Source organism: Nocardia sp. NPDC004068, assembly GCF_042874315.1.
Lineage (GTDB): Bacteria > Actinomycetota > Actinomycetes > Mycobacteriales > Mycobacteriaceae > Nocardia.
The window spans coordinates 55,717-110,155 of record NZ_JBIAMW010000020.1; the positions used below are offsets into that span (position 1 = coordinate 55,717).

Genomic DNA, 54,439 nt, shown 5'->3' on the forward strand with positions numbered 1-54,439 from the left:
CTGTGGGCCGAGGACGGGCTCACGCCGGGCGAGGTCGCCAAACGGCTGAACCTGTCGACGCCGACGGTCACCCGCGCGACCACGCGCATGGAGACCGCGGGACTGCTCCGCCGCGAACCGCACGCCACCGATCGGCGGCTCGTGCGCCTGCGTCTCACCGAGCGGGGGCGCGAGCTCGAGCACGCCATCGAGGCGGAGAGCGAACGGCTGGTCGCCCGCGCGCTGGCGACCCTGGATCCCGGCGAACGCGCGTTCCTGGTGGCGAGCCTGCGGGCGATCGAACGCAACCTCACGCGCGAGGAATAGCGTTCAGCCGCAGGCGTTCACCCACTCGGACATGCCGTCGGCGAAGCGCTGTCGCTTCCAGATCGGCACCTCGTGTTTGATGCGGTCGACGAGTTCGGCGCAGGTGCCGAACGCCTCAGCGCGATGCGGCGCGGCGACGGCCACCGTCACGGCCACGTCGCCGACGCCGAGGGCACCGATCCGGTGCACGGCCGCGACGGGCAGATTCGCCGCGGCGGCGACCTCGGCGCAGATCGTGTGCAGGAAGCGGTCGGCCTGCGGGTGCGCGGAGTACTCCAGCGCCGAAACCGCCTGTCCGCCATCGTGATCGCGCACCTTGCCGGTGAACACCACGACCGCGCCGTACTCGGGTCCGCTCACCGCCGCCTCGACCGCGTCCGGTTCCAGCGGGGTGTCCACGATCGCGGTGAGCCGCACCAGCTCACTCATGTCCGCCTCCTCCGGCGACCTGCGCCAGCAGGTGATCCAACAGGGGTTCCAGCACCGCAATCCCGTCGCGCACGCCGCCGGGGGAGCCGGGCAGATTCACCACGACGGTGCGCCCGGCCAGCCCCGCGACGCCGCGGCTGAGAGCGGCCAAGGGGAATGTCGCGACACCGCGCGCCCGGATCGCGTCCGCCACCCCCGGCAGCTCCCGGTCGAGGACGGCTCGGGTCGCCTCGGGAGTCGCGTCGGTCGGAGAGGCCCCGGTGCCGCCGGTGGTGATGACCAGCCCCGGCCCGTCGGTGAGGGCGTCGGCGAGCCCGGCGGCGATATCGGCGTCGGCGTACACGAGGGGGCCGCGCACCGAAAAACCTTGCGCGGCCAGCCATTCCGCGAGAACGGGGCCGGTCTTGTCGACCCGCGTTCCGGCCGCGACGCCGGTCGAGGCGACGAGGACGGCCGCCGTGCGGGAGCCTTCGGCGCGCGGGGGGTGGGCGTGCGTGGTGCCGGTCCTGTGCGCGGGGTGGGTGCCCTTCATGCCGGACCCTTCGGCGGGCGCGTCGTGGTCCATCGGGCGGGAGCCTGCGCTGTTCGCGTCTCGAGCCGCCCGGTGCGCGACATTCGCCGCCCCGGCCGGGGCGGCGTGGGAATCGGCCTGGGCGACAGGCGTTTTCGGCCGCTCCCAGTGGCCGTGTTTACCGCCGTCCTTGGCGACGAGCCGGATGTCGGTAAGTACGGCGGCGGGGTCGACGGCCTTGACCATGTCGTGCAGGGTGAGGCCCGCGACGGCGACGGCGGTGAGGGCCTCCATCTCGACGCCGGTGGGGCCCTTGGTCTTCGCGGTGGCCTCGATGGTGATGGCGTCGGCGGTGAAGGCGAATTCGACGCGGACCGAGGACAGGGCCAGCTGGTGGCAGAGGGGGATGAGTTCGGAGGTCTTCTTCGCGCCCGCGATCCCGGCGATGCGGGCGGTGGCGAGGACGTCGGCCTTGGGCATGTCGTCCGCGCGGACGAGGGCGATCACCTCGGGGGTGGTGCGCAGCGCGCCCGCCGCGACCGCCACGCGCGTGGTGTCGGCCTTGGCGCTCACGTCCACCATGCGGGCGCGGCCCTCGGAATCCAGATGCGACAGCTCGCTCATAGCTCCCACACTGTCACAAGCGATCCGGCCGCCAACTCGGTGACCTCCTCGGGCACGTCGATCAGGACGTCGGCCTGGGCCATGGTCGCCACCAGGTGCGAACCCGGTCCCGAGGCCAGCGCCACCCCGTCGATCTCCATGCGCCCGCGCAGATACTGGCGGCGGCCCGCCGGAGAGCGCGCCGAATCCAGCAGCGGCACCTCGCATTTCGGAACGGGCGGCAGCCCCGACAGCTCGCGCAGGACGGGCCGGGCGAACACCTCGAACGACACCACGGTGCTCACCGGATTGCCGGGGAAACTCAGCACCGGCACGCCGTCGACGACCGTGACGCCCTGCGGCCCGCCGGGCTGCACCGCCACCGTGCCGAAATCGCCTCCGCGCGTGGACAACACGTCCTTGACCACCTCGAAGTCGCCCTTGGACACCCCGCCGGAGGTGAAGACCACATCCGCGACCTCGGTGGCGCGACCCAGTTTGTTCTGGAACTCGCCCGCGTCGTCGCGGCTGTGCTCGACCGAGACCACCTCCACGCCGTTGACGGCCAGCGCGGACGCCAGCGCGATCCCGTTGGAGTTGTAGATCTGGCCGGGCCGCAGCGACGCGCCCGCCGATACGAGCTCGTCGCCGGTGGTGAGCACCGCCGCGCGCACCCGCCGGAAGACCGGCAGCCGCGCCAGACCCACGGCCGCGAGCGCCGCGACGTGCCGGGGCGCGACGAGCGTCCCGGCCGGCACCAGCAGATCGCCGGCCCGCGCGTCGGTACCCGCCTCGCGCACGAAATCCCCTGTGCGCCGGCCCTTTTCGACGATCACCTCGGAGCCGTCGACGCGGGTGTCCTCCACCGGCACCACGCAGTCGGCGCCCGGCGGGATCGGCGCGCCCGTCATCACCTTCATCGCCGCGCCCGGCGGTAGCGGTGTCTGCCCGGTCTGCCCGGCGGCCACCACCCCGGCCAGCGGCAGCGTCACGGGCGTGACGGCCACCGACTCCGCCCGCACCGCGTAGCCGTCCATCCCGGAATTGCGGAACACCGGCAGATCCAGCGGCGACCGCACGTCCCGCGCCAGCACCCGACCCAGCACCTCGGTCATCGACACCTCCGCGACATCGCGCAGGGCGAGCGGACGCAGCAGTTGCTCGACGTGCTCGCGGTGCTCGTCGACCGAGCGCGCCGAGGTCGTGGGCCGGATCGTCATGAGGTCAGAGTAGTCACCCCGGACCGGACGGCTCCCGGCTAATCCTCGCGGGCGTGTTTGGGGCGGCGGGATTCGGCGGCCGCGGTTCGCGGGGGGAGCACGACGGTGTCGGCGAGGGGGTCGGCGTGCAGGTGGCGGATGAAGTCCTCGACCGAGTGGTAACCGGCGGCGAGGACCGCGGTGAGCAAGCGTCGGGCCGCGTGGTTGGTGGTGTCGGTTGCCATGGCTCCCCTCCTGCGTCGGCTTCCGTGGATGGTCATCCCGCCGCTGTGTGGTATTCGTGACCGGACCGGCGCCGGATGGGGGCTTTTCACAGCGCGACGGCGGCGGGCGAGGATACTGATCGGGTGAGTGAGCCGGGAACGACCGAATCCGACGATGCCGTGTTGGCGGATGCCGAGGGTGCCGCGCCGCGGGCGGGCAGCTTCCGCTTCTGGTTCGCCACGCGGCGGTGGGAGTGGTCGGCGGAGGTGTACCGAATGCACGGGTACGTGCCCGGCGAGATCGAGCCGACCACCGAACTGCTGCTCGAGCACAAACATCCCGACGATCGCGAACACGTCGCCGAGCTGATCACCCGCGCGGTCGAGCACGGCGAACCGTTCTCCAGCAGGCACCGGTTCCTCGACACCGCGGGCCGCGAACATCAGGTGATGGTCGTGGCCGATCGGATCCTCGACGCCCAGGGCGGCGCGGTCGGCACGACCGGCTTCTACATCGATCTCACCTCGACCCTGGCCGAGGCGGAGAACGCGGCGGTCACCGCGGCCGTCTCGGAGCTGGCCGAGGCGCGGGCGGTGATCGAGCAGGCCAAGGGCGTGCTCATGCGGATGTATCGGATCAGCGCGGACCAGGCGTTCCGGGTGCTGGTCTGGCGGTCGCAGGAGACCAATGTGAAACTGCGGGTCCTCGCCGCCCAGCTCATGAACGACCTGCCTATGGTGCCCCCGGCCTCCGCGGAGACCGTGGGCGCCTTCGACCACGTGCTGCTCACCACGCATCTGCGGGTGCCGCGCGAGGACCACTGACGACTACGTCGATCCACGTACAATCGAACAATGCCGCTCGTCCATCCCGCCCGCGATCAGATTCGCATCGAGACCGTGCTGTCGGCACTGGGGCATCCGATCCGGCTCGCGGTGCTGCGCGTGCTCGACGCGGGCGGGGAGTACAACTGCACCGGCGTGCTGAACGTCCTCGGCATCACCGCCCGATCGACCATGACCCATCATTGGCGGGTGCTGCGCGAGAGCGGGGTCATCCGCCAAACCGCTTCCGGCAGAGAGTTTCTGCTCGAGCTGCGCCGCGCGGACCTCGACGCCCGCTACCCGGGCCTGCTGGACGCCGTGCTCGCGGGCGCCGAGGTGGACGAGGCTCGTGGTCGGGATGCCGTGCTCGCGGGCGCCGAGGTCGACGAAGCCCGCGATTAGAAGGCCGTGCTCGCGGTTGCCGAGGGGACGAGGCTCGCGGTCAGGACGCCGCGCTAGCGGGTACCAAAGTGGACGAGGCTCATGGTCGGGATGCCGTGCCCGGGGGCTCCCTGCTGGACGAGGCTCGCGGTCAGGACGCCGGATAGAAGGCGTCGATCTCGGCGGCGATGCGGTCGGGTTGCTGGTCCACCAGCCAGTGGCCCGCGCCGGAGACCTCGTCGCCGGAGGCGTCGGGGGCGGCGTCGCGGACGGCGGGGAGCATCACCCCGCTCAGGCCGTCCTGGGTCAGCATCCGGACCGGTTGGCGCAGCGGTGACTGTTGCAGCGCGGCGTTCTCGGCCTCGTCGGCGCTCCAGGTGCGATACAGCTCGAAGCCCGCGTGCAGGACCTGCGGGCGCGAGTAGACGCGGACGTACTCGGCCAAAGACCTTGGCGCGACGGGCAATTCGTGGGTGGCGCTCGCGCGGGCCTGCTCGGAGACCTCGCTGTGGCGGAAGAAGTAGTCCAGGAAGGTGCCGACGCGGCCGGTGACGAGGTCCTCGGCCAGGGGGTTCTGCACATTGAACGAGAAGTGCCAGGATAGGGGCTGCACGGACGCGAAGGTGAGATTCCGCCCGACCAGCGGGAAGTCCATGAGGAACAGCCCGGCCACCTGATCACGATGCTCGGCGGCGAGCGCGTAGGCGACCCCGACGCCGAAATCGTGTGCCACGACGCGGGTTTCGCGCTCGACGCCGATCCTGGTCAGCAGGCCCGAAACATACCGGGCCATGGTCGTTTTCGTGTAGGACGGGAGTTCTCCCGTGCTGTCGCCCAGGCCCGGCAGGTCGATCGCGATCACCGTGCGGCCCGGCAGCAGCCTCGGCATGACCTCGTGGTACTCGTACCAGCTCTCCGGCCAGCCGTGCAGCAGCACCAGCGGCTGCGGGCCCGTTCCGCCGATGACGTAGTGCATCTGCACCCCGTCCACGGTCGTGAAGCAGTGCCGGAACGCGCTCGTGAACGCCGGATCGTCCCTGGTCGCCGCGTCGTAACCCGGACTGCGCGGTTCCTCTCCGGCCGCGCACGCCGGTGCGGCCGACGGAACCGGTCCCGCATCCGCGTGCGAAACCGCTACGCCCGCAACGACGCCGAGAACGACGGCCAGCGCGGTCGGCCACAGGATCCGCCACCATCGGCGGATCGGCGAGGAGATCGCCATGACACCTCCATATTGTACGTATATACACGTACAAACGTAGCATGGGCCGAACCGCCAGGCCACGGGCCTTCGGCTGTCCGTCCCCTCGGGAGGTGGCAATAATGGGAGCCGTGACCGTGGTTGTGATGGGCATTCCCGCCGTGCGGGGCAAGCGCCCCACGTTGGACGGCAGGCCCGACACGCCGTACCTGGTCGACCGGTTCGGGCGGGTGGCGCGAGATCTGCGCGTCTCCATCACCGAGAAGTGTTCGCTGCGGTGCACGTACTGCATGCCCGAGGAGGGACTGCCCGCGATCCCGGCCGACGAGCTGCTCTCGGTCGAGGAGATCGTGCGGGTCGTGGCGCTGGCCGTGCGCGAGCTCGGGGTGAACGAGGTCCGTTTCACGGGTGGGGAACCGCTCATGCGCCGCGACCTGGAACGCATCGTGGCGGGCTGCCGCGCGGAATTGCCCGCGACGCCGTTGGCCATGACCACCAACGCGGTCGGGCTCGAGCATCGCGCGGCCGGGCTGGCTCGGGCGGGTCTGAACCGGGTCAACGTCTCCCTCGACACCGCCGACCGCGCCGCGTTCGCCGCCCTCACCCGGCGCGATCGGCTGCCCGCGGTGCTGGCCGGAATTCGCGCGGCCCAGCGCTCCGGTCTCGCGCCGGTCAAGGTGAACGCCGTGCTCATGCGCGAAACCCTGTCCGGCGCAAGCGATCTGCTGCGCTGGTGCCTGGACGAGGGCTGTGAGTTGCGCTTCATCGAGGAGATGCCGCTCGACGCCGATCACGAATGGGCGCGGGCCGAGATGGTCACCGCCGCCGACCTGCTCGACGTGCTCGGCGCCCGCTTCACCCTCACCGAGGTCGGCCGGACGGACCCGTCCGCGCCCGCGGAGAACTGGCTGGTCGACGGCGGCCCGGCGACCGTCGGCATCATCGCCTCGGTGACCCGCAAATTCTGCGGCGACTGCGACCGCACCCGCCTCACCGCCGACGGCATGATCCGCTCGTGCCTGTTCAGCGATCAGGAATACGATCTGCGCACGCCGCTGCGCGCGGGCGCGAGCGACGACGAGCTGGCCACGCTGTGGCGCGGCGCGATGTGGAACAAGTGGGCCGGGCACGGCATCGACGCCGCCGGATTCGTGCCCCCCGAACGGACGATGGGAGCGATCGGTGGTTGAGGTCCGCTATTTCGCCGCGATCGCCGACGCGGTCGGCAAGGCCAGCGAACAGCTCGACCTCCCCGGCGAGGCCACCGTCGCGGACCTGCGCCGCGTCCTCGCGCGCGCCTACGGACCGGAGCTGGATCCGATGCTGAAGGTCTGCGCGTTCCTCATCGGCGACGAACTCACCCGCGACGACACCGCGCCCCTGGCCGCGCGGGTGGATGTGCTGCCGCCGTTCGCGGGGGGCTGAATTTCGTTCCGGCACCGCGTGTTTCGCATCAGTTTCGCCACCAGGTGTCGAAGGGCGACACCGGAAGTGCGCGCTTGTGCCGGGTCGTCGTGTAGATCGACTCGATGCGCTCGGCGATCTCCGGCGCGACGTCCTCGCCCTCGAGGTAGGCGTCGATATCGGCGTACTTCAGGCCGAGGGCGACCTCGTCGGGCAGGGCGGGCCGGTCGTCCTCGAGGTCGGCGGTCGGCACCTTGCGCCAGGTGCTCTCGGGTGCGCCGAGTTCGCGCAGCAGGGCCGCGCCCTGGCGTTTGGTGAGGCCGGCGAGCGGGGTGATGTCCGCGCCGCCGTCGCCGTACTTGGTGAAGAAGCCGGTCACCGCCTCGGCCGCGTGATCGGTCCCGACGACGAGCAGATTCAGCTGACCGGCGATCGAGTACTGGACGACCATGCGTTCGCGGGCCTTGATGTTGCCGCGTACGAAATCGCGCAATCGCGGTTCGCCGCCGAGCAAGTCGCGCAGGCCCGCGGCCGATTCCGCGGCCACGGCGTCGGCGCCGGGCTTGATGTTCACCTCGATCTCCCGGTCGGGCCGGATGAAGTCGAGCGCGACGCGGGCGTCGTGCGCGTCGGCCTGCACGCCGTAGGGCAGCCGGACCGCCACGAAGGTGGCCGCGCGGTCTTCGGCGCGCAGCTCCTCGGCGGCGAGCTGACCCAGCCGACCCGCCAGCGTCGAATCCTGGCCGCCGCTGATCCCGAGCACGAAACCCGTTGCGGGCGTTGACCTCAGGTAGTCCTTCAGGAATTCGACCCGGCGGCGGATCTCGTCCTTCGGGTCGATCCGCGGTCGGACGCCCAGTTCGGCGATGATCTGTTCGCGCATGGTCGCCACTCTAGGCGGCGGGGACCAGGGCACGGATCAGCCGCTCCCAGTGGTCGCCGATCTGGTCGAGGGTGTAGCCCAGGACGCGGGTCTGATGCAGCACCAGGGTGGCGTCGAGCGCGTTCAGGAGGGTGTCGGCCAGCAGCGGGATCTCGCCGGGCGTTCCGGCCTGCCGAAGCAGCAGGGAGACATGGGTTTTCACGACGTTGTAGGGCGGGGTGGCGAAGCGGCCCGGATCGTCGGCGGCCCGGCGGACCTCGCCCGCGACCTCGATATCGGCCAGCCGGGCGCGGCCGAAGGCCACCAGTCGCTCCACCGGCGGGGCGCCCGGACCCAGCGGCGGCGGCCCGAAGATGTAGGCGGCCTGGAGTTTTCGGTCCGAGTGGTCGAGCAGGGCCATCATCAACCCCGCGCGGTTGCCGAAGCGGCGGAAGACCGTGCCCTTGCCGACGCCCGCGCGTTTGGCGACGGCGTCCATGGTGACCGCGTCCGCGCCGTGCTCGCGGACCAGCTCCTCGGCGGCGTCGAGGAGCAGCTGCCGGTTGCGGGCGGCGTCGCTGCGCTCGGTATGTTCGGCGACCGGGAGGGGCTCGAGGTGGTCGAACGGGGGTAGCGGCACCGAGACCGGCTCTATCGGTAAGGATTTCGATGTGTCGTGGTTCACAGGGGTCTACCTAGGGGCCGGGAATGAAGCGGACCGGGGTCCGGTTATTGTGACATGACGGCGGAACACCCCGCCCTGTGCAGCACAAGGAGTGATCATGTCCCAGACTCGCCTTCTCGCTCTCGTCGGTAGCCTGCGCGCCGGGTCGATCAACCGGCAGCTCGCCGAGGCGGCCGCCCAGACCGCGCCCGAGGGCGTGCAGGTCGACATCTTCTCCGGTCTTGCCGACATCCCTTTCTACAACGAGGACCTCGACGTGCCCGGTAGCGTGCCCGCCACCGCGGTCGCGTTGCGCGAGGCGGTCGCCGCGGCCGACGGCCTGATCTTCTTCGTCCCCGAATACAACGGCACCATCCCCGCAGCCCTGAAGAACGCCATCGACTGGGCCTCCCGCCCCTACGGCCAGGGTTCCATCAAGGACAAGCCCGCCGCCGTCATCAGCGCCTCCATCAGCTCCAACGCCGCCAAGTGGTCGCACGCCGACACCGTCAAGGCCCTCGGCGTCGCCGGAGCCTCCGTCGTCGAGAGCGCCCACCTCCACTTCGGCACCATCGGCGAGCGCTTCGCCGCCGCCCACCCCCGCGAGGACGCCGAGGCCCTCACCCAACTCTCCGCCGCCGTCGCGGATCTGGTTGCGGCCGTTCAGGTTCGGGTCAACGCCTGAGTTCCGCCCTGGCCCCGGCGCTGGGCGCCGGGGCCAGGGACTGGGAGGGGGCTCGCCATTCCAGGGTGCCCCTTCCGAGCGCATTCCGGTCCTTGCTCCCGGCCCCAAGCGTCAGCCTCTTGCCCCTTGCCCCTGGCCCCTGGCCCCAGCGCTAGCCCCTTGTCCCTGGCCCGGTGCCGGCGCTTCCTGCCTTTGGCCGCGGCGCTAGCCCTTCTTGTCTCTGGCCCCAGCGCCAGCCCCCCTTGTCCCTGGCCCCGGCGCCCCAGCGCCGGGGCCAGGGTCTCTCTGCCTCCAGGGAGCGGAATGGATACAATATGAAAACCGTTTTCATTAACCGGAGGTGACCCAGATGAAGGTGCGTAACTCGCTCAAGTCCCTGAAGGACAAGCCCGGCGCTCAGGTCGTGCGCAGGCGCGGACGGACGTTCGTGATCAACAAGAAGGACCCGCGCTTCAAGGCTCGCCAGGGCTGACGGGACGCGGGGGAGGGCCGCCCGGCCGGTAGCGGACGGGCGGCCCTCGGCGTGAACGGGATGTGAACGCGGGTGATCAGCGGGGTGCGGGAGGCTGATGGGAACGAACGAGACCGGTGGGGCGGTTGGGTTTGCTGGGAAAGAGCTGAGTCGTGAAATCGTGATCTGCGCCACTGCCGTGTCGGGTTGCGAATCGGCTGTCCAGGTACTTACGACGATCGAATTACAACTTTGGGACTCGCAACATGTCGTGTTGTAGGAATCTGTCGGCCACTAGGTGTAGTGTCTTGGACACTGGAGAACGAAGCGGGCTCCGCGCAGGTCAAGCCTCGGCGACCTGGGGATCCGCAGCCGGTTCCAGGGGTTTGCGCAGTACCACAGGATGTGGCTCTTCACAGTCGTGCACTGCATACCGGACTAGGCAAGGAGAAGAGGGACACCAATGACCATCACCGTCTACACCAAGCCCGCTTGTGTTCAGTGCAATGCCACCTACCGCGCTCTCGACAAGGCGGGTGTGGACTACGAGGTCGTCGACATCTCCGAGAACTCCGAGGCCCGCGACTACATCATGGCCCTCGGCTACCTGCAGGCCCCCGTCGTCGTCGCCGGTGACGACCACTGGTCCGGCTTCCGCCCCGACCGCATCAAGGCCCTGGCGACCGTCGCGGCCTGACCTTCGCGCGGAGGCCCCGGCCGGAGAGCGCGGCCGGGGCACTCGGTAGGGAAGCGGCCCGGAGCTTCGAAGGGAAGCGGCCGGGGCCGCCCCGAAGGGAAGCGGGGCGGGGTGTTCCGAAGGCAGCGGCCCGGGAATCCGGAGAGGCGCCCGGCCTCCTTCGCGAAAGTGCTTGTGGCCCTTGACAAAGGGAATCCGATGAAAGGGGGAGTGGTGCCGAACCTGGTCTACTTCTCGAGCGCGTCGGAGAACACCCATCGCTTCGTGCGGCGGCTGGGCCTCCCGGCCGAGCGCATTCCGCTCCACACCGCCGACTCGTTGCGCGTCGACGAGCCCTACGTCCTGATCTGCCCGACCTACGGGGGCGGCAAGAGCGTCTTCGACGCCGCGGGCCGGGGCGGTCGATCGGACAAGGACTTCGTGCCCCGACAGGTTGCGAAGTTCCTCAACGATCCGCACAATCGTGCGCTGTTGCACGGCGTCATCGCCGCGGGCAACACCAACTTCGGCGACACGTACTGCTATGCGGGAGAAGTGATCTCGCGCAAGTGCGGGGTGCCGTACCTGTACCGCTTCGAACTCATGGGAACCGCCGAGGACGTCGAGCGCGTCCGAGAGGGATTGGGATTGTTTTGGCAACGACAACAGCACCGGCCGGAAAGACGGCCCGCCTGGAGCGCCCGGTGAGCAGTGAGGCGTCCACCGAGGGTTTGGACTACCACGCCCTCAACGCGATGCTCAATCTGTACGGTCCGGGCGGCGAGATCCAGTTCGACAAGGATCGCGAGGCCGCGCGGCAGTACTTCCTGCAGCACGTCAACCAGAACACCGTCTTCTTCCACAACCTCGACGAGAAGCTCGACTACCTCGTCGAGGAGAACTACTACGAGCCCGAGGTCCTCGACCGCTACAGCCGGGCGTTCGTGAAGAAGCTGTTCCAGCAGGCGTACGCCAAGAAGTTCCGGTTCCCCACCTTCCTCGGCGCGTTCAAGTACTACACCTCGTACACGCTCAAGACCTTCGACGGCAAGCGCTACCTCGAACGGTTCGAGGACCGCGTCTGCATGGTCGCGCTCACCCTGGCCGACGGTGACGAGATCCTCGCCCGAGAGCTGGTCGACGAGATCATGGACGGCCGCTTCCAGCCCGCCACCCCGACCTTCCTCAACTCCGGCAAGAAGCAGCGCGGCGAACCGGTCAGCTGCTTCCTGCTGCGCATCGAGGACAATATGGAGTCCATCGGGCGCTCGATCAACTCCGCGTTGCAGCTGTCCAAGCGCGGCGGCGGAGTCGCGTTGCTGCTCAGCAACATTCGCGAGCACGGCGCGCCGATCAAGAAGATCGAGAACCAGTCCTCGGGCGTCATCCCGATCATGAAGCTGCTGGAGGATTCGTTCTCCTACGCCAACCAGCTCGGCGCGCGGCAGGGCGCGGGCGCGGTCTACCTGCACGCGCATCATCCCGACATCTACCGCTTCCTCGACACCAAGCGCGAGAACGCCGACGAGAAGATCCGCATCAAGACGCTCAGCCTGGGCGTGGTGATCCCGGACATCACCTTCGAGCTGGCGAAGAAGAACGAGGACATGTACCTGTTCTCGCCCTACGACGTCGAGCGCATCTACGGGCAGCCGTTCGCCGATGTGAACGTCACCGAGAAGTACTACGAGATGGTCGACGACAAGCGCATCCGCAAGTCGAAGATCAACGCGCGCGAGTTCTTCCAGACCATCGCCGAGTTGCAGTTCGAGTCGGGCTACCCGTACATCATGTTCGAGGACACGGTGAACCGCGCCAACCCGATCGCGGGCAAGATCACCCACTCGAACCTGTGCTCGGAGATCCTCCAGGTCTCCACGCCCTCGGTCTACAACGACGATCTGTCGTATGCCGTTGTGGGCAAGGACATCTCGTGCAATCTGGGTTCGCTCAACATCGCCAAGACCATGGACTCGCCCGACCTCGGCAAGACCGTGGAGACCGCCATCCGGGCGCTCACCGCGGTGTCGGATCAGACCAGCATCTCCTCGGTGCCCTCGATCGAGCAGGGCAACAACGAGTCTCACGCCATCGGGCTGGGGCAGATGAACCTGCACGGGTATCTGGCCCGGGAACGGATCCACTACGGGTCCGAGGAGGGTGTGGACTTCACCAACATCTACTTCTACACCATCGCCTATCACGCGATCCGCGCGTCGAACAAGCTGGCCATCGAGCGCGGCCGCGCGTTCGGCGGCTTCCCCGAGTCGAAGTACGCCTCCGGTGAGTACTTCGACAAGTACACCGACCAGGCGTGGGAGCCCAAGACCGACCGGGTCCGCCAGCTGTTCGCCGACGCGGGCGTCCACATCCCCACCCAGGACGACTGGCGCGACCTGAAGACCTCGGTCATGGCCCACGGCATCTACAACCAGAACCTCCAGGCCGTCCCCCCGACCGGCTCGATCTCCTACATCAACCACTCCACCAGCTCGATCCACCCGGTGGCCTCCAAGATCGAGATCCGCAAGGAAGGCAAGATCGGCCGCGTCTACTACCCGGCCCCCTACATGACCAACGACAACCTCGACTACTTCGAGGACGCCTACGACATCGGCTACGAACGCATCATCGACACCTACGCCGCGGCAACCCAACACGTCGACCAGGGCCTGTCCCTGACCCTGTTCTTCAAGGACACCGCCACCACCCGCGACGTGAACAAGGCCCAGATCTACGCCTGGCGCAAGGGAATCAAGACCTTGTACTACATCCGCATCCGGCAGATGGCCCTGGAGGGCACCGAGGTCGAGGGCTGCGTCAGCTGCATGCTGTAGATCCGGCGTACCCCCGGCGTGTCGGAGGTCGTTGAGCGGTAAGCTACTTACGGAAGAGTCGTGCGCCCGGCGGCGCATACCTGTGAAGGCCGAGTCGAGGAGGTGGGTAGCTGTGCGTAGCGAACCCCCGAGTCGAAGGCCGCGCGGCGCCGCCCTGGTGTTCTGCCGGTAGTTCGTCGGCGGCGGGGTCGGTGCCTCGCGGTGTGATTCGAGATCTCGATCGCCCCCGTTCATCGCTCGCTTGTGCCGAGGAATCACCATGTCGCCGACCGAAGTGTCTGTTGCCGTCCCCACGCTGCCCGTCGAGGCCGCGCCCACCGAATCGCTGTTCGAGGTCGTCGAGACGCTCGGGGTCGAGGCGACCCTGCGGTGGCTCGACGATCGGCCGCCGCATCTGATCGCCGACGAACTGGCGCGCATGGACGCGCTGCACGCGGGGATGGCGTTCCGGTTGCTGGACAAGGACCGGGCGCTGGCGGTGTTCGAGGAACTCGAACCCGTCGACCAGCAGCAGATCCTGACCAGCCTGCGGGATCAGAGCTTTCGCGAACTCGTCGAGCGGATGGATCCCGACGACCGCGCCCGCATGCTGCGCGAGGCCCCGGCCAAGGTCGCCAAGAAGGTGCTGGCGGGGCTGAGCCCGCGCGAACGGCGGATGACCGCGGCCCTGCTCGGCTATCCGGAGGGCTCGGCCGGGCGATACATGACGCCGGAAGTCGTTGCGCTGCCGCGTGATCTGACCGTCGAACGCGCGTTGCGCACCGTGCGGGCCAAGGGCGCGAGCGCCGAGACCGTGTACACGCTTCCCGTGGTCGACGGCGGCCGCCGCCTCATCGGCATCGTCGAACTGCGCGAACTCGTCCTGAGCGAGCCGGAGACGATGGTCGCGGATCTCGTTGTCACCGAACCGGTTTTCGCCCGCGCCACCGACTCCGCGGAGAAGGCCGCGCGGCTCATGCGCGAGACCAATGTCCTCAACCTGCCGGTGGTCGACAGCGAGGACCGGCTCGTGGGCCTGCTCACCATCGACGACGCCGTCGAGGTCATCGAGGCCGCCGACAGCGAGGACGTCGCGCGTCAGGCCGGCACCCAGCCGTGGGCCGGACATTACATGGCCGCCAAGGTCTTTCAGCTCGCCCGCTACCGCGCGATGTGGCTGTTGCTGTTGCTGGTCGCGGCCACGCTGACGGTCACGGTCACCGACGCGTTCGAGGGGACGCTCGCCCGGGCCGCGCACCTGGCGCTGTTCATCCCGCTGCTCATCGGCGCGGGCGGCAATGCCGGTGCGCAGGCGGCCACCTCGTGCGTGCGCGCGCTGGCCGTCGGCGAGGTGCGGGTGTCGGATCTGCTGCGCGTCATCTGGCGCGAACTGCGCGTCGGACTCGTGCTGGGCGCGATGCTGGCGGCGGTGGGCATGCTCATCGGCGCGATCTTCGTGGGCGCGCAGATCGCCGTCGTCGTCGGCATCACGCTCGTGGTGATCTGCGGCTGGGCCGCGACCATCGGCGGCACGATGCCGTTGCTGGCCAAGAAGTTGCGGATCGATCCGGCGGTCATCTCCGCGCCGATGGTGACGACGCTGGTCGACGCGACCGGTCTGATCATCTACTTCATGACCGCGAAGCTCGTCCTGGGCATCTGACGCGCTTGGCGGCCAACGGGTATCGCATGGCCTTGTGTCGGTGGCCCGCCACCTCCCGAGCGGATGAGACTCGTCTCCACGCGGCGTGATCCGACGCCGCGGTTGCCGAAAGGGAGACAATCATGGCGACGTTCGTGCTGGTGCCCGGCGGTTGGAAGGGATCCTGGGCGTACGAGGCGGTGATTCCGCTGCTCGAGCGGGCCGGGCACACCGTGCACGCCCTGACCCTGACCGGGCTGCGGTCGGACGACGATCCGGCGACCGTCGCGACCGCCAACCTCGACACCCACGCCGACGACGTGCTGCGGGTGCTCGATCGGGCTCACCTCACCGACGTGACCCTGGTCGGTCACAGCTACGGCGGAATGGTGGTCGCCGCCGCGGCCGACCGCGCGGGCGGCCGGATCGCGCGCGCGGTGCATCTCGACGCGTACGTTCCCCGCGACGGCGAATCCTGTTGGGCCGCAATGAACGACCACTTCCGCCGAGTGATCGCCGACGGAGCCGAGACCACGGGTTACGCCGTTCGCCCGCCGGGCGACGGCGATCCGCGCCGCCGCCCCCATCCGTTCGCCGCGTTCATGCAAACGGTCCGGCTCACCGGCGAATTCGCGCGGGTGCCGCGGCGGGAGTTCGTCTACTGCTCGGGCTGGGAGGACCGAACGCCGTTCGCGGAGCAGCGTATTCGGCTCGCGGCCGATCCAGGGTGGCGGGTGCACGAGCTCCCGACCGGACACGACGTCATGCACGAGGCTCCGGAGGCCGTGGCGGCGCTCCTGCTGGACGAGTGAGTGCGGCGGTCATGCGTCGTCGACCTCGATGTCGCACTCTTCTTGTCCGCAGCTACTCGGAAATCGAAGTGTTACAGGCGCTTTCGAACGTAGCGAGGATGGTTTCGGCTATCCGAGTTTCCATATGGAGACCGCAGTAACCGTCGCCTTTCTTCTTGTCGTACTGTTCAGGGACAAAAGCTGAACCATACGGCACACGGAAGGGTGAGTGAGCGGGCGTGAAATTGATCGATCGAGTGTCTGCGATCAACTGGAATCGGGTGCCCGACGAGAAGGACGCCGAGGTGTGGGATCGCCTCGTCGGCAACTTCTGGTTGCCCGAGAAGGTTCCGGTGTCCAACGACATTCCCTCGTGGGCCACCCTCAACGCGCAGGAGAAGCAGCTCACCATGCGCGTGTTCACCGGCCTCACGCTGCTCGACACCATTCAGGGCACGGTCGGCGCGGTGAGCCTGATCCCCGACGCGCTCACCCCGCACGAGGAGGCGGTGCTCACCAACATCGCGTTCATGGAGTCGGTGCACGCCAAGAGCTACAGTTCGATCTTCTCCACGCTGTGCTCCACCCGCGAGATCGACGACGCCTTCCGCTGGTCGGAGGAGAACCGCAACCTCCAGCGCAAGGCCGAGATCGTCCTCGAGTACTACCGCGGCGACGAACCCCTCAAGCGCAAGGTCGCCTCCACCCTGCTGGAGAGCTTCCTGTTCTACTCCGGCTTCTACCTGCCGATGTACTGGTCCTCCCGCGCCAAGCTCACCAACACCGCCGACCTCATCCGCCTGATCATCCGCGACGAGGCCGTCCACGGCTACTACATCGGCTACAAGTACCAGAAGGGCCTCGAACAACTCGCCCCCGCCGAACGCGACGAACTCAAGAACTACACCTTCGAGTTGCTCTACGAGCTGTACGAGAACGAGGTCGAGTACACCCAGGACCTCTACGACGAGGTCGGCCTCACCGAGGACGTCAAGAAGTTCCTCCGCTACAACGCCAACAAGGCACTGATGAACCTCGGCTACGAGGGCCTGTTCCCCAAGGACGAAACGGACGTGAATCCGGCCATCCTGTCGGCACTTTCGCCGAACGCGGACGAGAACCACGACTTCTTCTCGGGGTCGGGGTCGAGTTATGTGATCGGGAAGGCCGTCAATACGGAGGACGAGGACTGGGAGTTCTGAGCTCCCTGGGCGGCGGGGTCGAGGGAGTGTCCGTGCCCTGTCTGATCAGGAGGACGAGTCGCTCCGCCTGAGTGGCGTCGGTGGTGGTCAGGGCGATCCCGTTGGCCAGGGCGAGGAGTTCCGATGCGGTGAGGTCGGCGCGGACGGTGCCCGCGTTCTGTGCTCGGGTCAACAGTGCGGACGCCGCTGCGTGCATCGAGTGGTGCCAGCGGTCGAACAACGCGGGGCGCTGGCCGGTGCTGTCATCGGTGATCGACAGGGCCAGTTCCCGCTTGGTCGTCACGTGTGCGATGAAGTTTCGAAGCCAGTCGAAGAGGGCGTCGTCGGGAGGATCCTCGGCCAGGAGGGACCGGCTCGCGGCGCACAGCTCGGCCACTTCCTCGGAATAGACGGCGATGATCAGTTCGCCACGCGTCGGGAAGTGCCGATACATCGTCGCGTTGCCGACGCCGGCCCGGCGGGCGATGTCGTCCAGCGGGGCGTCGACGCCGTGGTCGTGGAAGACGGCCCTGGCCGCGGCCACGAGCTGGTCGTAGTTGCGCTGAGCGTCCGCGCGACGACGACGCTGGGGTTCCGAACCCGGCGCGGGTCCGGCGCTGTGCGATGACATGACCCTCCTTGCTAATCGGGGACTTCCCCGGTTACGGTAGCCGGACACCACAAGTGGGGAGTTCCCCGTTTGTATCCCCGCCAGAGGAGAGTCCGCATGTCGCAGGGGGCAGGCACCGCGCACCCGGGAGAGATTCACCGGCAATGTAGTGAGAGCTACGCGCAGATCCTGGAAGGTCACCTGGAGGACGCGCTGAAGCTGATCGACCCCGAGGTCGTCGACCACCGGGGCGGCACCCAGGGCGATCACCATGGACGCGACGCCTGGCGACAGAAGTGGGAGCGGCTGAGCGCGGACAGCGCGTTCCACGACGTCTCGCTGACGATCGAGCAGAACGTCGTCTCCGGTGACACCTCCGTCAACCGCTACACCATGCGGGGCACCCACACGGACTCCGGCCGACGCTACGAGGTCCTCGTCATGGATATGGTCCGCGTCCGAAACGGCCTCATCGTCGAGCACTGGGTCCTGCTCGACACCGACGCGATGCGCGACCAGCTGGGCCTGTGAAGACCCGGCCTCCAACCCGCTTGCAACCTCAAGCAAAACGCCCCCCTGCCAGCGCGCTTGACGTGTCAGTATCGGTAATATTCGAACATGAGTTCGAGTGGTGACGGTGAGGTACCTCGGACCGAGGGCACCGCGCCCGAGTTGCAGTATCCCAATGAGCAGGGGTACTACTACCGGGCGCTGGTGCATCCGCCGAAGCCGGTGTGGGTGCGGCTCGACGCCATTCTCATTCGGGATCCCGGGACGCCTCGGCATGTGAACGGGGCGGGGCTCGATATGACGGGGGAGCGGCCGGGGACGCTCACGCATTGGGTGCCGACGTTGAACGGGGAGTGGATGGGGCGGGTGAACTTCTCGGTGCCGTACGCGGATGGGCGGACGCCGTTGCAGTTGACCGATCAGCTGGTTCCGGCATACGCGTTGCGGCCGCGGCCGGGGCCGATGGGGGTCAGGTGACCAGGGCGTGGGCGGTGGTGTACGCGAGCACCGTCGCGCCCAGCCCGGCGAACACGCTGATCGCGACATTCAGTGCGGCATAGAGGTATTCGCGTTCCTCGGCCAGTCGGACGGTCTCGTACCCGAACGTGCTGTAGGTCGTGAGCGCCCCGCAGAACCCCGTTCCGGCGAGGGCGAAAAGGGGAGACGAGGTCGTCGCGCCGGTCAACGCGCCGAGGATCAGGCAGCCGGTGATGTTGACCAGCAGCGTGCCCCACGGGAACGTCGTGCGCAGCCGGGACTGCACGGTCCGGTCGAGCAGATAGCGCAGCGGCGCGCCGACCGCGGCGCCGAGGACGATCAGCAGCACGGTCATGCGGTCGCCTTCCCGTCCCCGCGCAGACAGGCCGCGCGGGTGATCCGGACCGCCAGGAGGGTGGCGAGCAACGCGCAGATCAGCGTTCCGGCCAGATAGCCGAAGGCCACGCCGATCGAGTTGGGCTGCAACAGGTTTCGTGTCTCGTTGGCGTAGGTGGAGAATGTCGTGAACCCGCCCAGGACCCCCACGCCCAGAAACGGCCGCAGCAGCCGGTGCGCGCTCCACACATCGGTGATCAGCACCATGAGCACGCCGAGGAGGAAACACCCGGTCACATTGGTGGCGAAGGTCGCCCACGGGAATCCGCCCGGAGTGGTCGGCCAGAGCTGGGCGAGACCGTAGCGGCCCAGCGCGCCCAGGCTTCCCCCGATCGCGATGACGCCCATCAGTACGCCCCGCTCGCGCGCCGATTCCCGTTGCGGCCGTGGGAGATCCGGTTCGAGGTCGGGGTCGATCGGCTCCCGGGCCAGTTTCTCGGACACGCGCGTCTCCCACTCGATTCGCACCACATCGGGTAGGGACTGTCGGTGGCCCGGACGCCACGGTTGTTCCGGTCTCCGGAGCGGCGAGCCCCACCGCCGCATCGACTTCAGGGTAGTCAGTCCGTGACGAAACCGTTGAGCGTCTTGCGCAAGTCGTCGACCATCGCGCGGGCGGCCGTGACGCCTGATCCGTGCCAGATGACGTCGTCCACGGCGAATTCGCGTCGGTCCGACACCGCTCCCAGTTTCTTGAAGTCCTTGGACTTCAGCACCCGTTCGCCCCGGCTCTTGCCGTCGGGCCCGTCGAACATGACGTAGATGATGTCGCCCTCGACCCGATCGCGCTCGTCCTCGCTCCCGACCCCGGAAACCGTGAAGGTCGGCCCGCGTTGCGCGCCCGGCCGCTGCACGCCCACGTCCGCGAGCACCTGCCCGGCGAAACTGTCGGTGCCCAGCACCTGAATGTCGTTGCCGGAGAAGCGGATCACCGACGCCTGCGAGAAGCTCGCCGCGATCGCGGTGCCGGTGTCGCGGGCCTCGGTGCGGTAGTCGGCGAGGATGCGCTCGGCCGCGTCCCCCCGGTTCATGGCGTCGGCGAGGTCGCTGAACTGCGTCTGCCACGGGGCCGTGCCGACCAGTACGGTGGGGGCGATACCGCGCAGCGCGTCGGCGTTCGCGGCGGCGGTGCCGATGATCAGATCCGGCCGCAACTCCGCGATCCGCGCGGGATCCGCGGCCCCGATGCCGCCCACACTCGGAATCCTCACCACTCCGGTACCGAGATAGGACGGCTGCGGTACGGGACCGGCGAGGGTCGCCGCGCCGACCACCCGCTCCCACAGCCCCACCGCGCACACCGCGTCGAGCGCGGTGGTGTCGAGCACGACGATCCGCTGCGGATCGGCCGGAACCTGGCTCCCCGCAACGACATGCGACCCACCGGGATCCGGCGCGGTCGGCAACGGACACGCCGTCCGGGTATCCCGTTCGACCCCGACCACCGAGGCCCCCGCGATATTGGTCGTCGTCCGCACGATGCTCGCATCGTCATCGCTCCCGTGCGCACACGCGCTGAGCAGCGCGACGAGCACCGCCAACACCAGCCCCCCGACCTGTAAGCGCCGCGCGCGGACACGGTCGCCAGCAGGGATGTCGCGGGTGGGTTCGACCTCGGGCACCGGCATGCGAGGAAGGGTACACATGCCCGCGCGCGGGTCGATTACGACACAGAGTAGGACCGGACGCGATGCCTGCCGCGGCAACGATTACGATCTGTCGTAGCGCAAGCCACCCGTCGTTCGCCGTGCGCCGGAAGCCCTGCGTACGACAACGACCAGAAGGCACACCTTCAGGAGGATCAGTGACTGCTGTAGAGCCCCAGCCAGTCCCCAAGTTGGAAGCGACTCGGCCTTATCCGCCGCGTCTGGGTCCGAAGGGTTCGTTCATCTACAAGGCCGTCACCACGACCGACCCGAAGGTGCTCGGGGTGATGTACCTCGTGACGGCCATGACGTTCTTCATGATCGGCGGCCTGATGGCGCTGCTCATGCGCGGTGAGCTGGCGCGGCCGAATCTGCAGTTCCTCTCGCCCGAGCAGTTCAACCAGCTGTTCACCATGCACGGCACGATCATGCTGCTGTTCTACGCGACCGCGATCGTGTTCGGCTTCGCCAATATCGTGCTGCCGCTGCAGATCGGCGCCCCCGACGTCGCCTTCCCCCGCCTGAACGCCTTCAGCTACTGGCTGTACCTGTTCGGCGCGACCATGGCGACCGCGGGCTTCATCACCCCCGGCGGCGCGGCCGACTTCGGCTGGACCGCCTACACCCCGCTGTCGGACATCGTGCACTCCCCGGGCGTCGGCGCCGACCTGTGGATCATGGGTCTGGCCGTATCCGGTCTGGGCACCATCCTCGGTGGCGTCAACATGCTCACCACCGTCATCTGCCTGCGCTGCCCGGGTATGACGCTGTTCCGGATGCCGATCTTCACCTGGAACATCGCCGTCACCAGTGTGCTTGTGCTGCTGGCCTTCCCGCTGCTGACCGCCGCGCTGATGGGTCTGGCCTACGACCGGCACCTCGGCGGGCACATCTACGATCCGGCGACCGGTGGCGCGATCCTGTACCAGCACCTGTTCTGGTACTTCGGCCACCCCGAGGTGTACATCATCGCGCTGCCGTTCTTCGGCATCGTGTCGGAGATCTTCCCGGTCTTCAGCCGTAAGCCGATCTTCGGGTACACCACGCTGGTCTACGCGACCCTGGGCATCGCGGCGCTGTCGATCGCGGTGTGGGCGCACCACATGTACGCCACGGGAGCGGTACTGCTGCCGTTCTTCTCGTTCATGACGTTCCTCATCGCGGTGCCGACAGGCGTGAAGTTCTTCAACTGGATCGGCACGATGTGGCGCGGCCAGTTGACGTTCGAATCGCCGATGCTGTTCTCGGTCGGCTTCATCGTGACGTTCCTCTTCGGTGGTCTGTCCGGTGTCATCCTCGCCAGCCCGCCGCTGGACTTCCACGTGTCCGACAGCTACTTCGTGGTCGCGCACTTCCACTACGTGCTGTTCGGCACCATCGTGTTCGCCACCTTCGCGGGCATCTACTTCTGGTTCCCGAAGATGACCGGCCGCATGATGGACGAGCGCCTGGGCAAGTGGCACTTCTGGGCGACCATGGTCGGCTTCCACACCACGTTCCTGGTGCAGCACTGGTTGGGTGCGGAGGGCTTCCCGCGGCGCTACGCCGACTACCTGCCGACCGACGGATTCACCACGCTGAACACGATTTCCACGATCGGCGCGTTCATCCTCGGCGCGTCCACGCTGCCGTTCATCTGGAACGTCTTCACCTCCTACCGCTACGGCGAGGTCGTGACCGTGGACGATCCGTGGGGCTACGGCAACTCGCTGGAGTGGGCCACCACCTGCCCGCCGCCGCGGCACAACTTCTACGAGCTGCCGCGCATCCGGTCGGAGCGGCCGGCGTTCGAGTTGCACTATCCGCACATGGTCGAGCGGATGCGAGCCGAGGCGCACGTGGGCTGGGGCTCCAAGTCCCACCAGGTCCAGGAGCTCGAGAAGGTGTCGAGCTAGCGTTTCCGATCACCTCCGGCGCGGCGGCCGTCTTTCGAGACGGCCGCCGCGTTCGGTTTCGACCACCTGCGACAATGGGCGGGATTTCCCGCGCACGACAGAATGGGAGTTCTCGCTGTGGGCACGTCCGAGACGACGGTGCTGATCACGGTCACCGGCCCCGACAAGCCGGGCGTGACCTCGGTGCTGCTGGCGACGCTGTCGCGCAACGGCGTGAGCCTGCTCGACGTCGAGCAGGTCGTGATCCGTGGCCGCCTCACCCTCGGCGTGCTGGTGACGCGCCCGACCGATCCCGAGGAACTCCAGGATCAGCTCGAGGACGCCATGGCCACCGTCGGCATGCAGGTCGACGTCGAGATCGGCGCGAATTCCGTTACGGGAGCGCGACTTTCGACGCACGCGGTGGTGGTGTTGGGTAGCCCGGTGACGGCCAAGGCGGTCAGCAAGATCGCGAGCAAGCTGGCCGAGCAGAACGTCAATATCGACGCCATCCGCGGCATCGCCGACTATCCGGTCACGGGTCTGGAGCTGATGGTGACCGCGCCGCCGTCCGAACTCGCGGAGACCCGCCTACGCACGACGCTCGCCGAGGTCGCGGCGAAGGTCAATGTGGACATCGCGGTCGAGCGCGCGGGTCTGGCCCGGCGGGCCAAGCGGCTCATCGTGTTCGACGTCGACTCCACGCTCATCCAGGGCGAGGTCATCGAGATGCTGGCCGCGCACGCCGGGGTGGAGGACGAGGTCCGCGCGGTCACCGAGGCGGCCATGCGCGGCGAGATCGACTTCGCCGAATCGCTGCGCCAGCGCGTGGCGACGCTCGCCGGGCTCGACGAGACCGTCATCGAGGAGGTGGCCGACGCCATCGCCCTCACCCCGGGCGCCCGCACGACCATCCGGACGTTGCGGCGTTTGGGTTTCCGCTGCGGCGTCGTGTCGGGCGGTTTCCGTCAGGTGATCGAGCCGCTCGCCCACGAGCTGGAACTGGACTTCGTGCAGGCCAACACGCTTGAGATCGTCGACGGCAAGCTGACCGGCAAGGTCGTCGGCGACATCGTCGACCGCCCCGGAAAGGCCGTGGCCCTGCGCCGTTTCGCCGCCGAGGCCGGAGTCCCGATGGAACAGACGGTAGCCGTCGGCGACGGCGCCAACGACATCGACATGCTCAACGCCGCCGGCCTCGGCATCGCCTTCAACGCCAAACCAGCCCTCCGCGAGGTAGCCGACGCGGCCCTCTCCCACCCCTACCTGGACGCCATCCTCTTCATCCTCGGCGTCACCCGCGACGAGGTAGAAGCCGCCGACGCCCGCGACGGCCTCCTCCGGCGTGTGCCTTTGAGCTGAACGAGGTTCGGCTCAGCCTCCAGGCCCGCCCCCCAAGGTCCGGTATCCAGGGCCCGGCCCAGCCTCCAGGTCCGCAACCCCCAGGTTGGGCACTTCAGGTCCCCGCCCAACCTCCAGGTCCGCTACCCAGGTTCGGCAGCCCGGGGTCCGGCGCAGCCTCCGGGCCCGCCATTCCAGGTTCGGAAGTCCAGGGCGCGCCCAATCCCCAGGTCCGCTGACCCCAGGTTCGGCAGCCCAGCCGCACCCTTTATTCGAATCCGCACCCCTTGTAGAGCCCTGAAACGGGTGCGGATTCGAATAAGGGGTGCGGCTGGGCTGGTGGGGCTGGGGAGGTAGGCGTTCAGTTCGGCGCGTCGGTTCTCGGGGCCGCATCGGGTCCGGCATGCTGTGCTCGGAATTCGACCCGGCCATCGAGAGGAGTCCGATGCGCGGCCGCTTGGTGCCGGTTGTGGTGGGGCTGACGTTGGTGGGTTGCGGGACAGGGGATTCCACGCGGTCCGCTGGGCCGGTCGCCGTGCCCGCGGCGGTGACGGTGGATTCGGCGGCGAACGGGACGCGGGTGGCGCTCGCGGTGGGGCAGCGGCTGATCGTCTCCCTGCCCGCCGAGCCGACCACCGGATTCCTCTGGCAGATCCGCGAACTCGATCGCGCCATCGTCGTGCAGAACGACGATCCGGACTTCCGGCCCGATTCCCGCGCGGATGCGACTGTGGGCGTGGGCGGTTCGTCGGTGTGGACCTTCACCGCCGCCGCGCCGGGCACCACGCCATTGAGCATGGGATATCAGCGGCCCTGGGAGGCCGGGAGCGACCCTGATCAGACTTTCGGAGTGACCGTCGTCGTTGGCCGATGAGGCCCGTTGCCGCGGTCCTGTCCCGGGCAGATGCCTGAGGTCTCGGTCGTCGGCAACCCCAAGATAGCGAGGTGTTCGCCCACAGAACGCTAGGCTGGTTCGGTGACTTCGGAGGCGGTGACCGGCCTGGACGCGGGATTCCGTGCGCGCCACGCGGAATTGGCGCGCGGGTACGGAGGCGGCGGCGATCCGGCGGATCCGGCGCGGGTGCAGGCCATGCAGATGGTGCTGCACATCCCGAAAAACGAACCGCCGCAACGGAGTACGCTGCTGGCGGCGGCCGCGACGGCGGTCGTCGCGCTGTGCCTGGATCCGCGGGTCGGGCCGGAGGGGGAGTGGGAGGAGCGGTTCCTCACCTGGAAGCGATCGCGAATTCGCAAGGTGGCCCGCCGCGCTCGCGGCGCGCAGTGGCTGGCCGCGAACGAGGTCGACGGACTGACCGTGTCGAGGGACGGCGCGCAGGCGCGGGCCCTCGTGCCCGGACCGGTGGGCGATGTCGACCCGCGTATCAGGAAATTGCAGATCGGCGGCACCGAGCTCGAAGCCGACACGCCCGGCCCGCCCGATCCCGAATTTCCGGTGCTGTGGGTGAACGCGGAATTGGGTATGTCCGTGGGTAAGGCAGCCGCACAGGTCGGGCACGCGAGCATGTTGCTCGCTGGTGCGCTGCCGGTGCGACAGGTGTACGCGTGGTCGCTGCGCGGTTACCGGTGCGCGGTGCGCGACGCCGGATCCGAGCGGTGGTCGGCCTTGTGCGACCGGGTCCGGAACGGCTCGGCGACCGCGGTGCGCGACGCGGGCTTCACGGAAGTGGCGCCCGGTTCGATGACGGTGATCGCCACGGCGCCCGATACGTGGTGACGTACCTGCGCCGCACGGTCGACTCGCCGACCGGGCTGCGGGAGGATCGGGGGACGATTTCCGGAGGTGCACGGAGATGACGACACTGTGGATAGTGCTCGGCGTGTGGATCGTGTGCTCGATACCGGTGGCGCTGCTGCTCGGCCGGATGTTGCGGTCGCCGCGCCGGCGCCCGCCGGAACACGGCGAATCGCGCCGCTACGACGACGAATTCACGCCGGGCCCGCGCCCCGGCGGCCGGTGACACGAATCGAGCGACCGCCACAATTGGCACGGGTTCGCGCGCGTGGGCCAAGATGGAGCCCGTGCCGCAACCCGATCCCGATCTGCTCATCGATTTCACCGACGTGACCGTCCGGCGTTCCGGCCACACCCTGGTGGGCCCGCTCTCCTGGCAGGTGGAGCTGGACGAACGCTGGGTCGTCCTGGGCCCCAACGGCGCCGGGAAGACCACCCTGCTGCGCATGGCCGCGGCGGAGCTCTACCCGACCAACGGCGTGGCCAACCTGCTGGGGGAGACGCTGGGCCGCACCGACATCTCCGAGTTGCGCCCGCGCATCGGCATGTCCTCGGCGGCGGTGGCCGCGCGCGTGCCGCTCGACGAGAAGGTGTGCGATCTGGTGGTGTCGGCGGGCTACGCGGTGATGGGCCGCTGGCGCGAGGAGTACGACGACGTCGACACCGACCGCGCCATCGACATGCTGGAAAGCCTGGGCGCCGAACACCTTTCCGATCGCGCGTACGGAACCCTGTCGGAGGGCGAACGCAAACGCGTCCTCATAGCCCGCGCCCTGATGACCGACCCGGAACTGCTCCTGCTCGACGAGCCCGCCGCCGGACTGGATCTCGGCGGCCGCGAGGAACTGGTCGAGAAACTCGGCGACCTCGCCGCCGACCCCGACGCCCCCGCCACGGTCCTGGTCACCCATCACGTCGAGGAGATCCCGCCCGGCTTCACCCACGCCCTGCTCCTCAACGAGGGCAGCATCGTCGCCCAGGGCCTCCTCGACGACGTCCTCACCGCCGAGAACCTGAGCGAGGCGTTCCGCCAGTCCATCGCCCTGGACCGCATCGATGGCCGCTACTTCGCCCGCCGCTCCCAACGCTTCGGCCGCCACCGCCACAAGCGAGGCTGACGCACCCCAGGTTTCGGCAACCCAGCCGCACCCTTTATTCGAATCCGCACCCGTTGCATGGCCCTGCAAGGGGTGCGGATCCGAACAAGGTGTGCGGCTGGGGTTGCCGGGCGTTTCGAATCCGCACCCCTTGCGGGGCCTTGAAACGGGTGCGGATCCGAACAAGGTGTGCGGCTGGGCTGCCGGGCGTTTCGAATCCGCACCCCTTGCGGGGCCCTGGAACGGGTGCGGATCTGAATAAGGTGTGCGGCTGGGTTGCCGGGCGTGGGGATGCGGAGGGCGGGTGCTGGTACTGCCGTCCCAAGCAGGCGTTAGGGTGCGGATTGTGAGCGAGACTGATGCGGTGCCGCCCGCGCCCCGGGATGCCTCCACGGTGATGCTGGTGCGCGACGGCGCGAACGGGCCCGAGGTGTTCCTGCAACGGCGCGTGGACGCCATGGCCTTCGCGGCCGGGATGACCGTCTTTCCCGGCGGCGGGGTGGACGCCTCCGACGCCGCGGCCGAAATCGGTTGGGCGGGACCGGATCCCGTGTGGTGGGGCGCGCGGTTCGACACCGATCCCGAGCGGGCGCAGGCGCTGGTGTGCGCGGCGGTGCGCGAGACGTTCGAGGAGTGCGGGGTGCTGCTGGCCGGGCCGACCGCCGACACGGTCGTCTCCGACACGAGCGTCTATCGCTCCGCGCGCGAGCGGCTCGAGCGCCGCGAGGTGTCGCTGAGCCAGTTCCTGGCCGCCGAGCACCTGGTGTTGCGCGCCGATCTGCTGCGCCCGTGGGCCAACTGGATCACCCCCGTGATCGAGCAGCGCCGCTACGACACCCGCTTCTTCGTCGCCGTCCTCCCGCAGGGCCAGCTCGCCGACGGCGCCACGTCCGAGGCCCGCGAGGTCCGCTGGTGCACCCCCGCCGAGGCCCTCGACCGCTGGCACGACGGGCTGGACGTCCTGCTGCCGCCCACCTGGTCCCAACTGGTGGCGCTGTCCGAATTCGGTTCCACCGCAGAGATTTTCGCGGCCGAGGCCGAGATCGAGCCGATCATGCCGGTGCTCCCGGCCGAGGGCGGGTCGCGGCTCGAATTCCCGCACAACGAGCGGTATTTCGCCGACCTGCCGGATCCGTCGCGGCTGCGCGGGTCGCGGTAGACGTTCCAGCTCCCGTGACGCGGCTTCGTTCCAGCTCCCCTGATCCCGCCCTCGTCCCAGCTCCCGTGATCCCGCCGAAGCCACGACCAGTAGGCTCCTGCGTCGTGGCCGAATTCGTGACCGTGGACCGACCCGAGGCGGGGATCGCCGTGTTGCGCATCGCGCGGCCGCCGATGAATTCGATCGATCTCCAGGTCGCCTCGGAGTTGGCCGCGGCGGCGGAGGGGATAGGGCGGGACGAGGCGGTCGCGGCCGTGGTCGTCTACGGCGACGAGCGGATCTTCAGCGCGGGGGACGACGTCGCCGAACTCGAGCGGTTGACGGTCGAGCAGGCGCGGGCGATGGTCGACGATTTGCAAGCGGCACTCGGCTGCCTGGCCCGCATTCCGCGGCCGACGGTCGCCGCGATCACCGGGTACGCCTTGGGTACGGGATTGGAACTGGCCTTGGGCGCGGACCGCCGCATCGTCGGCGACAATGTGAAACTCGGGCTCCCGCAGATCCACACGGGCCTGATCCCGCTGGCCGGAATCCGCCGCGCGAGCCTGCTCATCGGCCCAGCCCGGGCCAAAGACCTGGTCTACACCGGACGCCTCGTCGATGCCGCCGAGGCCGCGGCCATCGGACTCGTCGACGAGGTCGTCGCCCCCGACGACGTCTACCACGCCGCCATGCGCTGGGCGCGACAGTTCATCGCCCGTCCGGGCCTCGCCCTCGCGGCAGCCAAACGCGTCTTCGAGGCCGGTCCGCACGGCCAGGACCGAGCCCGCGCGGAGTGGTCCGAGCTGTTCGCGACCGAGGACCGCAGCATAGGAACACGTTCCTATCTCGCCGACGGTCCGGGGGCGGCGGAATTCGTGGCCCGCTGAGGGCGCGCCGAACCGACCTCGAGTACGCTTTGCGACCATGACCGTCCGTCCTGACGACCCCGCGCCGAACCCGCACGCCACCGAGGCGGAGGTCCAGGCCGCGCTCGCCGACAACAAGCTCGCCCAGGTCCTCTACCACGACTGGGAGGCCGAGACCTACGACGACAAGTGGTCGATCTCCTACGACGAGCGCTGTATCGCCTATGCCCGCGGCCGCTTCGACGCCGTCGCCCCGAATGCCCCGCTGCCCTACGAGCGGGCCCTCGAACTCGGCTGCGGTACGGGTTTCTTCCTGCTGAACCTGATGCAGTCCGGGGTGGCGAAGCGCGGTTCGGTCACCGATCTGTCGCCCGGTATGGTCAAGGTGGCGCTGCGCAACGCCGAGCACCTGGGGCTCGAGGTGGACGGCCGGGTCGCCGACGCCGAGACCATCCCCTACGACGACGACACCTTCGATCTGGTCGTGGGACACGCTGTGCTGCACCACATTCCGGATGTGGAGCTGGCGCTGAAGGAGTGCCTGCGGGTGCTCAAGCCCGGCGGCCGGTTCGTGTTCGCGGGCGAACCGACCACGGTCGGCAACCTGTACGCCCGCAAGCTCGGCCAGATCACCTGGAAGGCCACCACCGAGGTCACCAAGCTGCCGTTCCTGCGCGAGTGGCGGCGCCCGCAGGAGGAACTGGACGAGTCCTCGCGGGCCGCGGCGCTCGAGGCCGTGGTGGATCTGCACACTTTCGATCCGGCGCAGCTCGAGGCCATCGCGCGCTCGGCCGGTGCGGTTGGGGTACGGGCCGAGACCGAGGAGTTCGCCGCCGCCCTGTGGGGCTGGCCCGTGCGCACCTTCGAGGCCGCCGTGCCCGCCGAGAAGCTGACTTGGGGTTACCGCATCGCGCAGTACCGCGCGTGGCTGGGCCTGAGCTGGCTCGACGAGAACGTCCTCAAGCACGTCGTGCCGCGGCGGTTCTTCTACAACGCCATGATCACGGGCGTGAAGCCCACGCCCTCGGCGAAGTGACGCGCTCGTAAATCGTTGTGGGATACCGGTTCTCCCGCGAGGACGTCGACTATCTGGCCGGTGCCGCCGGTCAGGCGGCGCTGGCCGAGGTGGCTCGGCTGGATTTGACCGAGGCGTCGCTGCTCCGTGATCTCGGCCGGGTGCGGGGCGAGTACGGGGATCGTGCGGGCGTGCTGGTGGAGACGGTGCGGCTGCGGCGGCGGGCCGGGGCGAAGCTCGTCGGGGTGGGGGAGTGGCTGTTCACCGACGACGCGTTGCAGCAGGCGACGCCGACGGCGGTGGCGCGGCATCGGTCGCGGCGGTTGGCGGGGCGGTTCGTGCATGATGTGACGTGTTCGATCGGTGCGGAACTCGTTGCGCTGCATGATGTTTGCCCCGGCGTGATCGGCAGCGACCTGGACGAGGTGCGGTTGGCGATGGCCGCGCACAATCTGTCCGGTACGCGAAATGTGTTGCTGGCCAAGGCCGATGCGCTCGTGCCCTGTAGTACCGATACGGTGGTCATCGCCGATCCGGCCCGTCGCGCGGATGGCCGTCGCACCCATGACCCGGCGAAACTCCAACCGCCGCTTCCGGATTTGATCGCCGCCTACCGCGGCCGCGAGCTGGTTGTGAAATGCGCTCCCGGTTTGGATTTCGACAGCTTCGTCACGGGCGGCACCGGGCGGGTCGGTAAACAGGCGGGGCATCCCGATCTCACCTGGGAGGGTGAAGCCGAGGTGGTTTCCCTCGACGGCTCTGTGCGCGAGGTCTGCCTGTGGCCCGCCGCGCTCGCGGAGCCGGGCGTCACTCGCCGGGCCACGGTCCTGTCCGGTTCCGGCGATTCTTGGACCGTCACCGACGCCGACCCCGACGACATTCCCACGCGCGCGCCCGGCGACTGGATCGTCGACCCCGACGGCGCGGTCGTCCGTGCGGGTCTGGTCCGGCATTACGCTGCGGCGCAAGGTCTTTGGCAACTCGACCCGCGTATCGCCTATCTCACCGGCGACAGCCCACCACCGGGCGTCCGGACCTTCCGAGTCCGCGACCGCCTGCCCTTCCGCGAGAAGACCCTCCGCGCGGAACTGCACCGCCGCGACTGCGGCCCGCTCGAGATCCTGGCTCGCGGCGTCGACATCAACCCGGACGCCCTCCGCTCCCGCCTCAAGCCCCGCGGTGTGGTGCCGCACACCCTCGTCGTCACCCGAATCGGTGAGACGCCAACAATTTTCGTGTGCGACACCCCTTGACACGAGCCTGCGCGAGCTCGAATCGTCGGCCGTGTTCGATTCCGAACACTGCCCTCACCCCGCGCCCGGCTCCAGCCGGTCGACAGGCACCCGCTCGATCCGCGTCCACCCCCGCCACCCCCGCTCCTCGAGAATCGCGATGACCCGCTCCACCCCCGGCGAGGACTCGAGCACCACCGAATCCAACAGATTCACCAATCCGTCGTCGAAGCCGTCGCCGTCCACCGCCCCGGCACGCACGGCGCGAATGCGCAAGCGCTCCAAGATATCCGCGATCTCGACGATGCGGGGATCGTCGGCGGGCCAATCGAGCGCGCCGCGCAGGAAACCGTAGAGCTTCACCATGTCGGGATCGTCGAGTTGCCGGTGCTTCTCGGCGATCACGGCCTCGATCAGGTGCGGGACCTGGGCGGCGACCATGATCCAGGCGTCGCGTTCGCGTTCGATGTAGGGCTCCTGGACGCCGAGCCCGCGTAACCGGTCGAGGTAGGCGACGACGCTGCGGGGGAGGGCCAAATGGTCTCCCGCGGCGAGGCACGCGAGGCGTCGACGGGTGTCGCGCAGCCGCCGGATCTCGGTGCGCAGGGTCTCGTCGATCTCGTGGATCGCGACGGCGAACTCCCGTGGTTCGGCGTCGAGCAGGTCCTGGACCCGGGCGAGCGGCACCCCGGCGTCGGCGAGGGTGTGGATCCGGATGAGCCGCACGATCGCGGCGGTGTCGTAGACGCGGTACCCCGACCGGTCGCGTTCGGGCTCGGGCAGCAGCCCGATCTTGTGATCGTGGCGGACCGCGCGCACCGTCACCCCGGCGTACGCCGCGAGTTGACCGATGGTGAGCATGAATCCAGCCTGCCTCAGGCGATTTTCCGACGGTAGGTTGTCATCGCCGCGAGACAGGCGACGACGAGGACGCCGACACACCAGGCGAGAGCGGACCAGATGTCGTCGCCGACGGGCTGTCGAGCGAACAGGGCGCGGATGGTATCAACTACAGCTGTCACCGGCTGATGCTCGGCGAACCAGCGCACCGGGCCCGGCATCGTCGCCGTCGGCACGAACGCCGAGCTCAGGAGCGGCAGGAAGATGAGCGGATACGAGAACGCGCCCCCGCCCTCCGCCGTCTTCGCGGTGAGACCGGCGAGCACCGCGACCCAGGTCAACGCGAGCGTGAACAGGATCAGGATGCCCGCGACCGCCAGCCACGCCGCCACGCCCGCGCGCGAGCGGAAGCCCATCAGCAGGGCGACGCCGACGACGATGACGAGCGAGATCAGATTGGCGGTCAGCGAGGTGAGAACGTGCGCCCACAGCACTCCCGCGCGGGCGATCGGCATGGACCGAAAGCGTTCCAGCATACCGCTTTTCAGGTCCGTGACCAGCCGCAGCGCGGTGTACGCGACGCCCGACGCGATGGTGATGAGCAGGATGCCGGGCAGCAGGTAGGTCACGTACGACGCCGATCCGGTGTCGATCGCCCCGCCGAAGACGTAGACGAACATGAGCATCATGGCGATCGGCGTGATCGCGGTGGTGATGATGGTGTCCGGGCTGCGGGTGACGTGTCGCAGGGAGCGGCGGGTGAGCACGCCGGTATCGGCGAGGAAGGGAGTGGTCATCGCTGGTCCTGGTGGTCGGCGCCGATGACCGCGAGGAAGATCTCCTCCAGACTCGGCCGTTTCTCGACGTATTCGATGTGAGCGGGGGGCAGCAGCCGGGTGAGTTCGGCGAGGCTGCCGTTGGCGATGATCCGGCCGCGGTGCAGGATCGCGATGCGGTCGGCGAGTTGTTCGGCCTCTTCGAGATGTTGGGTGGTGAGCAGCACCGTGGTGCCGCGGTGCGCGAGGTCGGCGACCGTCCGCCACACCTTGAGGCGCGCTTCGGGGTCGAGACCCGTTGTCGGCTCGTCCAAGAAGATCACCGGCGGGTCCCCGATGAGGCTCATGGCGATGTCGAGTCGGCGGCGCATACCGCCGGAATACGTTGCGACCCTTCGCTTCGCCGCGTCGTCGAGGGCGAATCGGGTCAGCAGGTCGTCCGCGATCTCGTCCGGGTTCGCGAGGTGCCGCAGTCGGGCGATGAGGGCGAGATTCTCACGGCCGCTGAGGATCTCGTCGACGGCGGCGAATTGTCCGGTCAGACTGGAGGATTCACGCACACTGACCGCCTCGGTGGCGACGTCGTAGCCGTTCACCTGGGCCGTACCGGCGTCGGCCTTCAGCAGCGTCGCGAGTATCCGCACGATCGTGGTCTTGCCCGCGCCGTTGGACCCGAGCAGGGCGAACACGCTGCCGCGCGCCACCTCGAAGTCGACCCCGCGCAGTACCTCCACATTCCCGTACGACTTCCGTAGTCCCCAGACGTGAATCGCGGGATCGGGTGGGCACATGGTCATCGGTCTCCTCCTGGTGGCTGGTCGCTGCCAGCAGGATGAGGGGTTGACCCTGCGTCAGGGTCAAGGGAGAAGCCTCGCCCAGCCGATCAGCCGAGGGCGTTGTTTTGCGAATGAGTTTCGGCAGGCGAGTGAGCGACTGAGGGCTGCGGGCCGCCCCGAGTGTCACACGATCGCTCGCCAAACCACCGACCGGTCGTCGTTTCGCAGCGAATCCACCCGGCGACGTAGCTCGGCCGCGGCTGCGGGTTTGTCGGGGGCGAGTCGGAGGTAGCTGCCGAGGGAGTGCAGTTCGATGATGTCTCGCAGCATCGTCCAGCCTGGCCAGGCGAGAAGGTCGTAGCCGTAGGCGTCGGCGAATTTCGCTCGGGCGCTGAGGGATTCGTGGAAGTGGTCGGGTAGTTGGCCGACGAGGTCCAGTTCTCGTGGGCCGAGTGCGGTGTTGTCCCAGTCGATCAGGACCCATTGGCCGTTGTCGCGGAGTGCGTTCTCGGTGTGTGGGTCGCCGTGGATCAGTCCGACGCCGAGCGGGAATTCCGTGCGGTCGAATCTGTCGATGAGACGAGTGGCTTCTTGCCGTAGCCACTCGTGATCGGTGGGGTCGAGCGCGGGAACGGCACGCGCACTGTCTATTTCGAGAGCCTCCGACAAGCGCCGGAGCGGTCGATAGCGGGGAAGGCGCACTGCGGCTGGCGGCTCTCCGGCATCGTGTAAACGTCGGAGCAGGTGGCCGAGTTCGGATGCGGTGGCCTCGTCCGGGGTCGGGCGGTAGGGCCAGAAGGTCGCGACGGCGTTGGCGACAACGACGGGTTGGGGGCCGGAAAGCGGGGCCAGGGCTACTGGCGGATGGGTCTTCGAGAGCCATCGAGTGACCTCGACGGCCGCCCGCGCCCGTTCGCGTCGCGTCTCGGTATCGGGGGCCAGGCGGACCACCACGTCCTGCTCGGACAGCAACCATACGGCGTTGGAACGCTAGTGCAGCAGAACGGCTTTCGCGACATGTCCCGAGAGGCCGAATGCGGAGCATGCCGCCGCCAATGCCTCGCGCCCGGGAAGGCCGCTGTCGATTCCCATGCCCTTGCTCATCCCAGGTACGGCTGCGACCGCCGTTCGGCATGATGTCGAAGGCGGAGCCGAACAGTCGGATGCACCGGCAATTCCGCAAGCTCGTCCAACCCGAGAAATCGAACGGCCGTCGACTCGTCGCTCACGGCGATCCGGCCGCCGATCACCCGGCCGTAGAACGTAATGGCAAACGCTTGCCGAATCTCGCCGTCCTCGTACTCGATGATGTGTTGTGGGTCGGTGTAGATGCCGAGGAGGCCGGTGATCTCGATGTCGAGTCCGGTCTCCTCTTTCGTCTCGCGAATCACGCACTGCGGCAGAGTTTCCCCGAGTTCCATAGCTCCCCCGGGGAGCGACCAGTTACCGGAATCCCCACGGCGTTGCATCAGGATGCGGCCTTCGGAATCGGTGACGAGGGCGGACCCGCCGGGAACCAGGCTGTTCGGCGTCGGTGCGTTCGGATCTCGGTAATGGTCACGTCTTCCGCCCATGCCAAAGTCCTCCTACACGGTGATGCCGACCCAACTGGCGAAGGCTCCCAATGATTCGCTGCGGCGGCGTTCCGCGGCCGCGATTCCGTAGAGCGTTTCGCGGACGCTGGGGTGCAGTTTCGTTTGTTGTGGGGAGATCCTTCGGGCTTGCTGTAATGCCTTCAGGGACTTGTCGGGCTTGCCGACGAGGAGCCAGGCGCGGCCGACGTCCTGCCAGAGGTGGCCCGCGCGGGAACGGGTGATCGTCGGCGGAAGGGACAGTTCCGAACCGATCGTAGCGGCTTTTCCGGGGTCTCCGGCCTCGAGTTCCACTCCGACGGCGTGGATTTCGGTATTGCCCGGGCCCATGAGGGTTTCGTAGGCGCGGGTTTCGTGGCCGAGGCGGGCGCCGATGGTCCGTGCCTCGGCGATGTGGTCTTGCGCAATTTCGAGGCGACGGCCGCGGGCGGCGGCGACCGCGCCCGCGAGATGCGCTGTGCCCCAGACGGACAACGCACCTTCGCTTTCCCCTTCGATCAAGGCGATCGCCTCGTCCACCAAGCGCAGCGCGAGATCGGTGTTGTTGTGGTACATGAGCAGCCGGGTGCGCATGATCTTCCCGAGGGCGATGTTCAATGGATCACCGGAATGCGTAGCGGCCCAATCGAAACGGTCCACGGCGGGGATCGTGAGCGACATGTGGCCGAAGCGGCGGCACATCCGATCCGCCGCGTTGTAGGCGTCGGCCAACATCGCGTATGTCTCGGGGCTCGGGTCGGTCGCCAGCGCGCCGTACAGTTCCCGAATGAGCTTCGGCAGCCGAGCGAGCGCCTGACGGCTTTGGCCCGCCCGATCATCATCGTTGATCGAATTCAGTTGAGCGCGAAGCCGATCGAGCGGCGAGGGGTCCGCACCGCAGACGCACTCGCCCTCGGACAAGATCGCACGCAACTCGGCCAGGCCGTCCAGCGTGCCGTCCTCATCCATCGCGTCCCGATACGGCGTCCCGTAGATCTGTTCGGGCTCGACGCCAAGCGCGGCGGCCACCGCAGCCACGAACCCCGGCGACGCGGGATCGCGCCCCTGCTCGACCGCCCGCACGGCATGCGCGCTGTATCCCGCCTTGGCGGCCAACTGATCCTGCGTCATCTTCGCCAACCGCCGCAGTGCCGCGATTCGCTTACCAAATCCACTTGTCTCGGTTGCCATGACGAAGAACCTCAGATCGCTGAAGGACCTTGTCATCTCCAGCGTAACGAGCTTCGAGGGCTCGGGTCCACGAGATCACCGAACTATTGGTTCTTCAATATCGGGTTGGCATTAACCCATTCGATCGAGCAGCTCCAGCAGTTCGTTGGCGATCGACGGAGAGACCGCGACCGTCTCGGCCGAGGACAGCGTGTGGGGAGTGCCCGCGAGATCCGTCACGACAGCTCCCGCCTCGCGAGCGATGACGACCCCGGCCGAGGTGTCCCAGGGCTTGTTCGACATCATGACGCACGCGTCCGTTTTGCCCGATGCGACCCAGGTGAGGTCCAGTGCGGCTGATCCGAACATGCGGATTCGCTCGACGGAGTGTGCGAGCGTGTGGGTGAGGGCGAAACGTCGCTGGTTCTTCTCGGCCGCGTCGGTTCCGACCGCGTAGTCGCCCAGGGAGATTATCGCGGCGGCGAGGGAGGATGGTCGGCTCGTCGAGATGGGCTGGCCGTTGCAGAAGGCTCCGGTTCCGGAAGCTGCGTAATACTCGAGCCCGAGGAATGGCGCGACGACCACGCCGATTGTCGCGGTTCCCTTTTGTGCCAGGGCCAGCGATACGGCCGAAAAGGGCAGTCCGTGAATGAAATTCGACGTGCCGTCGATCGGGTCTAGAACCCATACCGCTTCCAGTGTCTCCGGGTGGGCCGGAGTCTCGATTTCCTCGCCGAGAAAGTCGATTCCTGGCACCATCTCTCGAAGACAGTCGCGGATCTCCTGCTCGATACGACGATCGAGGTCGGTGACGAAATCGCGGTCTCCCTTCTGTTCTATCCGGCCCGGCGCCGTCTCCCTCAGCAGAGCGCCACCGCGGGCTGCCGCGTGCCGGGCGATACCCAGCAGATGCTCACGATTCGAAGTCATTTCGCGCCGAGTTCCTTCCCGGTGGCCCACATGCTCTCGAATACCTGGCTGAATGTCTCGAAGAGGCCCGGCTGCTCACTCCGCCGAGCGATAAGAGTCGGTGATTCCACTCCGCGAGCTCGGTGTAGATAGGGCTGAATTATGCAGGTCCTCTTGTCGATTACGGTGATATTGAAACGTGCGGGTTCGTCATAGGTGCGAATGAGTATGGCGCCCGGGCTGTCTGCTGGAATTCTGGTTCGCAAACGCTGAGAGGAAGCTATATTGATCTCGGTCAGCTTTGTGAGTACGTCAGCGTCATGTCCTTCCTCTCGCTCACGGGAACGAATATGTACTCCGCGTGGCTCGAGGAAGAGGCAACGGAAGATCGTGCCGGACGCAAGCAGCCGCAACGTGTCGCTGTCGGAATGTTGCTGACAGAACAGATTCAGCGACAGCCCCATCATATCGACGGTTTCAGCTGACTTCAGTATTTCGCGCGGCGGCATTTTCTGAATGAATTCCGCCCGAGTCGGAAATATCGCCTCGACATCGGCATATTGCCGTTGTGGTTCTGGCTGTGGCCAGAGATAGCCTTCCGGCTCTTGCAGCAAGGCGGCGAGGGCGTAGCGGTGCTTCGGGTAGGGGATCCGCTCCCTGCTGATCCAGCGTTCCACGGTCTTCGCGTCCACCCCCAACGATTCGGCGGCTGTTTGGGGAGTCAGGCCGCGCTGCAGCAGGGCGCTCCGAAGACGCTCATTGGCCATTCCATCACTTCCTTTTGGGGACGTCCGGGGACGACTATAGCCCTGCCCGGACGTCTCGGAGAAGATTTTCTCGGCAGTGGAGAAGTCCCCGACCGCTGCGGAAACTTGCCTGTGATCGGAATGTGCACCGGGAAGGACGATCCGAAGGAGAACGCACCCATGCTCATAGAAGACGCCGGAGGCAAGCGCCGATACAGAGCGAACATTCGGGACAAACAAGTCGTTTGGGAAGTCGGCGAGGATGGGATCCCGCGAATCCTGTCGGTGACTGACAGCTCCAGTCTCCGTCCGGCGTTCCGCTGGCCCGATACTCCGTTACCGGGGTACCGAGTCGGGCATATCGAGTTCGAGCCCGACAACCACCCCACCCTCGCTACCGCAATCGATTGGCTACCGGAATATGAAGAGAGCCTGTGGGAAGCGGTACGGGTCGAGCACCGGGTCGCACAGATCATTCGAACAACTACTCATTGGAAATGAGGAACTGAAATGCCCCGAGTGGGTTCCACGCTCGCCCGCCGAGCACTCGGCCGAAAACTGAACACCTTGCGTGAGCAGGCAAACTTCAGCAAAACGAAAGCCACTCGCATACTCGGCATCTCATGCCAAACGATGAGTCGCTTGGAGGACGGCCTCTCGGTGCCGTCGGCAAGCGATCTCTACATGAACACCCTGTGCGACCACTACGGCGTAAACGACGACACTCGCCGGACCATTCTCGCACTGGCGACGGAAGTACGGGCAACAGCCAAGTACGGCGGAGGGTGGTGGCGAGCGCACATGGACCATAAGACGGGAGATTTCGATCCCTACGCCTCGGCGGAGGAGGCGGCCACGCGAACGACGGTGTGGTCGACCGTTCTCGTGCCGAGAATCGTGCGGACACTCGACTACAGCCGGGCCGTCGCCTGGGCCGAATCGCCCAATGCGCCGACCGATGACATCGAGGAACGTGTCTCGAAATCCCTCGAATATCAACGGCGACTGGATGGTTCCGATCGCACCTTCGAGTTCCTCATATTCGAAGCCGCACTCCGCGAGGAATGGGGAGGCCCCGCCGTCATGGCCGAGCAGCGCCGCTACCTCGCCGAAGCATCCGAACGCCCCAATATCTCGATCCGCATCGTCCCCTTCGACGCCCGCAGCCACCTCGGAGCCCTGGTCGGCCCGTTCACCCTGCTCGAATTCCCCCTCCTGCCCCACACCAAGTTCGTCGAACCACCCCTCGTCCGCATCGAAGAACACGTCGGCACCCTCTATCTCGAACGACCGGAAGAAGTTTCCCGCTACCAGACCGTCCTCGCCGAACTTCGTCGTGTGGCTATGACCAAAACCGATTCCACCGCAAGACTTCTGACTACAACTCCCGACTGAAATCCCCCACGAACCGCGTCAACAACCGCGCGAACTGAACCCGCTCCGACGACGACCACCCCGCAATACTCCGAGCGAACACCTCCCGCCGAACCCGATGCCCCTGCTCGAGCGCTCTCCGCGCCACGGGCGTCAACCGCAGCAGAACCCGCCGCGCGTCCGACTGATCGGCCTCCCGGCGCAACAACCCCTCCGACACCGCCCGGGCCACCAACCGGCTGGCCCGGGGCTGGTCGACCGACAGGGCTTGGGCGATATCGGTGACCGTGGCCGCGTCGTCGTGGGATTCCACGGCGTCCAGAACGAGGAAAAGGGTGGGGTCCACGGAGGATTCGTGCAGGCGGGAGAGGTTGCGCCGGGACTGGCTGCGGCGGATCGCGACCATGGCTCGCTCGATGGCCGCGACGGCCTCCTCGTCCTTCATGGTTGTCATCTTACAAATACATGTTAAGTTACAAGTACTTGTAAGAAGGCATGGAGGTATCGATGTCCAAGCCCCTGGGCTACTGGCTCAAGCAGATCGATCGCGGCATCGAGCGGAACTTCGCCGCGCTCTTGGCGGACGAGGGTCTGGTGCGCCGCTCATGGCAGGTCCTGCACACCCTGGCCGACAATCCCCGCACCCTCGAGGAGTTGGATCAGGCCGTCGCCCCGTTCCTCGACGACACCGACAAGACGGTGGCCCCGTACCTGGACCGGATGGCGGCCAAGGGCTGGCTCGACCGCACGGAGACAGGCGAATACGCCCTCACCGGACAGGGCCGCGCGGCGCACGAAGCCCTCTTCGAGCGCATCAAAACCCAGCGAGAAGCCATCCTCGACGGCCTCACCCCCGAGGACTACGACACCCTCACCACCCTGCTGCGCCGCATCGCCCACAATGTCGAAACCCATGCGCCGCAACCGAACTGACTACTCCGGCTCGAACGCGAACAGCTCCCCGATCCGACTGGTCACCACGACCTCCCCCTTCGCCCCCACGGCGATCCCGGAGGCCGCGCCCTGCGCCCCGGCGAGCGCGGTCGACGCGACCGTATTCCCGTTCTTGGTCTCGAATGTGACCAGATTCAGCTCGTCGCGAATCGGCGCGACCGTGTAGCCGGTGTCCCCGGCCGTCTGCACGACCGGCCCCCGGACGAGCAGATCCTTACGCTCCCAAGCGATCTCGGCCTTGTCACCATCGTCGCGCAGCGCCAGCAGATGGCCGTCGTCACCGCTGGGGATCAGCAAACCGTCCCGCAGCGACACCGCGCCCCGCGGCTGAAAACCAAGGGGCTGAACCCATTTCGTGCGGCCGTCGGAAGTGTCGACCGCCAGCAGTCGCCCGCTGTTGTCCCCGACGTAGACCGTCTTGCCGTCCCCGGACAGGGTCGGACTCGTCGCGCTGCCCTCGGCCAGCACGTCCACGCTCCACTCCTGCGTGACGCGGCCGTCCGCGTAACGCAGCGCCACCAGCGACGCCATGCCGACGCCGGGTCGCCACGCCGTCACGAAGAAACGGCCCGAATCCTGGTCCACCGCAGACACATTCGCGATCGGGCACTGCGGGCCGCCGGCCACGCAATCGCCGATTCCCAACCCCGCGGGCGGGCGCGGCAGATCGGGTTGCTTCAGGAAGTCCGGCTCGCCGAGCACCTGAAACGTCGCCGCCGCCCGATCGCCGGTCTGGCGACTCAGCACATCGACCTGACCGAACTGTGTCACCGACAGGACATTGCCGTCCCCGGTGAACTGCAACGACACCGGCACTCCGGCGACCGGTGTGCGCCAGCGCGGCTGGCCGAGCGCGTTGAACGAGCCGACGCCGCCGACGTCGAAGGCGTCGTCGCCGAGGTAGACGTTCGTTGAGCCGTCCACGGCCGTCGGCGCGCCGATCGCGGCGGGGCCCAAGGCATTACAGAACCGTTTGCGGCCGGTGGCCATCTGGAAGGAGAAGATCAGGCCCGTCGGGCCGGGCTTGCCGACGCAGTCCACGTCGGTGCGGGTGGTGAGGAACAGCTGCCCGTCCGGTCCCACGGTCGTCGCCAGCGCGACGGGGCCGCCGATCGGGCGCGACCACGACAGCTTCAGGTGTCGCGAACCCGTGACCGGACTCGACCCGCTGTTGCGCGCGTCGTGGAACGCCGTGGGCCAGCCCTTGCCCGGCCCCACCGTGATGTCGTCGGCCTTGGTGCCCCCGCATCCGGTCACCAGCAGTCCGACCGCGCCGATCGTCGCGGCCAGCCGCACGGCGGTACGCCGCACCGCCGTCCGGTGGTTCCCGGCCACTCCGCTCAGGTCGTGCACGGTACTCCCCTCTGCTCGTACGGGCCTGCACGAGATTAAACCCCCGGTCCTCCCGCCCGTGTACCAGCCTGCGGGAGACGCCCAGCGCCTCCGCCTCCGCACCCCGCCCCTCCGCACCCCGCCCCACGACACTGGGTCCTCGCCCTCCGCCGTAATCCCTCGCTCCGCGATAAGTACCCTGGTACGTCAACGACCGACACACCTCGAGGAGCAGGTTCGTGACGAGTATGTGGGGCGCACCGTTGCGCTCGCGTTGGCGCGGGTCGCGCCGCCGGGATCCCGAGCAGGCGCGGTTTCTGACGCTCGCCTCGCTGCGGTGGGTCCTCGCCAATCGCGCGTACACGCCGTGGTATCTGGTCCGGTACTACCGGCTGTTCAAATTCCGGCTCGCCAATCCGCACATCGTGTTGCGCGGCATGGTTTTTCTCGGCAAGCGCGTCGAGATCCACGCGACCCCCGAATTCAGCCGCATGGAGATCGGGCGGTGGGTGCACATCGGCGACGGCAATGCCATTCGCTGCCATGAGGGTTCGCTGCGCATCGGCGACAAGGTGGTGTTCGGCAAGGACAATGTCGTCAACACCTACCTCGACATCGAGATCGGCGAGTCCACGCTGGTGGCCGACTGGTGCTACATCTGCGACTTCGACCACAAGATGGACGACGTCACGCTGCCGATCAAGGATCAGGGCATCGTCAAGAGCCCGGTCCGCATCGGCCCCGACACCTGGATCGCGGCCAAGGTGACCGTGCTGCGCGGCACCCGGGTCGGGCGCGGCTGCGTGCTCGGCGCGCACGCGGTGGTCAAGGGCGAGGTCCCCGATTTCAGCATCGCCGTCGGCGCGCCCGCCAAGGTCGTCAAGAACCGCAAGGACGCCTGGGACGCGGCCGCCGAGGCGCGGGCCCGCCACCTCGCCGCGCTGGCCGACATCGAACGCAAGAAGAACGGCGTCGCCGCCCATGACTAGGTACGCCGCCTGGCTGCGCGGCATCATGCCGAGCAACCCGAACATGCGCAACGAGAAGCTGCGCGGCGTGTTCGAGGGGCTCGGCTTCGAATCGGTGAGCTCGCTGCTCACCAGCGGCAACATCCTGTTCACCAGCGACGAAACCGACGTTCCCACACTGGAATCCACGATCCAGCAGGCCCTGAACGCCGAGCTGGGCATCGGCGGCGGCACCATCATCCGCAGCCGCGACGAACTCCGGGAACTGGTCGACAGCGACCCGTTCGACGGCCTCGAGCACAGCCGCGGCACCTATCTGACGGCCACGTTCATCAAGGACGGCAGCAAACTCGGCCCGCCCGGCCCGCTGCCCGAACCGCTGACCGCCGCCGTGCGCATCGCGGGCTACGACGAGCGCGCCCGCGCCGTGCTCGCCGTGATCGACAACATCACCCCGACCACCGCCAATCACATGTCCTGGCTGGAGAGCATCTACGGCAAGGACATCACCACGCGTACCTGGCTCACGGTTCAGAAAGTGTTGGCCAAGCTATAGGTACGTGGGGGCGTCGTCCGGAAGGTTCTGGCCAAGCTGTAGGTCCATGGGGGTCGTCGTCCGGAAGGTCCTCGCCGAACTATAAGAAGCGCAACGCCTTACGCGCGCAACGCCCGATCCAACAGCCTCCGAGCCCGCTCCAGCACCGCCGGGCGATCCGGCTCGGCGGTCTTGTGCAGCAACGCGCCCAGCATGGCGATGGCCACGAACGCGTCCTCGACGGTGAGGTCGGCGCGCAATCCGCCGCGGCTGCCCGGGTCGGCGAGTTTCGTGGTGAGCAGTTGCATCACCCGGCTCAGCGGCCCCTGGAGGCGGTCGTCGGACATGGTGGCCGGGTTGAGGACCGCGATGAAGCCCATGGATTCGGTGATCTGGCCGATGATCGCGTCGATCACCGTCTCGGCGGTCGCCTCGGGGCGGGCCGCAAGCTCCTCGAGTTCGGTCACATTGTCCTCGAAGACCGCCACCACCACCGCGTCCCGGGTGGGGAAGTGCCGGTAGAGGCTGCCCTTGCCGACCCCGGCGCGCTGCGCGATGAGGGCCAAGGGGGCGTCGGTGCCGTACTCGGCCAACACTTCTCGCGCCGCCGCCACCAGCGCCGCCCGATTCTCGCGTGCGGCGGCCGGGCCTCGATTGACACGCCGCTCGGTGATCATCGCTCAACTGTATAGACCCGGCTCATGGCCGCGTGTCCGCCGTCGGGCCGTAGAGGGAACCGACGGCCGCTCTTGACGCCGAGGTCGGGGTCGGCCAAACTACGCGCAGTAACCGGACCGTGAAGTCCGGTTGCTGGCACCGCGCTCCGTTCCACCAGGAAGGACCCTCACCGTCGAGGGCGAATCATGACCATCTCACGCATTCGGCGCTGGGTCGCGCTCGCCGCGGTCTGCGCGTGCGGAGCCGCCGGACCGGCCGTCGCGCAGGCCCCGGCCGGGCCGGTGCAACAGATCACCGACGTATTCGCCACGGCCGCACCACCTCCCGTGTGCGGACCGGGCTCCGACCCCGAGACCGGACTCCAGGGCGATGTGCCCGCCGCCGATCGCGACAACGGCCGCAGCGCACGGGGTTACCACTGCAACCTCACCCGGCTCGGCGGCTATCCCGGGCGCGGCGGGGGCATCACCTCGACCAGCTTCGACCACTGCGCCTATGTCGGCAGCTTCTTCCCCGGCGATCTGCTCGGCCCCGCGCAGGGCGTGCAGGTCCTCGACGTCGCCGATCCCGAAAACCCGGTGCTCACAACGACTCTCACCGAACCGGCGATGCTCGCGGGCACATGGGAGAGCCTCAAGGTCAATACGACTCGAAAGCTGTTGGTGGGCACGGGCGTTCCCGCGCTCACCGGCGTCGGGCTCATCGCGGTCTACGACGTGTCCGACTGCGCGCACCCGCGGCTGCTGAATCCCGGGCCGGGCAGTCTCGCCATGCCGCTGCCGATCACCGCGCACGAGGGCGCGTTCTCGCCGGACGGGAACACCTACTGGTCCTCGGGCACCGCGCCCGGCATCGTCAGCGCGATCGATCTGACCGATCCGGCGAATCCGCGAGTTATCTGGCAGGGCATGCCCGGACTGTCCATGCACGGCATGGGCGTGAGTCCCGACGGCGATCGGCTGTACCTGTCCAACAACATGGGCGGCATCACCGTCCTCGACACCAGTGCGGTGCAGCGCCGCGATCCGAACCCGGTCGTGCCGGTGCTGTCGCAGACCAGCTGGACCGACGGCTGGGCCACCCAGCACAGCATCCCGGTCACCTACGGCGGCAAGCCCTATCTGTTCACCGTCGACGAAGCCGGTTCCGGCGGAGTCAAATTCATCGATGTCGCCGACCCGGCCCGGCCGCGGCTGGTCGGGTCGATCAAACTCGCCATCAATCTGCCCGAGAATCAGGACGCCGCACTGGCTTCCAGCATGGGCGGTTCGCTGTTCGCCTACGACCCGCACTACTGCGCGGCCGACCGGGCCGTCGATCCCACCGCGCTCGCCTGCGGGTGGGAATCCTCCGGGGTGCGGGTCTTCGACGTCCGCGATCCGGGGCGAGTACGGGAGATCGCGTACTACCAGCCGCCCGCCCGTACCGGGCACAACACCGAACTGTCGAATTCCCCGCACGCGCTGGCCTCGCTGATCGGCGTGCCGGTGCTCAGCGCGCCGTCGGTGATGCAGGCGCTGGCGCAGGGGATGTTCGATCCCGCTCGGGCGGTGAGCCCGCGCAGCGGCGATGTCGCCTTCGGTGATCTGTCGGCCGACTGGTGTTTCTCGGCGCCCGAGTGGCGCGGCAACCAGCTCTGGGTCACCTGCGCCGACAACGGTTTCCAGGCTCTCGAACTGTCTCCCGATGTCTACACCCCGCCCGCGAACCAGCGTTCGACGGTCGGGGCCTGATCAACCGAGGATATTCATGTCATCGTTATCTCGCCGTGCGCTGCTCACCGGAGCCGCCTCGGCTGGTCTCCTGCTGGCCGGAACGCGAGTCGCCAACGCGCACAACCCTATTGGCGTGCGGGCCACCGGCGCCCCGGCCACCAACGTCCCACTGACCCGCGAGGAGCACCGGGTCGTCGTGGTCGGCTCCGGATTCGGCGGCGGCGTGACCGCCCTGCGCCTGGCCGAGGCGGGGGTGCCGGTGACGGTGCTCGAACGCGGAATGCGCTGGCCCACCGGGCCGAACGCGGACACCTTCCCGCGGCCCGCGACGCCGGACAAGCGCATGCTCTGGTATCGGTCGAGTCCGGTGGTGTTCGGCAAGCCCATGCCGTTCGACGCCTACACCGGACTCGTCGAGGCGGTGGCGGGGGAGAATATGACCGCCCTGTGCGCGGCGGGCGTCGGCGGCGGATCGCTGATCTACCAAGGCATGTCGCTGCAACCCAGCGAGGCGGTGTTCACCACGCACTTTCCCGACGGGTTGGACTGGTCCGCGCTGGATCGCGTCTACTACCCGCGCGTGGCGCGCATGCTCGGCCTCGAGGTCGCGCCCGACGATCTGATCGCGAGCCCGAACTACGCGGCGGCCCGCTTCTTCGCCGATCAGGCGCGCCGCGCGGGCCTCCCGGTGTCGAAGATCCCGATGCCCATCGACTGGAACTACGCGCTGGCCGAACTGCGCGGCGAGATGAAGCCGTCCTACACCAACGGCGACGGTTCGCTCGGGGTCAACAACGGCGGCAAGCATTCGGTCGACGTCACCTATCTGGCCGCCGCGGAGGCGACCGGACGCGCGCGGGTGCTGCCGCTGCATCAGGTCACCGATATCGAACGCGCCCCCGACGGCCGCTGGGTCGTGCATGTGGACCGGATCGACACCACCGGGACCGTGCGGGAGAACAAGATCCTCACCACCGGCACGCTGGTACTCGCGGCGGGCAGCCTCAACACCACCAAGCTACTGGTGCGCGCCGGGGCCACGGGCCGCATCCCCGATCTGCCCGACGGCGTGGGCGCGGGCTGGGGCACCAACGCCGACCGCATCTACGTGTGGACCGACCCAGCCGCGAATTTCGGTGTCGCACAGGGTGGTCCGGTGGTCTACGGCAGCCTGAACTGGTCCGACCCGCACGCCGCGCACACCGTCATCCAGGCGTCGATCCCGCCGCTGTCGATGGGTGCGCACAGCACCATGATGGTCGGCTACGGCGTCAGCGACGGCCGCGGCCACTTCGCCTACGACCCCGCCAGCGACGAGGCGAAACTGCACTGGCCGCTCGACGGCGACGCCTACATCCAGGAGAACCACATCGGCCCGACCACCCGAGCCATCGCCGGGAACGACGGCCTCCTCCTCGACACCAACCTCGCCTTCCCCTCCACCTGGCACGGCCTCGGCGGAGCGAGCATGGGCTCGGTATGCGACCTCGACGGCCGCGTCCTGGGCCAGCGCGGCCTCTACGTCCTCGACGGCGCCCTCATGCCGGGCAACACCGCCGCCTGCAACCCCTCGATGACCATCGCCGCCCTGGCCGAGCGCGCCCTGGATCGCCTGGTGGCCAAGGATGTTGGCGCGGTGATCTGAGTCCTCGCCCTCGGCCCCCTGTTCCCCGTTGCGTCCGCCCCCATGTTCCCGCCGCCGAAGGCGGCTGGGAACACGGGGGCAGCGGGACTACCCAAGCAGCACAGGCAGTTTCGTGTGCCCATTCGAGATGAAACTGCCGATGTGCTCGAGCTCGCCCGGATCGACGGCGAACCGCACCTCCGGGAATCGCTCGAACAGGGCGGGCAGGGCGATGGCCGCCTCGAGCCGGGCCAGGGGTGCGCCCAGGCAGTGGTGCGCGCCGTGGCCGAAGGCGACGTGTTGGTCGCGGGTGTCGCGGCGTACGTCGAATTCGTCGGTGGTGTCGCCGTGGATCTTCGGGTCCCGGCTGGCGCCCGCGTACGACGCCAGAATGGCGTCGCCCTTGGGGATTCGGCAGCCCTCGATCTCGATGTCCTCGGCGGCGTAGCGCAGCGGCAGGTGGGCGATGGGGGCCTGGTAGCGCAGGGTCTCCTCGACCACGTCGGTCCACTCCACCGCGCCCGAGCGCACCGCCGCGAGCTGGTCGGGGTGGGTGAGCAGGGCGGTGATGGCCTGGTCGAGCAGGTTGACCGTGGTCTCGTGCCCGGCGTTGACGACCAGCATGAGGGTGTCGACGAGTTCCTTCTCGGTGAGCCGGGAACCGTCCTCCTCGCCGCGGGTGGCGATCAGCACGCTGGTGATGTCCTCGCCCGGATGCTCCCGGCGATAGGACACCATTTCGCTGACCAGACCGTACATCTCGAGATAGTTGGCCTGGGCCTGCTCGGCGGTGAACGAGCCGTCGAAGAAGCCGTCGACGCACTTGTGCATGGCCGGGCCGAGATGGTCCGGCACCCCGATCAATTCGCTGATCACGCGGATCGGCACCGGATAGGCGTAGCGGTCGCGCAGATCCACCGGCTCGCCCGCGGGCGTGGCGGCCAGCCCGTCGAGCAGTTCGCGGGTGATCTCCTCGATGCGCGCCTTCATCGCGGTCGTGCGGCGATGAGTAAAGGCCGGGGACACCAGCTTTCGCAGCCGCCGATGCTCGGGGCCGTACGCGGTGAACATGCTGTCCACCGCCACCCACGGCAGCAGCGGCCAGGTCTCGGTGATCTCGCCGTTGATGAATGCCGCCCAGTGCTGGCGCGGATCCTTCGACACCCGCGGATCGGCGAGCAGCGCCTTGAGTACGGCGAAGTCGGTGACCGACCAGGCGGGCACCCCGCCGGGCAACGCCACCAGAGTGACCGGTCCGCGTTCGCGGATCCGGGCGGATTCCCCTTGAATGTCGGTCCCGGCCAGGTCCAGGACCAACGGTTCGTGCTGCATCCGACAGCCTCCTTACACGATGTTCAACGGAGGGGCCTGGGGGAAGGTGACCGGCAGGGAGGCCAGGGCGCGGTGGAACGGACCGGGACGCCAGGTCAGTTCCGCGCGCGGCACCGCCAGGTGCATCTCCGGAATCGCGTCGAGCAGTTGGTCGATCGCGTCCTGGACCACCAGGTACGCCACCGACCGGGCGGGACAGGCGTGCGGCCCGGCGCTCCACGCGAGGTGGGAGCGGTTGCCGGTGCGGTCGCCGCCCGCGATGGTCGGATCGTTGTTGCACGCGGCCAGGCTGATCACCACCGGCTGATGCGCGGGCAGCCAGGTGTTGTCGATCAGCGTGGGCTGACGCGGGTAGGTGATCGAGAAGTTCGCCATCGGCGGGTCGTTGAACAGGACCTCGTCCAGCGCGTCGCGGGTGGACATGCTGCCGCCGACCATGTGCCCGCCGAACCGCTCGTCGGTGAGCATGACCAGCAGCGTGTTGGTGATCAGGTTCTGCTGCGGTTCCAGCGCCGCGCCGTAGAAGCTGACCAGCTGGTACAGCATCTCCTCGTCGGTGAGCCGGGCCTCGTGGTGGACCATGCGGGAGGTGACGTCGTCGCCGGGGTCGGCGCGCTTCATGGCGATCAGCTCGAGCAGCGCCTCGCTGAGGGTCTGCATCCCCCACGCCGCGTTCACCGTGTCGAACAGCGCGGCCATCCCGGTGGCGACCCGGTTGCCGATGTCGGTGTCGCAGCCCGCCATTCGGTTCAGCACCTCGAACACCAGCGGAAAGGCGTACTGCGTCACCAGATCCGCCGCGCCGGACTCGCAGAAGGCGTTGATGAGCGGGATGGCGATCTTCTCGACCGTGCTGTGCAACGCGTGCAGATCGACGCCGTCGACGGCGGCCACGTACGCCTGCCGGTATCGGGCATGGGCCGCACCGGAATTGCGCAGGGCGTTCGGATACCACTGCATCATCGGCCGCACCGGGCAGTCCTCGGGCACGGTCTGCTGCCAGGTGCGCGGGTCGGCGGGGAAGTGCTCGGGATCGTTGAGGATCCGCAATGCCGTGTGATAGCCGAGCACCAGGGTGGCGGGCACGCCGGGGGACAGTTCGATGGGCGCCATCGAGCCGTGGCGGCGGCGCATGGCCGCGTAGAAGGCGTGCGGATCGGCCGCGAATTCGGGTGTGTCGATGAGGGTTCGCGGACCGTCGGCATCGAAGGGTGAGCCGTGGTTGACGGGGCAGGCGCTCAGCGTGCCGGTGGGCGGCGCGGACGAAGAAGGCGTGGTCAACGAACGAAACTCCAGACGGGACAAGACGGTTCGGCGAGATTGCGACGCGACGGAAGGGCGGGGCGCGGATCGACCACTGTTCCCCCTCTGCACCTCCTGCGCGACAAGCGATTTCGACGACGCGCGCGACGACGGGCCGTCCGCGCGCTCGACGATTGCTTCAGACTAACAGTACCGACCGGTGTCAGTGTTCCAATGTCATTGCCGTGCGGACCAACTGGCCCTCGATCGGCGGCTCGGGCAGCGGGTGGGCCGCGCTGCTGCGGAATCCGTCCAGCAGGACGGCCACGTGCCGCCGCCACACCCGCGGCGCCTGCGCGCGGATGTCCTCGGTGGCCCGCACCGTCGACCACAGCAGCAGGCCGACATCGGTCACGTCGACGTCGGCGCGCAGCTCCCCGGCGGCCTGCACGCGGGCGATCAGCTCGTGGAACAGCCGCTGCCCCTGCGTCTTCACCCGCTCGACGGGATTGTCGGCGGGCAGCGAGCGCACGCACAGATCGGTGAAACCCCGGTCGGTGGCCTGCAATTCGGCCATGGTGAGCAGGTGCTCGACGAAGCCCTGCCACGGATCCTCCGCGGCGAGCGCGGCCTCGGCGCTGCGCACCGACGCCTGGGCCAGTTCGAGGAAGATCTCCTCGATGAGCGCCTCGCGGGTGGGGAAGTGGTTGTAGAGCGTGCCGATGCTCACCCCGGCCTCGCGGGCGATCGCGTTGAGCGACGCGTCGAGTCCGTCGCTGCCGAACCGTTTGCGCGCGACCGTCACGATCCGCTCCCGGTTGTCCCGGGCGTCCCTGCGACGGGGCCGCCGCGTCGATTCGTTGGCCACGACCATGGTCTCAGCCTAACAAGTTGAAGGGGTCCTCGACTTCGCGCTAAATTGAGGGGGCACTCAAATTGAGTGCCTTCTCGAGTTGAAGGGAGGCGGCATGCCTCATCTCGTGGTGTTCGGCGCGGGACCCGCGCTCGGCCTGTCGGCGGCGCTGCGGTTCGGCCGGGCCGGATACACGGTCACGCTCGTCGCGCGCAATCCGGACACGACGGCGGACCTGCGCCGCGCGCTGGCCGGGGCCGACGTGGAAACCGATGTGCTGCACGCGAATCTGACCGACGACGCCCAGGTCGACGCCGCGCTCACGGAACTGGTGGCGCGGCACGGGATTCCGGACGTGGCGCTCTACGCCCCCGGTGATGTGAGCCGCCTGCCGGTGCCCGCGCTGGCCCTGGACGCGGACACCCTGCGGACCTGGCTGCCGTTGCATCTGCTGACCCCGGTGCGGTTGCTGCACGCCCTGCTGCCGGGCATGGTCGAACGGGGTTCGGGCGCGGTCCTGTTCGCGCAGGGCGACGCCATCCGGACCCCGCAGCCCGCGCTGGCCAGCGTGAGCGTGCCGCAATCGGGGCTGCTCAATCTGCTGCACGCCGTGGACCGGGAGGCGCGGCCGCGCGGGGTGCGGGTGGGCAGCCTCCAGATCAGCAGGCTCATCGAGCGCAGCGCGGCCCAACGGCTGTTCGACTCCGGGCATTACGCCGAGGTCGAGCCGAACGCGGTCGGCCGGGTAAATCCCGACGAACTCGCGGAGACGCTGTTCGAGATGGCCACGACCGATACCGCGGTCGAACTCGCGGCCTGAACACCGGCCGGGCCTCCGGTGTCCGAGCGGGGGACGCCGGAGGCCCGTGATCAGGCTGCTTGGCGCTCTTCGACTTCCGCGGGGCGCTCGTGCTTCTTGTTCACCTCGGCGAAGCCCGGGCGGCCCGTGCCGATGAAGGCGACCAGCCAGGACAGCACCGCGATGAAGCGGTTGCGGAAGCCGACCAGGTAGAACAGGTGCACCGCGAGCCAGGTGAACCAGGCCAGGGTGCCGGTGAACTTCACATTGTCGTTGAGCTTGGTGACGGCGCTGAAGCGGCTGATCACCGCCATCGAGCCCTTGTCCCAGTAGACGAACGGGGTGCCCGCGGGCGTGCGTCCCCGGATGATGTCGGCGACGTGGCGGCCTTCCTGCATGGCCGTCGGCGACTGCCCGGGATAGCCGTTGAGCGAGGTCATATCGCCGATGGCGAAGATGTCGGCGTGGCCGCCGACGGTGCAGTCGGGGTTGATCAGCAGGCGCCCGGCGCGATCGGTTGGGCAGCCGGTCGCCTCGGCGAGCAGTTCGGCGAAGCCGCCCGCCTGCACACCGGCCGACCACACCACGGTCTCCGCGCTCATGCCGTGCTCGACGCCGTCCTTGCCCTTGACGGTGACCTTGCCCGCCTCGATATCGGTGACGAACGTGTTGAGCAGGACCTCGACCCCGTTGCGGCGCAACGACTCCCGCGCGTACTCCGACAGGGTGCCGCCGAACGGGGGCAGCACCGCGGCCGCGCCCTCCACCAGCGTGACCGAGATCTCCTGGTGGTAATGCCTTTTCGCGAGTTCCTTCAGTTGGCCCGCGACCTCGACGCCGGTCGGGCCCGCGCCGACGACCACGAAGCTGAGCAGCCGCTCGCGGGTCTTGGCGTCCGCGGTGGCCGCCTCGGCGAACACGCGCTCGATCTGCGCGCGCAGCCGCTCGGCGTCGGCGATGGTCTTGAGCGAGAACGTCTTGTCCGCGAAATCGTCCCGGCCGAAATAGGATTGGCTGGCGCCGGTCGCGGCGATGAGCGAGCCGTACCGGATCTTGCGGTGGCCCTGCGGGGTCTCGTAGGTGAGCACGGCGGCGTCGGCGTCGATGTCGACGACGGTGCCGACCCGGACATCGGCGTTGCGATGCCGGCGCAGCACCGCGGCGATGGGCGGGGCGATGTCGGCCGCGGGGAGCACACCCGTCGCTACTTGGTAGAGCAACGGCTGGAACAAGTGCTCGGGCGTGCTCGAGATGAGCACGTAGTTCACCCCCGACTTGTTCAACTGCTTCGCGGCGGCGAGACCGCCGAAGCCCGATCCGACGATGACGACATCAGCGGTTTCGATTCCCGCGTCCACGTTGTCCATGACAGCCTCCTTCTGTCATTAGTAACCGCGATTCGGAATGCCGGTGTTCCTGGGATCAGGGCGCATAATTCAGATGACTCTTATCTGGATCGGTCATGAATGGAGATCACGATGGAACTGCGGCAGCTGTCCTATTTCGTCGCGGTCTGCGAGGAGCTGAGCTTCAGCCGCGCCGCCACGCGATGTTATATATCGCAATCCGCTATCAGTCACCAAATCGCGCGGCTGGAACATGATCTTGGTGTGCAGCTCTTCGAGCGCTCCACCCGATCGGTGGTGCCGACCGACGCTACCACGCGGCTACTTCCCCTTGCGAAACAGATGCTGAGCCTCGAATCCGCCATTCGCGCAGCTGTTCGCACATCCGGGCCGCGAATTCGCCTGGCCGCCAACATGTCCTTCGCAAACCGTTCGCTGTCCGCGATAGCCGGTGCGCGCGAGGCGCATCCGGGTGCGGAGATCGAATTCGTGATCAAGCCGTTCCGGCAGCGCATCGCCGCGGTGGCCGACGGCGACTGTGATCTTGCTCTCATCCGGGGGAGCGTCGATCAGCCCGGTCTGCGGGTGGAGAAACTGTGGGTCGAGGACCTCGTGGTGGCCACCTCGACCGCGCATCCATTGGCGGGCCGGGAGGATGTGACGCTCACCCGGCTCGGCGACTTCCCGCTGTTGCTCCCGCCGGAACAGGAACAGGTGCTGCTGCACAACGTCGTGCGCAAGGCGTTCGCGGACCTGCCCATCCGGCCGACCTTCGGCCCGCCGATCCCGCCCGACCACACCGCCACCATGGAACTGATCAACCGGCCCGACGCCTGGACCATCCTCTACGCCGACAGCCAGACCGAGGGCATCGCGACCCTCCGGCTCGCCGGACGCCCGCTGCGCGTACCGGTGTCGGCGGTACTGCGCAGCGAGGCCCGGATCTCCCCGATCCTGGAGACTTTGCTGTCGGCTTTGCACAGCGCGTGAGGCCGCGCTCCCGGCCTTCCGCTGGCGGCATTGCACAGCGCGTGAGGCCACGGCGGCCGCGAGACTCAGAACAGAAGGGGCAGTGGGGGACTGGGCGTGAAGACCACGGGTAGCGTCTCCAGCGCCCGCAGAAACGGCCCGTGCCGCCACTTCAGCTGCGAAACCGGTACGGCCAGACGCATTTCCGGCAACGCGTCGAGCAGCTGGTCGATGGCGTCCTGGGCGATGAGATAGGCCGCCGACCGCGCGGGGCAGGCGTGCGGACCGATGCTCCACGCGAGATGCGCCCGGTTGTCGGCGAATTGGCGCGCCCCGACCGCCGGATCGTTGTTGCAGGCGGCCAGGCTCACGACCACCGGTTGATGCGCGGGCAGCCAGACCTCGTCGATGAGGACCGGTCGCCGCGGATAGCTCACGCAGAAGTTCGCGCTCGGCGGATCGGTGAACAGCACCTCGTCCAGCGCGTCGCGACTGGGCAGCGCGCCGCCGAGCAGGCCGCCCGCGAACCGCTCGTCGGTGAGCATCAGCCGCAGGGTGTTGGTGATGAGGTGCTGCTCGGGCTCGATGCCCGCGCGGTAGAGCGTGACGATCTGATGCAGCATCTCCTCGTCGGTGAGCCGCGCCGGATGCGCCATGAGCCGCGACACCAGATCGTCGCCGGGCTGAGTTCGCTTGAGCCGCACCAGTTCCGCGGCCGCCTCGTCGATGACGCGGTCGCCCTGGTCGCCGTCGAGCGTGCCGAACCCCTCGACGATGCGCTGCCCGATCTCGGGCGGGCAGCCCAGCAGCGCGTTGATCGCCCCCGCCGACAGGGGAGCGGTGTACTGCGCCACCAGATCCGCCTGGCCGGCCTGGCAGAAGTCGTTGATCAGCGGGACGGCGAGGCGTTCGACCAGCGAGTGCAGGGCGTGCAGGTCGATGGCGTCGATCGCGGCGACGTCGGCCTCGCGATAGCGGGAGTGTTCCAGCCCCGCGCTGCGCTGCGCGCTGGGCCGCCACTCGAGCATCGACAGGACCGGACTGTCGGTCGGCGCGGTCTTCTGCCAGATGCGGGGGTCGGCCGGGAAGTGCTCGGGATCGTTGAGGATCTGCACCGCGGT

At 68.2% G+C, this 54,439-nt stretch carries 59 protein-coding genes and 1 pseudogene (2 of these 60 running past the window's edge); 33 read left to right on the top strand and 27 right to left on the bottom strand.

Going from position 1 to position 54,439, the window contains the following annotated elements:
* Window positions 1-306, top strand: the 3' portion of a protein-coding gene (locus ACFYTQ_RS34210; protein WP_387369856.1) for a MarR family winged helix-turn-helix transcriptional regulator. The gene continues 129 nt to the left of window position 1, outside the view; 306 of the gene's 435 nt are visible here — the last part of the coding sequence; its start codon lies off the left edge, out of view; its stop codon occupies window positions 304-306.
* A gap of 3 nt (window positions 307-309) precedes the next feature.
* Here ACFYTQ_RS34210 and ACFYTQ_RS34215 read toward each other — a convergent pair whose 3' ends face one another.
* Genes ACFYTQ_RS34215 through ACFYTQ_RS34230 form a run of 4 tightly spaced genes read right to left on the bottom strand, consistent with a single transcriptional unit; the run spans window position 310 to window position 3,293 of the window.
* On the bottom strand, window positions 310-735 hold the full coding sequence (locus ACFYTQ_RS34215; protein ID WP_387369858.1) for a molybdenum cofactor biosynthesis protein MoaE: 426 nt from the start codon (window positions 733-735) through the stop codon (window positions 310-312).
* Complete coding sequence (moaCB, locus tag ACFYTQ_RS34220) at window positions 728-1,870, bottom strand: bifunctional molybdenum cofactor biosynthesis protein MoaC/MoaB (RefSeq protein WP_387369860.1); 1,143 nt, start codon at window positions 1,868-1,870, stop codon at window positions 728-730. Before moaCB ends, ACFYTQ_RS34215 begins: the two co-directional genes overlap by 8 nt.
* Window positions 1,867-3,069 carry a gephyrin-like molybdotransferase Glp gene (gene glp, locus ACFYTQ_RS34225; RefSeq protein ID WP_387369862.1) on the bottom strand — a complete coding sequence of 401 codons (1,203 nt, stop codon included), beginning with the start codon at window positions 3,067-3,069 and terminating at the stop codon, window positions 1,867-1,869. The genes moaCB and glp overlap by 4 nt, the downstream gene beginning before the upstream one ends.
* Before the next feature lie 38 nt (window positions 3,070-3,107).
* Window positions 3,108-3,293 (bottom strand): hypothetical protein, encoded by a 186-nt coding sequence (locus ACFYTQ_RS34230; RefSeq protein ID WP_387369864.1) that lies wholly within the window; start codon window positions 3,291-3,293, stop codon window positions 3,108-3,110.
* 123 nt (window positions 3,294-3,416) lie between these two features.
* On the opposite strand from ACFYTQ_RS34230, the gene ACFYTQ_RS34235 reads away from it, so the two are divergent.
* Together ACFYTQ_RS34235 and ACFYTQ_RS34240 are read left to right on the top strand one after the other, a co-directional pair.
* Window positions 3,417-4,097 carry a PAS and ANTAR domain-containing protein gene (locus ACFYTQ_RS34235; protein WP_387369866.1) on the top strand — a complete coding sequence of 227 codons (681 nt, stop codon included), beginning with the start codon at window positions 3,417-3,419 and terminating at the stop codon, window positions 4,095-4,097.
* 30 nt (window positions 4,098-4,127) lie between these two features.
* Entirely contained in the window at window positions 4,128-4,499 is a 372-nt protein-coding gene (locus ACFYTQ_RS34240) for an ArsR/SmtB family transcription factor (RefSeq protein ID WP_387369868.1), read from the top strand.
* Window positions 4,500-4,629: 130 nt separating this feature from the next.
* On the opposite strand, the gene ACFYTQ_RS34245 is transcribed toward ACFYTQ_RS34240, so the two are convergent.
* Window positions 4,630-5,700, bottom strand: coding sequence for an alpha/beta fold hydrolase (locus ACFYTQ_RS34245; protein ID WP_387369870.1), 1,071 nt, complete (start codon window positions 5,698-5,700; stop codon window positions 4,630-4,632).
* A gap of 110 nt (window positions 5,701-5,810) precedes the next feature.
* On the opposite strand from ACFYTQ_RS34245, the gene moaA reads away from it, so the two are divergent.
* Together moaA and ACFYTQ_RS34255 are read left to right on the top strand one after the other, a co-directional pair.
* The gene (gene moaA / locus ACFYTQ_RS34250) at window positions 5,811-6,869 is read left to right on the top strand and encodes a GTP 3',8-cyclase MoaA (protein ID WP_387369872.1); all 1,059 of its coding nucleotides are present in this window, start codon (window positions 5,811-5,813) and stop codon (window positions 6,867-6,869) included.
* Window positions 6,862-7,104 (top strand): MoaD/ThiS family protein, encoded by a 243-nt coding sequence (locus tag ACFYTQ_RS34255; protein WP_387369874.1) that lies wholly within the window; start codon window positions 6,862-6,864, stop codon window positions 7,102-7,104. Before moaA ends, ACFYTQ_RS34255 begins: the two co-directional genes overlap by 8 nt.
* A 28-nt stretch (window positions 7,105-7,132) precedes the next feature.
* Here the strand turns inward: ACFYTQ_RS34255 and nadE are convergent, their stop codons facing one another.
* Window positions 7,133-7,975 carry an ammonia-dependent NAD(+) synthetase gene (gene nadE / locus ACFYTQ_RS34260; RefSeq protein ID WP_387369876.1) on the bottom strand — a complete coding sequence of 281 codons (843 nt, stop codon included), beginning with the start codon at window positions 7,973-7,975 and terminating at the stop codon, window positions 7,133-7,135.
* Window position 7,976: 1 nt separating this feature from the next.
* Complete coding sequence (locus tag ACFYTQ_RS34265; protein ID WP_387369878.1) at window positions 7,977-8,585, bottom strand: TetR/AcrR family transcriptional regulator; 609 nt, start codon at window positions 8,583-8,585, stop codon at window positions 7,977-7,979.
* A 142-nt stretch (window positions 8,586-8,727) separates the two neighbouring features.
* Here ACFYTQ_RS34265 and ACFYTQ_RS34270 point away from each other — a divergent pair, with 142 nt between their 5' ends.
* The 8 genes from ACFYTQ_RS34270 to nrdF all read left to right on the top strand — a co-directional run bounded on the left by ACFYTQ_RS34270 (window position 8,728) and on the right by nrdF (window position 16,872).
* The gene (locus ACFYTQ_RS34270; RefSeq protein ID WP_387369880.1) at window positions 8,728-9,294 is read left to right on the top strand and encodes an NAD(P)H-dependent oxidoreductase; all 567 of its coding nucleotides are present in this window, start codon (window positions 8,728-8,730) and stop codon (window positions 9,292-9,294) included.
* Between the two features lie 349 nt (window positions 9,295-9,643).
* Window positions 9,644-9,766 carry a type B 50S ribosomal protein L36 gene (gene ykgO / locus ACFYTQ_RS34275; RefSeq protein WP_387369882.1) on the top strand — a complete coding sequence of 41 codons (123 nt, stop codon included), beginning with the start codon at window positions 9,644-9,646 and terminating at the stop codon, window positions 9,764-9,766.
* 442 nt (window positions 9,767-10,208) lie between these two features.
* Window positions 10,209-10,442, top strand: a complete 234-nt coding sequence (locus tag ACFYTQ_RS34280) for a redoxin NrdH (protein ID WP_387369884.1) — start codon at window positions 10,209-10,211, stop codon at window positions 10,440-10,442.
* 213 nt (window positions 10,443-10,655) lie between these two features.
* Window positions 10,656-11,129: a class Ib ribonucleoside-diphosphate reductase assembly flavoprotein NrdI gene (gene nrdI / locus ACFYTQ_RS34285; protein ID WP_387370010.1), complete on the top strand. Its 474-nt coding sequence runs from the start codon at window positions 10,656-10,658 to the stop codon at window positions 11,127-11,129.
* Window positions 11,130-11,176: 47 nt separating this feature from the next.
* A complete protein-coding gene (gene nrdE, locus ACFYTQ_RS34290) occupies window positions 11,177-13,258 on the top strand; it encodes a class 1b ribonucleoside-diphosphate reductase subunit alpha (RefSeq protein ID WP_387370012.1) in 2,082 nt (693 codons plus the stop codon).
* 259 nt (window positions 13,259-13,517) lie between these two features.
* Window positions 13,518-14,900, top strand: a complete 1,383-nt coding sequence (gene mgtE / locus ACFYTQ_RS34295; RefSeq protein ID WP_387369886.1) for a magnesium transporter — start codon at window positions 13,518-13,520, stop codon at window positions 14,898-14,900.
* Window positions 14,901-15,022: 122 nt separating this feature from the next.
* On the top strand, window positions 15,023-15,691 hold the full coding sequence (locus tag ACFYTQ_RS34300) for an alpha/beta fold hydrolase (RefSeq protein WP_387369888.1): 669 nt from the start codon (window positions 15,023-15,025) through the stop codon (window positions 15,689-15,691).
* A gap of 218 nt (window positions 15,692-15,909) precedes the next feature.
* Window positions 15,910-16,872: a class 1b ribonucleoside-diphosphate reductase subunit beta gene (gene nrdF / locus ACFYTQ_RS34305; protein ID WP_387369890.1), complete on the top strand. Its 963-nt coding sequence runs from the start codon at window positions 15,910-15,912 to the stop codon at window positions 16,870-16,872.
* On the opposite strand, the gene ACFYTQ_RS34310 is transcribed toward nrdF, so the two are convergent.
* Window positions 16,841-17,482: a TetR/AcrR family transcriptional regulator gene (locus ACFYTQ_RS34310; RefSeq protein ID WP_387369893.1), complete on the bottom strand. Its 642-nt coding sequence runs from the start codon at window positions 17,480-17,482 to the stop codon at window positions 16,841-16,843. The genes nrdF and ACFYTQ_RS34310 overlap by 32 nt on opposite strands.
* A gap of 96 nt (window positions 17,483-17,578) precedes the next feature.
* On the opposite strand from ACFYTQ_RS34310, the gene ACFYTQ_RS34315 reads away from it, so the two are divergent.
* Complete coding sequence (locus tag ACFYTQ_RS34315; protein ID WP_387369894.1) at window positions 17,579-17,992, top strand: ester cyclase; 414 nt, start codon at window positions 17,579-17,581, stop codon at window positions 17,990-17,992.
* Window positions 17,993-18,079: 87 nt separating this feature from the next.
* Window positions 18,080-18,448 (top strand): hypothetical protein, encoded by a 369-nt coding sequence (locus ACFYTQ_RS34320; protein ID WP_387369896.1) that lies wholly within the window; start codon window positions 18,080-18,082, stop codon window positions 18,446-18,448.
* On the opposite strand, the gene crcB is transcribed toward ACFYTQ_RS34320, so the two are convergent.
* The 3 genes from crcB to ACFYTQ_RS34335 form a co-directional block, all read right to left on the bottom strand.
* Window positions 18,441-18,803, bottom strand: coding sequence for a fluoride efflux transporter CrcB (crcB, locus tag ACFYTQ_RS34325; protein ID WP_387369898.1), 363 nt, complete (start codon window positions 18,801-18,803; stop codon window positions 18,441-18,443). The genes ACFYTQ_RS34320 and crcB overlap by 8 nt on opposite strands.
* Complete coding sequence (locus tag ACFYTQ_RS34330) at window positions 18,800-19,288, bottom strand: fluoride efflux transporter FluC (protein ID WP_387369900.1); 489 nt, start codon at window positions 19,286-19,288, stop codon at window positions 18,800-18,802. Before ACFYTQ_RS34330 ends, crcB begins: the two co-directional genes overlap by 4 nt.
* A 116-nt stretch (window positions 19,289-19,404) precedes the next feature.
* A complete protein-coding gene (locus ACFYTQ_RS34335; protein ID WP_387369902.1) occupies window positions 19,405-20,472 on the bottom strand; it encodes an iron-siderophore ABC transporter substrate-binding protein in 1,068 nt (355 codons plus the stop codon).
* Window positions 20,473-20,648: 176 nt separating this feature from the next.
* Between ACFYTQ_RS34335 and ctaD the strand changes: the two genes are divergently transcribed.
* The 10 genes from ctaD (at window position 20,649) to ACFYTQ_RS34385 (ending at window position 30,830) form a co-directional block, all read left to right on the top strand.
* Window positions 20,649-22,385 carry a cytochrome c oxidase subunit I gene (gene ctaD, locus ACFYTQ_RS34340; RefSeq protein ID WP_387369904.1) on the top strand — a complete coding sequence of 579 codons (1,737 nt, stop codon included), beginning with the start codon at window positions 20,649-20,651 and terminating at the stop codon, window positions 22,383-22,385.
* 117 nt (window positions 22,386-22,502) lie between these two features.
* Window positions 22,503-23,726: a phosphoserine phosphatase SerB gene (gene serB / locus ACFYTQ_RS34345; RefSeq protein ID WP_387369906.1), complete on the top strand. Its 1,224-nt coding sequence runs from the start codon at window positions 22,503-22,505 to the stop codon at window positions 23,724-23,726.
* A gap of 424 nt (window positions 23,727-24,150) precedes the next feature.
* Complete coding sequence (locus ACFYTQ_RS34350; protein ID WP_387369908.1) at window positions 24,151-24,579, top strand: protease inhibitor I42 family protein; 429 nt, start codon at window positions 24,151-24,153, stop codon at window positions 24,577-24,579.
* Window positions 24,580-24,681: 102 nt separating this feature from the next.
* The gene (locus ACFYTQ_RS34355) at window positions 24,682-25,440 is read left to right on the top strand and encodes a peptidyl-tRNA hydrolase (protein ID WP_387369910.1); all 759 of its coding nucleotides are present in this window, start codon (window positions 24,682-24,684) and stop codon (window positions 25,438-25,440) included.
* A gap of 76 nt (window positions 25,441-25,516) precedes the next feature.
* On the top strand, window positions 25,517-25,684 hold the full coding sequence (locus tag ACFYTQ_RS34360; protein WP_387369912.1) for a hypothetical protein: 168 nt from the start codon (window positions 25,517-25,519) through the stop codon (window positions 25,682-25,684).
* Between the two features lie 52 nt (window positions 25,685-25,736).
* Complete coding sequence (locus tag ACFYTQ_RS34365) at window positions 25,737-26,576, top strand: ABC transporter ATP-binding protein (protein ID WP_387369914.1); 840 nt, start codon at window positions 25,737-25,739, stop codon at window positions 26,574-26,576.
* A 376-nt stretch (window positions 26,577-26,952) separates the two neighbouring features.
* Window positions 26,953-27,714, top strand: a complete 762-nt coding sequence (locus ACFYTQ_RS34370; protein WP_387370014.1) for an NUDIX hydrolase — start codon at window positions 26,953-26,955, stop codon at window positions 27,712-27,714.
* Window positions 27,715-27,818: 104 nt separating this feature from the next.
* Entirely contained in the window at window positions 27,819-28,583 is a 765-nt protein-coding gene (locus ACFYTQ_RS34375; protein ID WP_387369916.1) for an enoyl-CoA hydratase-related protein, read from the top strand.
* A 37-nt stretch (window positions 28,584-28,620) separates the two neighbouring features.
* A complete protein-coding gene (locus tag ACFYTQ_RS34380; protein WP_387369918.1) occupies window positions 28,621-29,598 on the top strand; it encodes a class I SAM-dependent methyltransferase in 978 nt (325 codons plus the stop codon).
* A 17-nt stretch (window positions 29,599-29,615) separates the two neighbouring features.
* On the top strand, window positions 29,616-30,830 hold the full coding sequence (locus ACFYTQ_RS34385) for a class I SAM-dependent methyltransferase (protein WP_387369920.1): 1,215 nt from the start codon (window positions 29,616-29,618) through the stop codon (window positions 30,828-30,830).
* A 54-nt stretch (window positions 30,831-30,884) separates the two neighbouring features.
* Here ACFYTQ_RS34385 and ACFYTQ_RS34390 read toward each other — a convergent pair whose 3' ends face one another.
* The 8 genes and pseudogenes from ACFYTQ_RS34390 to ACFYTQ_RS34425 all read right to left on the bottom strand — a co-directional run bounded on the left by ACFYTQ_RS34390 (window position 30,885) and on the right by ACFYTQ_RS34425 (window position 37,618).
* Window positions 30,885-31,670, bottom strand: coding sequence for a MerR family transcriptional regulator (locus tag ACFYTQ_RS34390; RefSeq protein WP_387369922.1), 786 nt, complete (start codon window positions 31,668-31,670; stop codon window positions 30,885-30,887).
* A 14-nt stretch (window positions 31,671-31,684) separates the two neighbouring features.
* Window positions 31,685-32,446 carry an ABC transporter permease gene (locus ACFYTQ_RS34395; RefSeq protein WP_387369924.1) on the bottom strand — a complete coding sequence of 254 codons (762 nt, stop codon included), beginning with the start codon at window positions 32,444-32,446 and terminating at the stop codon, window positions 31,685-31,687.
* Complete coding sequence (locus ACFYTQ_RS34400; protein ID WP_387369926.1) at window positions 32,443-33,222, bottom strand: ABC transporter ATP-binding protein; 780 nt, start codon at window positions 33,220-33,222, stop codon at window positions 32,443-32,445. The genes ACFYTQ_RS34395 and ACFYTQ_RS34400 overlap by 4 nt, the downstream gene beginning before the upstream one ends.
* Before the next feature lie 162 nt (window positions 33,223-33,384).
* Window positions 33,385-34,176: pseudogene (locus tag ACFYTQ_RS34405) on the bottom strand (phosphotransferase); the annotation flags it as partial.
* Between the two features lie 125 nt (window positions 34,177-34,301).
* A complete protein-coding gene (locus tag ACFYTQ_RS34410; RefSeq protein ID WP_387369928.1) occupies window positions 34,302-34,775 on the bottom strand; it encodes an NUDIX domain-containing protein in 474 nt (157 codons plus the stop codon).
* 12 nt (window positions 34,776-34,787) lie between these two features.
* Entirely contained in the window at window positions 34,788-35,999 is a 1,212-nt protein-coding gene (locus ACFYTQ_RS34415; protein ID WP_387369930.1) for a helix-turn-helix domain-containing protein, read from the bottom strand.
* Window positions 36,000-36,074: 75 nt separating this feature from the next.
* The gene (locus ACFYTQ_RS34420; RefSeq protein ID WP_387369932.1) at window positions 36,075-36,872 is read right to left on the bottom strand and encodes an inositol monophosphatase family protein; all 798 of its coding nucleotides are present in this window, start codon (window positions 36,870-36,872) and stop codon (window positions 36,075-36,077) included.
* Window positions 36,869-37,618 (bottom strand): DUF5919 domain-containing protein, encoded by a 750-nt coding sequence (locus ACFYTQ_RS34425; RefSeq protein ID WP_387369934.1) that lies wholly within the window; start codon window positions 37,616-37,618, stop codon window positions 36,869-36,871. Before ACFYTQ_RS34425 ends, ACFYTQ_RS34420 begins: the two co-directional genes overlap by 4 nt.
* Before the next feature lie 498 nt (window positions 37,619-38,116).
* Here ACFYTQ_RS34425 and ACFYTQ_RS34430 point away from each other — a divergent pair, with 498 nt between their 5' ends.
* Complete coding sequence (locus tag ACFYTQ_RS34430) at window positions 38,117-38,992, top strand: Scr1 family TA system antitoxin-like transcriptional regulator (protein WP_387369936.1); 876 nt, start codon at window positions 38,117-38,119, stop codon at window positions 38,990-38,992.
* On the opposite strand, the gene ACFYTQ_RS34435 is transcribed toward ACFYTQ_RS34430, so the two are convergent.
* Complete coding sequence (locus ACFYTQ_RS34435; protein ID WP_387369938.1) at window positions 38,976-39,416, bottom strand: MarR family winged helix-turn-helix transcriptional regulator; 441 nt, start codon at window positions 39,414-39,416, stop codon at window positions 38,976-38,978. The genes ACFYTQ_RS34430 and ACFYTQ_RS34435 overlap by 17 nt on opposite strands.
* A 62-nt stretch (window positions 39,417-39,478) precedes the next feature.
* Between ACFYTQ_RS34435 and ACFYTQ_RS34440 the strand changes: the two genes are divergently transcribed.
* On the top strand, window positions 39,479-39,904 hold the full coding sequence (locus tag ACFYTQ_RS34440; protein WP_387369940.1) for a MarR family winged helix-turn-helix transcriptional regulator: 426 nt from the start codon (window positions 39,479-39,481) through the stop codon (window positions 39,902-39,904).
* Here ACFYTQ_RS34440 and ACFYTQ_RS34445 read toward each other — a convergent pair whose 3' ends face one another.
* Window positions 39,905-41,278, bottom strand: a complete 1,374-nt coding sequence (locus ACFYTQ_RS34445) for a PQQ-binding-like beta-propeller repeat protein (protein WP_387369942.1) — start codon at window positions 41,276-41,278, stop codon at window positions 39,905-39,907.
* A gap of 227 nt (window positions 41,279-41,505) precedes the next feature.
* Here ACFYTQ_RS34445 and ACFYTQ_RS34450 point away from each other — a divergent pair, with 227 nt between their 5' ends.
* Both ACFYTQ_RS34450 and ACFYTQ_RS34455 read left to right on the top strand, forming a co-directional pair.
* Window positions 41,506-42,246 (top strand): acyltransferase, encoded by a 741-nt coding sequence (locus ACFYTQ_RS34450; RefSeq protein WP_387370016.1) that lies wholly within the window; start codon window positions 41,506-41,508, stop codon window positions 42,244-42,246.
* Window positions 42,239-42,781, top strand: coding sequence for a DUF1697 domain-containing protein (locus tag ACFYTQ_RS34455; protein WP_387369945.1), 543 nt, complete (start codon window positions 42,239-42,241; stop codon window positions 42,779-42,781). The genes ACFYTQ_RS34450 and ACFYTQ_RS34455 overlap by 8 nt, the downstream gene beginning before the upstream one ends.
* A gap of 98 nt (window positions 42,782-42,879) precedes the next feature.
* Here ACFYTQ_RS34455 and ACFYTQ_RS34460 read toward each other — a convergent pair whose 3' ends face one another.
* Window positions 42,880-43,437 (bottom strand): TetR/AcrR family transcriptional regulator, encoded by a 558-nt coding sequence (locus ACFYTQ_RS34460; protein WP_387369947.1) that lies wholly within the window; start codon window positions 43,435-43,437, stop codon window positions 42,880-42,882.
* A 186-nt stretch (window positions 43,438-43,623) separates the two neighbouring features.
* Here ACFYTQ_RS34460 and ACFYTQ_RS34465 point away from each other — a divergent pair, with 186 nt between their 5' ends.
* Both ACFYTQ_RS34465 and ACFYTQ_RS34470 read left to right on the top strand, forming a co-directional pair.
* Complete coding sequence (locus ACFYTQ_RS34465; protein ID WP_387369949.1) at window positions 43,624-45,171, top strand: LVIVD repeat-containing protein; 1,548 nt, start codon at window positions 43,624-43,626, stop codon at window positions 45,169-45,171.
* Window positions 45,172-45,187: 16 nt separating this feature from the next.
* Window positions 45,188-46,798 (top strand): GMC oxidoreductase, encoded by a 1,611-nt coding sequence (locus ACFYTQ_RS34470; RefSeq protein WP_387369951.1) that lies wholly within the window; start codon window positions 45,188-45,190, stop codon window positions 46,796-46,798.
* Window positions 46,799-46,885: 87 nt separating this feature from the next.
* Here ACFYTQ_RS34470 and ACFYTQ_RS34475 read toward each other — a convergent pair whose 3' ends face one another.
* The 3 genes from ACFYTQ_RS34475 to ACFYTQ_RS34485 all read right to left on the bottom strand — a co-directional run bounded on the left by ACFYTQ_RS34475 (window position 46,886) and on the right by ACFYTQ_RS34485 (window position 50,225).
* The gene (locus ACFYTQ_RS34475) at window positions 46,886-48,109 is read right to left on the bottom strand and encodes a cytochrome P450 (RefSeq protein ID WP_387369953.1); all 1,224 of its coding nucleotides are present in this window, start codon (window positions 48,107-48,109) and stop codon (window positions 46,886-46,888) included.
* 12 nt (window positions 48,110-48,121) lie between these two features.
* Window positions 48,122-49,390, bottom strand: coding sequence for a cytochrome P450 (locus ACFYTQ_RS34480; protein ID WP_387369955.1), 1,269 nt, complete (start codon window positions 49,388-49,390; stop codon window positions 48,122-48,124).
* A gap of 184 nt (window positions 49,391-49,574) precedes the next feature.
* Window positions 49,575-50,225, bottom strand: a complete 651-nt coding sequence (locus ACFYTQ_RS34485; protein WP_387369957.1) for a TetR/AcrR family transcriptional regulator — start codon at window positions 50,223-50,225, stop codon at window positions 49,575-49,577.
* 94 nt (window positions 50,226-50,319) lie between these two features.
* Between ACFYTQ_RS34485 and ACFYTQ_RS34490 the strand changes: the two genes are divergently transcribed.
* On the top strand, window positions 50,320-51,024 hold the full coding sequence (locus tag ACFYTQ_RS34490) for an SDR family NAD(P)-dependent oxidoreductase (RefSeq protein ID WP_387369959.1): 705 nt from the start codon (window positions 50,320-50,322) through the stop codon (window positions 51,022-51,024).
* 50 nt (window positions 51,025-51,074) lie between these two features.
* On the opposite strand, the gene ACFYTQ_RS34495 is transcribed toward ACFYTQ_RS34490, so the two are convergent.
* On the bottom strand, window positions 51,075-52,370 hold the full coding sequence (locus ACFYTQ_RS34495; protein WP_387369960.1) for an NAD(P)/FAD-dependent oxidoreductase: 1,296 nt from the start codon (window positions 52,368-52,370) through the stop codon (window positions 51,075-51,077).
* Window positions 52,371-52,481: 111 nt separating this feature from the next.
* On the opposite strand from ACFYTQ_RS34495, the gene ACFYTQ_RS34500 reads away from it, so the two are divergent.
* Complete coding sequence (locus ACFYTQ_RS34500) at window positions 52,482-53,339, top strand: LysR substrate-binding domain-containing protein (protein ID WP_387369962.1); 858 nt, start codon at window positions 52,482-52,484, stop codon at window positions 53,337-53,339.
* Between the two features lie 65 nt (window positions 53,340-53,404).
* On the opposite strand, the gene ACFYTQ_RS34505 is transcribed toward ACFYTQ_RS34500, so the two are convergent.
* Window positions 53,405-54,439 carry the 3' portion of a cytochrome P450 gene (locus ACFYTQ_RS34505; protein ID WP_387369964.1) on the bottom strand. 201 nt of this gene lie beyond the right edge of the window, so 1,035 of the gene's 1,236 nt are visible here — the last part of the coding sequence; the start codon falls outside the window, past its right edge; its stop codon occupies window positions 53,405-53,407.

Bases quoted from the DNA above. Each gene is read 5' to 3' on its own strand.
- ACFYTQ_RS34420 (WP_387369932.1), bottom strand. From the start codon at position 36,872: ATGACTTCGAATCGTGAGCATCTGCTGGGTATCGCCCGGCACGCGGCA.
- ykgO (WP_387369882.1), top strand. From the start codon at position 9,644: ATGAAGGTGCGTAACTCGCTCAAGTCCCTGAAGGACAAGCCCGGCGCT.
- glp (WP_387369862.1), bottom strand. From the start codon at position 3,069: ATGACGATCCGGCCCACGACCTCGGCGCGCTCGGTCGACGAGCACCGC.
- ACFYTQ_RS34270 (WP_387369880.1), top strand. From the start codon at position 8,728: ATGTCCCAGACTCGCCTTCTCGCTCTCGTCGGTAGCCTGCGCGCCGGG.
- ACFYTQ_RS34390 (WP_387369922.1), bottom strand. From the start codon at position 31,670: ATGCTCACCATCGGTCAACTCGCGGCGTACGCCGGGGTGACGGTGCGC.
- ACFYTQ_RS34410 (WP_387369928.1), bottom strand. From the start codon at position 34,775: ATGGGCGGAAGACGTGACCATTACCGAGATCCGAACGCACCGACGCCG.
- ACFYTQ_RS34300 (WP_387369888.1), top strand. From the start codon at position 15,023: ATGGCGACGTTCGTGCTGGTGCCCGGCGGTTGGAAGGGATCCTGGGCG.
- ACFYTQ_RS34470 (WP_387369951.1), top strand. From the start codon at position 45,188: ATGTCATCGTTATCTCGCCGTGCGCTGCTCACCGGAGCCGCCTCGGCT.
- ACFYTQ_RS34310 (WP_387369893.1), bottom strand. From the start codon at position 17,482: ATGTCATCGCACAGCGCCGGACCCGCGCCGGGTTCGGAACCCCAGCGT.
- crcB (WP_387369898.1), bottom strand. From the start codon at position 18,803: ATGACCGTGCTGCTGATCGTCCTCGGCGCCGCGGTCGGCGCGCCGCTG.
- ACFYTQ_RS34440 (WP_387369940.1), top strand. From the start codon at position 39,479: ATGTCCAAGCCCCTGGGCTACTGGCTCAAGCAGATCGATCGCGGCATC.
- ACFYTQ_RS34490 (WP_387369959.1), top strand. From the start codon at position 50,320: ATGCCTCATCTCGTGGTGTTCGGCGCGGGACCCGCGCTCGGCCTGTCG.
- ACFYTQ_RS34400 (WP_387369926.1), bottom strand. From the start codon at position 33,222: ATGACCATGTGCCCACCCGATCCCGCGATTCACGTCTGGGGACTACGG.
- ACFYTQ_RS34335 (WP_387369902.1), bottom strand. From the start codon at position 20,472: ATGCCGGTGCCCGAGGTCGAACCCACCCGCGACATCCCTGCTGGCGAC.
- ACFYTQ_RS34455 (WP_387369945.1), top strand. From the start codon at position 42,239: ATGACTAGGTACGCCGCCTGGCTGCGCGGCATCATGCCGAGCAACCCG.
- ACFYTQ_RS34460 (WP_387369947.1), bottom strand. From the start codon at position 43,437: ATGATCACCGAGCGGCGTGTCAATCGAGGCCCGGCCGCCGCACGCGAG.
- ACFYTQ_RS34495 (WP_387369960.1), bottom strand. From the start codon at position 52,370: ATGGACAACGTGGACGCGGGAATCGAAACCGCTGATGTCGTCATCGTC.
- mgtE (WP_387369886.1), top strand. From the start codon at position 13,518: ATGTCGCCGACCGAAGTGTCTGTTGCCGTCCCCACGCTGCCCGTCGAG.
- ACFYTQ_RS34435 (WP_387369938.1), bottom strand. From the start codon at position 39,416: ATGAAGGACGAGGAGGCCGTCGCGGCCATCGAGCGAGCCATGGTCGCG.
- ACFYTQ_RS34415 (WP_387369930.1), bottom strand. From the start codon at position 35,999: ATGACAAGGTCCTTCAGCGATCTGAGGTTCTTCGTCATGGCAACCGAG.
- ACFYTQ_RS34425 (WP_387369934.1), bottom strand. From the start codon at position 37,618: ATGGCCAATGAGCGTCTTCGGAGCGCCCTGCTGCAGCGCGGCCTGACT.
- ACFYTQ_RS34320 (WP_387369896.1), top strand. From the start codon at position 18,080: ATGAGTTCGAGTGGTGACGGTGAGGTACCTCGGACCGAGGGCACCGCG.
- ACFYTQ_RS34360 (WP_387369912.1), top strand. From the start codon at position 25,517: ATGACGACACTGTGGATAGTGCTCGGCGTGTGGATCGTGTGCTCGATA.
- ACFYTQ_RS34395 (WP_387369924.1), bottom strand. From the start codon at position 32,446: ATGACCACTCCCTTCCTCGCCGATACCGGCGTGCTCACCCGCCGCTCC.
- ACFYTQ_RS34315 (WP_387369894.1), top strand. From the start codon at position 17,579: ATGTCGCAGGGGGCAGGCACCGCGCACCCGGGAGAGATTCACCGGCAA.
- ACFYTQ_RS34350 (WP_387369908.1), top strand. From the start codon at position 24,151: ATGCGCGGCCGCTTGGTGCCGGTTGTGGTGGGGCTGACGTTGGTGGGT.
- ACFYTQ_RS34245 (WP_387369870.1), bottom strand. From the start codon at position 5,700: ATGGCGATCTCCTCGCCGATCCGCCGATGGTGGCGGATCCTGTGGCCG.
- ACFYTQ_RS34230 (WP_387369864.1), bottom strand. From the start codon at position 3,293: ATGGCAACCGACACCACCAACCACGCGGCCCGACGCTTGCTCACCGCG.
- ACFYTQ_RS34485 (WP_387369957.1), bottom strand. From the start codon at position 50,225: ATGGTCGTGGCCAACGAATCGACGCGGCGGCCCCGTCGCAGGGACGCC.
- moaCB (WP_387369860.1), bottom strand. From the start codon at position 1,870: ATGAGCGAGCTGTCGCATCTGGATTCCGAGGGCCGCGCCCGCATGGTG.
- ACFYTQ_RS34450 (WP_387370016.1), top strand. From the start codon at position 41,506: ATGTGGGGCGCACCGTTGCGCTCGCGTTGGCGCGGGTCGCGCCGCCGG.
- ACFYTQ_RS34280 (WP_387369884.1), top strand. From the start codon at position 10,209: ATGACCATCACCGTCTACACCAAGCCCGCTTGTGTTCAGTGCAATGCC.
- ACFYTQ_RS34215 (WP_387369858.1), bottom strand. From the start codon at position 735: ATGAGTGAGCTGGTGCGGCTCACCGCGATCGTGGACACCCCGCTGGAA.
- nrdE (WP_387370012.1), top strand. From the start codon at position 11,177: ATGCTCAATCTGTACGGTCCGGGCGGCGAGATCCAGTTCGACAAGGAT.
- ACFYTQ_RS34465 (WP_387369949.1), top strand. From the start codon at position 43,624: ATGACCATCTCACGCATTCGGCGCTGGGTCGCGCTCGCCGCGGTCTGC.
- ACFYTQ_RS34240 (WP_387369868.1), top strand. From the start codon at position 4,128: ATGCCGCTCGTCCATCCCGCCCGCGATCAGATTCGCATCGAGACCGTG.
- ACFYTQ_RS34475 (WP_387369953.1), bottom strand. From the start codon at position 48,109: ATGCAGCACGAACCGTTGGTCCTGGACCTGGCCGGGACCGACATTCAA.
- ACFYTQ_RS34500 (WP_387369962.1), top strand. From the start codon at position 52,482: ATGGAACTGCGGCAGCTGTCCTATTTCGTCGCGGTCTGCGAGGAGCTG.
- ACFYTQ_RS34380 (WP_387369918.1), top strand. From the start codon at position 28,621: ATGACCGTCCGTCCTGACGACCCCGCGCCGAACCCGCACGCCACCGAG.
- ACFYTQ_RS34370 (WP_387370014.1), top strand. From the start codon at position 26,953: ATGCTGGTGCGCGACGGCGCGAACGGGCCCGAGGTGTTCCTGCAACGG.
- ACFYTQ_RS34365 (WP_387369914.1), top strand. From the start codon at position 25,737: ATGGAGCCCGTGCCGCAACCCGATCCCGATCTGCTCATCGATTTCACC.